General features: G+C 71.7%; 26 protein-coding genes and 2 pseudogenes. 17 read left to right on the plus strand and 11 right to left on the minus strand.

All coding sequences use genetic code 11. From position 1 onward, the window contains the following. From KGA66_RS11525 to KGA66_RS30005, 8 genes are all read right to left on the minus strand, one after another. A partial coding sequence (locus tag KGA66_RS11525) for a type I polyketide synthase (protein ID WP_211467605.1) occupies positions 1-15,177 on the minus strand: 15,177 nt, incomplete at its 3' end. Between the two features lie 135 nt (positions 15,178-15,312). Next, positions 15,313-16,095 (minus strand): thioesterase II family protein, encoded by a 783-nt coding sequence (locus KGA66_RS11530; protein WP_211467607.1) that lies wholly within the window; start codon positions 16,093-16,095, stop codon positions 15,313-15,315. 2 nt (positions 16,096-16,097) lie between these two features. Continuing rightward, on the minus strand, positions 16,098-17,225 hold the full coding sequence (locus KGA66_RS11535; protein WP_211467609.1) for an alpha/beta fold hydrolase: 1,128 nt from the start codon (positions 17,223-17,225) through the stop codon (positions 16,098-16,100). Then, positions 17,222-18,052 (minus strand): 2-oxo acid dehydrogenase subunit E2, encoded by an 831-nt coding sequence (locus KGA66_RS31550; RefSeq protein ID WP_369015853.1) that lies wholly within the window; start codon positions 18,050-18,052, stop codon positions 17,222-17,224. The genes KGA66_RS11535 and KGA66_RS31550 overlap by 4 nt, the downstream gene beginning before the upstream one ends. A 104-nt stretch (positions 18,053-18,156) precedes the next feature. Further along, a complete protein-coding gene (locus KGA66_RS11545) occupies positions 18,157-18,390 on the minus strand; it encodes an acyl carrier protein (protein WP_211467613.1) in 234 nt (77 codons plus the stop codon). Beyond that, positions 18,387-20,348, minus strand: coding sequence for an HAD-IIIC family phosphatase (locus KGA66_RS11550; RefSeq protein WP_211467615.1), 1,962 nt, complete (start codon positions 20,346-20,348; stop codon positions 18,387-18,389). Before KGA66_RS11550 ends, KGA66_RS11545 begins: the two co-directional genes overlap by 4 nt. A 124-nt stretch (positions 20,349-20,472) precedes the next feature. Continuing rightward, a complete protein-coding gene (locus tag KGA66_RS11555; RefSeq protein ID WP_211467617.1) occupies positions 20,473-21,504 on the minus strand; it encodes a 3-oxoacyl-ACP synthase III family protein in 1,032 nt (343 codons plus the stop codon). 31 nt (positions 21,505-21,535) lie between these two features. Beyond that, positions 21,536-22,084, minus strand: a complete 549-nt coding sequence (locus tag KGA66_RS30005) for an allene oxide cyclase barrel-like domain-containing protein (protein WP_211467619.1) — start codon at positions 22,082-22,084, stop codon at positions 21,536-21,538. 750 nt (positions 22,085-22,834) lie between these two features. On the opposite strand from KGA66_RS30005, the gene KGA66_RS11565 reads away from it, so the two are divergent. The 4 genes from KGA66_RS11565 to KGA66_RS11580 all read left to right on the plus strand — a co-directional run bounded on the left by KGA66_RS11565 (position 22,835) and on the right by KGA66_RS11580 (position 27,293). Then, entirely contained in the window at positions 22,835-23,773 is a 939-nt protein-coding gene (locus tag KGA66_RS11565) for a UbiA family prenyltransferase (RefSeq protein WP_211467621.1), read from the plus strand. A 557-nt stretch (positions 23,774-24,330) separates the two neighbouring features. Then, positions 24,331-25,431: a sensor histidine kinase gene (locus tag KGA66_RS11570; protein ID WP_211467623.1), complete on the plus strand. Its 1,101-nt coding sequence runs from the start codon at positions 24,331-24,333 to the stop codon at positions 25,429-25,431. Beyond that, positions 25,415-26,092, plus strand: a complete 678-nt coding sequence (locus KGA66_RS11575) for a response regulator (protein ID WP_211467625.1) — start codon at positions 25,415-25,417, stop codon at positions 26,090-26,092. Before KGA66_RS11570 ends, KGA66_RS11575 begins: the two co-directional genes overlap by 17 nt. A gap of 376 nt (positions 26,093-26,468) precedes the next feature. After that, positions 26,469-27,293, plus strand: coding sequence for a 3-hydroxyacyl-CoA dehydrogenase family protein (locus tag KGA66_RS11580; protein ID WP_211467627.1), 825 nt, complete (start codon positions 26,469-26,471; stop codon positions 27,291-27,293). Here the strand turns inward: KGA66_RS11580 and KGA66_RS11585 are convergent. Then, positions 27,278-27,817 (minus strand): hypothetical protein, encoded by a 540-nt coding sequence (locus KGA66_RS11585; protein ID WP_211467629.1) that lies wholly within the window; start codon positions 27,815-27,817, stop codon positions 27,278-27,280. The genes KGA66_RS11580 and KGA66_RS11585 overlap by 16 nt on opposite strands. A 513-nt stretch (positions 27,818-28,330) precedes the next feature. Between KGA66_RS11585 and KGA66_RS11590 the strand changes: the two genes are divergently transcribed. The 4 genes from KGA66_RS11590 (at position 28,331) to KGA66_RS11605 (ending at position 36,726) form a co-directional block, all read left to right on the plus strand. Then, complete coding sequence (locus KGA66_RS11590; RefSeq protein WP_211467631.1) at positions 28,331-29,092, plus strand: 4'-phosphopantetheinyl transferase family protein; 762 nt, start codon at positions 28,331-28,333, stop codon at positions 29,090-29,092. A 129-nt stretch (positions 29,093-29,221) separates the two neighbouring features. Beyond that, positions 29,222-30,910: a 2-isopropylmalate synthase gene (locus tag KGA66_RS11595; protein ID WP_211467633.1), complete on the plus strand. Its 1,689-nt coding sequence runs from the start codon at positions 29,222-29,224 to the stop codon at positions 30,908-30,910. 104 nt (positions 30,911-31,014) lie between these two features. Beyond that, entirely contained in the window at positions 31,015-33,963 is a 2,949-nt protein-coding gene (locus KGA66_RS11600; RefSeq protein WP_211467634.1) for a helix-turn-helix transcriptional regulator, read from the plus strand. A gap of 588 nt (positions 33,964-34,551) precedes the next feature. Next, positions 34,552-36,726, plus strand: coding sequence for an RICIN domain-containing protein (locus KGA66_RS11605; protein ID WP_211467636.1), 2,175 nt, complete (start codon positions 34,552-34,554; stop codon positions 36,724-36,726). A 167-nt stretch (positions 36,727-36,893) separates the two neighbouring features. Here the strand turns inward: KGA66_RS11605 and KGA66_RS11610 are convergent, their stop codons facing one another. Then, on the minus strand, positions 36,894-37,445 hold the full coding sequence (locus tag KGA66_RS11610) for an AAA family ATPase (protein ID WP_211467638.1): 552 nt from the start codon (positions 37,443-37,445) through the stop codon (positions 36,894-36,896). Between the two features lie 73 nt (positions 37,446-37,518). After that, the gene (locus KGA66_RS11615; protein ID WP_211467640.1) at positions 37,519-38,973 is read right to left on the minus strand and encodes a glycosyl hydrolase 53 family protein; all 1,455 of its coding nucleotides are present in this window, start codon (positions 38,971-38,973) and stop codon (positions 37,519-37,521) included. 852 nt (positions 38,974-39,825) lie between these two features. On the opposite strand from KGA66_RS11615, the gene KGA66_RS30010 reads away from it, so the two are divergent. The 9 genes and pseudogenes from KGA66_RS30010 to KGA66_RS11655 form a co-directional block, all read left to right on the plus strand. Continuing rightward, a complete protein-coding gene (locus tag KGA66_RS30010; RefSeq protein WP_246507540.1) occupies positions 39,826-41,256 on the plus strand; it encodes a family 43 glycosylhydrolase in 1,431 nt (476 codons plus the stop codon). Between the two features lie 15 nt (positions 41,257-41,271). After that, positions 41,272-43,269: a cellulose binding domain-containing protein gene (locus KGA66_RS11625; protein ID WP_211467642.1), complete on the plus strand. Its 1,998-nt coding sequence runs from the start codon at positions 41,272-41,274 to the stop codon at positions 43,267-43,269. A 747-nt stretch (positions 43,270-44,016) separates the two neighbouring features. Next, positions 44,017-45,291: pseudogene (locus KGA66_RS11630) on the plus strand (right-handed parallel beta-helix repeat-containing protein); the annotation flags it as partial. A gap of 207 nt (positions 45,292-45,498) precedes the next feature. Further along, positions 45,499-45,774: pseudogene (locus tag KGA66_RS32070) on the plus strand (cellulose binding domain-containing protein); the annotation flags it as partial. 168 nt (positions 45,775-45,942) lie between these two features. Next, positions 45,943-48,597 carry a glycoside hydrolase family 2 TIM barrel-domain containing protein gene (locus tag KGA66_RS11635; protein WP_211467646.1) on the plus strand — a complete coding sequence of 885 codons (2,655 nt, stop codon included), beginning with the start codon at positions 45,943-45,945 and terminating at the stop codon, positions 48,595-48,597. Positions 48,598-49,282: 685 nt separating this feature from the next. Further along, positions 49,283-49,543: an acyl carrier protein gene (locus KGA66_RS11640; protein WP_211467648.1), complete on the plus strand. Its 261-nt coding sequence runs from the start codon at positions 49,283-49,285 to the stop codon at positions 49,541-49,543. Further along, entirely contained in the window at positions 49,540-51,591 is a 2,052-nt protein-coding gene (locus KGA66_RS11645; RefSeq protein ID WP_211467650.1) for an aminotransferase class I/II-fold pyridoxal phosphate-dependent enzyme, read from the plus strand. The genes KGA66_RS11640 and KGA66_RS11645 overlap by 4 nt, the downstream gene beginning before the upstream one ends. Next, positions 51,588-53,243 (plus strand): D-alanine--poly(phosphoribitol) ligase, encoded by a 1,656-nt coding sequence (locus KGA66_RS11650; protein ID WP_211467652.1) that lies wholly within the window; start codon positions 51,588-51,590, stop codon positions 53,241-53,243. Before KGA66_RS11645 ends, KGA66_RS11650 begins: the two co-directional genes overlap by 4 nt. A gap of 48 nt (positions 53,244-53,291) precedes the next feature. Next, a partial coding sequence (locus tag KGA66_RS11655; protein ID WP_211467654.1) for a fatty acyl-AMP ligase occupies positions 53,292-55,425 on the plus strand: 2,134 nt, incomplete at its 3' end.

Consider the following 55,425-nt stretch of genomic DNA (forward strand, 5'->3'; position numbering starts at 1 on the left):
GGGTTTGACCGTGCCGGGGGTCCAGTCCACGTGCGGGCTGGGCGCGTCCAGGTGCAGGTTCCCCGGCAGCGCGCCGTGGCTGATCGCCTGCACCATCTTGATGACCCCGGCGACACCGGCCGCGGCCTGCGTGTGGCCGATGTTCGACTTGATGGCCCCGATCCACAGCGGGTTCTCGGTGCTGCGATCCGGGCCGAAGACCGCATGCAGCGCCTGCGCCTCGATCGGGTCGCCGAGCGCGGTCCCGGTGCCGTGCGCCTCGACCGCGTCGACCTCAGCCGGCCGCAGACCCGCCGAAGCCAGCGCCTGGCGGATCACCCGCTGCTGCGCCAGGCCGTTCGGCGCCGTCAGACCGTTGCTCGCACCGTCCTGATTCACCGCCGAACCACGCACCACCGCCAGAACCCGGTGACCGTTGCGCCGGGCGTCGGAAAGACGCTCGACCAGCAGCAGTCCGACACCCTCACCCCAGCCGGTGCCGTCGGCCGCCGCCGCGAACGGCTTGCAACGCCCGTCCGGGGCCAGACCGCGCTGGCGGGAGAACTCGACGAAAAGCGTCGGAGTCGCCATCACCGTGGCGCCACCCACCAGAGCCAGACCGCACTCGCCCGAACGCAGCGCCTGCGCCGCCAAGTGCAGCGCCACCAGCGACGACGAACAGGCCGTGTCCACCGTGACCGCCGGGCCCTCAAAACCGAAGCTGTAGGCGATACGGCCCGACGCCACCGAAGGCGCGCTGCCGGTGCTGATGTAACCCTCGAATTCCTTCGGCGCATTGTTGAGCAGACGCGACCCGTAGTCGTCGTACATCACGCCGACGAACACCCCGGTGGCCGACCCGCGCAGCGTCTCGGGATCGATCCCGGCGTCCTCCAGCGTCTCCCACGCGGTCTGCAACAGCAGCCGCTGCTGCGGATCGATCGCCAGCGCCTCCCGCGGCGAGATCCCGAAGAACCCGGCGTCGAAACCAGCCGCGTCGTGCAGGAACCCGCCCTCGCGCGCGTAGGACGTGCCGGGCTGCTCGGGATCCGCGCTGAACAAGCCGTCAAGATCCCAGCCGCGGTCCGACGGGAATGCGGACACTGCGTCTCGACCCGAAGCGACCAGCTCCCACAGGTCCTCGGCGCAACGCACACCGCCCGGATACCGGCATCCCATCCCGATGATCGCGATCAGGTCCCGGCCCTCGCGATCGCCGCCATCAGACGCCTGATCGCCGCGGACCCGGGCCGCACTCGCAGCCGGCGTTGTCGAGGTGCCGCCGCTGAGTTCTTCGACCACGTACCGAGCCAGCGCCTCGGGCGTCGGGTGATCGAAGACCAGCGTCGCCGGCAGGCGCAGGCCGGTCACCGAGTTCAGCCGGTTACGCAACTCCACAGCGGTCAGCGAATCGAATCCGAACTCCCGGAACGCACGCCGCGTCTCGATCGCCGTCACGTCATGCCCGACCACCGCAGCAGCCTGAGAGCGCACGAGGTCGATCGCCGCCTCGATCCGCTCGGCCTGCGTCATCCCCGCCAGGCGGTGCTTGAGCGACGCGCCCCGGCCGCCCTGCTTCGCACGCCGTGCCGATGCCGGGACCAGGTTGCGCAGCATCGGCCGCAGCGTCCCCTCGGCAGCCAGCCCCCGCAGCACTGCTCTGTCCAGCGCGGCGCCGATCAACGCCCGGCCTCCGGATCCGGATTGGAGCCCCGCATCGAACAGCGCCATGCCCAGTTCGTCGGGCATCGGCCGCAGCCCCTCACGGGCCAGTCGAGCGAAGTCGCTGCGCGCGAGCCCGCCGGTCAGTCCCGAACTGCGCTCCCACAGGCCCCAGGCCAGCGACACCGCCGGAAGCCCGGCCGCGCGCCGGTACCCGGCCAGAGCGTCAAGGAACTGATTGGCTGCCGCGTAGTTCGCCTGTCCCGCGGTGCCGAGCACACCTGCGAGCGACGAGTACACGACGAACGCGGTCAGATCGAGACCGCTGGTGAGCTCGTGCAGGTTCCATGCCGCATCCACCTTGGGCCGCAGAACACGGTCGAGTTGCGGCGCGGTGAGGGCGGTGACGGTCGCGTCGTCGAGGACGCCGGCCGTGTGGACCACGCCGGTCAGCGGATGCTCGGCCGGGATACTCGCCAGCAGCGCGACCAGCGCCGGGCGATCGGCGGCGTCGCAGGCCGCGACGCGGACCGACGCGCCCGACTCGGTGAGATCGAGAGCCAGGTCGGCGGCGCCCGGCGCGTCCATCCCGCGCCGCGACGCCAGAATCAGATGACGAACTCCGTGCGCCGCGACCAGATGCCGCGCCGCCAGGGCGCCGAGCGTGCCGGTGGCGCCGGTGATCAGAACCGTGCCCGCTGGATCGAATACGACCGGGGCCGCCGGGGCGCTCGCGTCAACGTGCGTGACGCGAGGCGCGAACGGCCTGCCGCCGCGCACCGCGACCTGCGGCTGTGCGCAAGCCAAGGCGGTCCGCACAGCGTCCGCGCTCGGCGCCGCGTCGAGATCGAGCAGCACGAACCGGCCCGGATTCTCGGTCTGGGCGCTACGCACCAGCCCCCACACCGCGGCACCGGCCAGATCCACGTCCACGGCTGCTTCGGCCGCCGGGTCAACCGCCGCATCGGCCGTCGTGTCCGCTGCTGCGGGTGTCGCAGTGGACTGGGAAACTGCCATGCTCTCGCCGTCGTCGACTTCGACGGCGTCCCGCGTCAGCACCACCAGCCGGGTCTCGTCGAAGCGGTTGTCCCCGAGCATGTCCCGCACCGGCGCGAGCACGTCGCTCAGTGCGGTGCGCACCCGCGCCGGAACGCCGCCGGACGGCTCCGGCCGCGTCGCGAAGCAGGACACGATGACGACCGCCGGCGCCGCGTCGCCAGCGGCCACCGCGGCCTTCAACGCGGCGAAGTCCGTGAACACCCGCGCCTGTGCCTGCTCGGCCAGCGCCGCGCACTGCTCGCCGTCGCGCGCCAGAACCGCCCAGCGTTCCACGCGTGCAGCACTATCGCCCGCGTTACCTGTGTCGCCCGCATCGCCCGCGTTACCTGTGTCGGCCGCGTTACCTGCGTCGTTCGGCTCCTCGACGGCGACCCACCCGAGCCGCAGCAGCGCCTCCCGCCCGGCCCGATCCGGCGAGCGCAACTGCTCGACCGCGATCGGCCGCACCGCCAGCGACCGCACCGACACCACCGGCCGGCCCGCCTCGTCCGTCAGCGCCAGGCGCAGCGCACCGCCCGCGAGCCCGGACATCTCGACGCGCACCGCATCGACCCCCCGCGCGTGCCGGACCACACCGCCCCAGGAGAAAGGCAGCCGCACCAGGCCCGTGGCGTCGCCGGACGAGGCGAGCAGCAGCGGATGCAGCGCGGCGTCCAGCAGCGCCGGGTGCACGCCAAAGCCGGAGGCGTCCGCGTCCTGCGGGAGCCGGACCTCGGCGAACAGCGTGTCGCCCGCGCGCCAGGCCGCCGTCACGCCCTGGAACATCGGCCCGTACTCGTATCCGCGGTCGGCCAGAACGTCGTAGAGGTCTTCCACGCCCAGCGCGACGGCCTCGCGCGGCGGCCAATGCTCCGCCGCGACCGCACCGGCCACCGCGTCATCATCGTTCTCTGCGATGCCAATGGTGCCCGTGGCGTGCCGGATCCAGTCGCTCTCGCCTTCCCCGGCTCGCGCGTGCACGGACACCGAGCGCCGGCCCGTTTCGTCCTCGGGGCCGACGAGAACCTGGACCCGGACTTCGCCCTGCTCCCCGGACGGGTCCGGCAGGATCAGCGGCGTGTGCAGCGTCAGTTCGTCCACCTCGTCGCACCCGACGCGTTCGGCGGCCTCCAAAGCCAGGTCCAGGAATGCCGTACCGGGCAGCAGCACGCAGCCCGCCACCGCGTGATCGGCCAGCCACGGCAGCGCCTGCCGGGAGAGCCGGCCGGTCAACACGACCCGCTGCCCGTCCGCCAGGTCCACCAGCGCGTCGAGCACGCCATGCGCCACCGGCTCCAGACCGAGATCCGCCGCGTTCGCCGTCGGGGCCGCGTCCAGCCAGTACGAACGGTGCTGGAACGGGTACGTGGGCAGATCGATGCGGCGTCCGCCCGGCAGCAGCGCGGTCCAGTCCACCGGCCGACCGTTCACGTGCAGCGCGGCCACCGCGCTCAGGAACCGGCGCCGATCATCCCCCCGCCGCCGCAGCGTGCCGGTGACTACCGCGTCCCGCACCGTCTCCTCGATGCTCGGCACCAGGATCGGATGCGGGCTGGCCTCAACGAACGTGCCGAAGCCGTCCGCCTGAAGCGCGCGCACCGTCTGCTCGAACAGCACGGTCTCGCGCAGGTTCTCATACCAGTACTGCGGCGTGAGCGTCGCGGTGTCGACAGGCGCGGCGCGCACCGTCGAGTAGAAGGCGATCTCGGCTGTGCGCGGCTCGATGCCCGCCAGCTGCTGCATCAGTTCCTCGCGCAGGGCCTCGACGTGGCGCGAGTGCGAGGCGTACTCCACCGCGATCCGCCGTGCCCTGATTCCCTCCTGCTTCACCGCCGCGAGCAGTTCGTCCAGGGCGTCGCGGTCCCCGGAGACGACGCTCGCCGCCGGACTGTTGACGGTGGCGACGCTCAGCCGGCCGTCCCAGGCTTCCAGCCGCCGCCGCGTCTCGTCTGCCGGCAGCGCCACCGAGACCATGCCGCCGGCTCCCGCCAGCCGGCCGAGCAGCCGGCTGCGCAGCGCCACGATCCGCGCGGCATCGTCCAGCGACAGCGCGCCGGCCACGCACGCCGCCGCGATCTCGCCCTGCGAGTGCCCGATGACCGCGTCCGGCCGGACACCGGCCGACTCCCACAGCCGCGCCAGCGACACCATCACCGCGAACAGGACCGGCTGCACGACGTCGTCCCGGTCGAACCCGGGAGCCCCGGGCTCCTGCCGCAGGACGCCGAGCAGCGACCAGTCGATGTGCGGAGCCAGAGCCGCGGCGCAGGCCTCGATCCGCTCGGCGAACACCGGGCAGGTGTCCAGCAGCCCGACGGCCATGCCAGGCCACTGCGAACCCTGCCCGGGGAAGACGAACGCGGTCCGGCCGCCGTCGCCCGCGACCGCGGCCACGACGTCGGCCGAAGGCTCCCCGGCGCACAGCGCCCGCAACGCGCCGCTGAACTCGTCCCGGGACTGCGCGACGAGCACGGCGCGGCGGTCGAACACCGAACGGGTCGTCGCCAGCGAATAGCCGATGTCAGCCAGCGCGACCCGCGGATCCGCGGCCACCGCGGCAAGTCGCGCGGCCTGCGCCTGGAGGGCGGTCTCGGACTTGGCCGAGATGACCCAGGGCATGGCGATCCCCGGCCCGCCGGCATCCCACGGCGTGTCAGAGCTCTGGCCATGAGCCGTGTCAGGGCTCTCCATCTGCTCGGCGCCGCGCGCGGCGACCGGCTCGGCGCCGGGCGCCTGCTCCACGATGACGTGCGCGTTCGTTCCGGAGATCCCGAACGAGGAGACCCCGGCGCGGCGCGGGTGGCCGTTCGCCTCCCACGGCACCGCCTCGGTCAGCAGCCGCACACTCCCCTCGGACCAGTCGACGTGCGGCGTCGGCTCGGCGGCGTGCAGCGTCGCCGGAAGCAGCCCGTTGCGCAGCGCCATCACCATCTTGATGACACCCGCGACGCCGGCCGCCGCCTGGGTGTGCCCGATGTTCGACTTCAGCGATCCCAGCCACAGCGGGCGCTCGCCGGCGTGCCCGGGGCCGTAGGCGGCGATCAGCGCCTGCGCCTCGATCGGATCGCCGAGCGTGGTGCCGGTGCCGTGTGCCTCGACCGCGTCGACGTCGCACGGTTCCAGTCCCGCCGAGGCCAGCGCCTGCCGGATCACCTGCTGCTGCGAGGGCCCGTTCGGCGCGGTCAGCCCGTTGCTCGCGCCGTCCTGATTCACCGCCGAGCCGCGCACCACCGCCAGCACCGGGTGCCCCTCGCGCAGCGCGTCGGAGAGCCGCTCGACCACGAGCACGCCCGCCCCCTCGCCCCAGCCCGCGCCGTCGGCGCCGGCCGAGAAGGACTTGCAGCGGCCGTCGACGGCCAGGCCGCGCTGGCGGCTGAAGGCCACGAAGATCCCCGGCGTGGCCATCACCGTCACGCCCCCGGTCAGCGCCAGGTCGCATTCGCCGGTGCGTAGCGCCTGGCAGGCCAGGTGCAGCGCGACCAGCGAGGAGGAGCACGCGGTGTCGACGGTGATCGCCGGGCCCTCCAAGCCCAGCAGGTAGGACAGCCGGCCGGAGGCCACGCTGCCGCGGCTTGAGGTGGCGAAGTAGCCTTCGAGCCCGGCGGAGGGCCGCTCCAGCAGCCGGTTGCCGTACTCGTCGTACATCACGCCGGCGAACACGCCGGTGCGGCTGCCGCGCAGCGCCGCCGGGTCGATCCCGGCGCGCTCCAGCGCCTCCCACGCGGTCTCCAGCAGCAGCCGCTGCTGCGGGTCGGTGGCGAGTGCCTCGCGCGGGCTCATCCCGAAGAACTCGGCGTCGAACCGGTCCGCATCGGTCAGGAAACCGCCGCTGCGGGTGTAGACCTTGCCCGGCTTGTCAGGGTCCGGATCGTAGAGCCCGGCCAGGTCCCAGCCCCGGTTCGCAGGGAACGGGCCGATCGCGTCCCCGGCGGCGGCCACGAGCCGCCACAGGTCCTCCGGCGAGGCGACCCCGCCGGGGAAACGGCAGCCCATGCCGACGATCGCGATCGGCTCGTCCTGCGCGGCGCGGGCGACGGCCGTCACCGGGGCGCGCCCGCCGTCGCGGCCGAGCAGCCGGTCGCGGATGCAGGCGGCCAGTGCGGCGGGGGTCGGGTAGTCGAACACGAGCGTGGTCGGCAGCCGCAGACCCGTGGCCGCACCGAGCCGGTCGCGCAGATCGACCGCGGTCAGCGAGTCGAAACCGAGCTCGGTGAACGGGATGAGCGGGGCGAGGGTGCGGCCGTCGGCGTGCCCGAGGACGATCGCGACCTCGGACCGGACCAGATCGAGGGTCAGCCGGTCCCGATCCGCCGGGGCAGCCGCCGCGATGCGCCTGACCCACGCGTTCGAGCCCTGTGTATTCGCACCCTGGGATACTGCCACGGTCGAGGCGGCGGCTCGCCGCGCGGGCGCCTTGACCAGCGCGCGCAGCATCGGCGGCACCGCGGCGTTCCGGGCGCGGGACCGCAGCGCGGCCGGGTTCAGCAGCGCGGTCACCGTGATCGGCTCGCCGGCGCGGCAGGCGGCGTCGAAGAGCTCCAGTGCCTGCTCGGCGGTCATCGCCTCCAGACCGGAGCGTGCCATCCGCGCGCGGTCCGCGTCGTCCATGTGGCCGGTCATCCCGCTCGCGTCCCCCCACAGGCCCCAGGCCAGCGAGGTCGCGGGCAGGCCGAGCGCGTGCCGGTGGCAGGCCAAGGCATCAAGGTACGCATTCGCTGCCGCGTAGTCGCCCTGCCCGGCGCCGCCGAGGATGCCGACCACCGAGGAGAACAGGACGAATGCGCGCAGCGGGAGGTGCCGGGTCAGCTCGTGCAGGTGCCATGCCGCGTCGACCTTCGGCGGCAGCACCCGGTCCAGTTGCCGCGCGGTGAGGGAGGTGATGGTGCCGTCGTCGAGCACACCAGCCGTGTGGATGACCGCTGTCAGCGGCGCTTCGGCGGGCACGGCGTCGATGAGGGCGGCCAGCGCCTCGCGCCGCGTCACGTCGCAGGACTCGAATCTTATGTGTGCGCCGAGGTGCGTGAGCTGCGCTGCCAGCGTTGTGGCGCCTTCCGCGTCCGCGCCGCGCCGCGAGGCCATGATCAGGTGCCTGACGCCGTAGCTGGTGACGAGGTGCCTGGCCAGGATGGCGCCGAGGGTTCCCGCGCCGGTGATCAGGACGGTGCCCTCGGGGCTGAACCTCGGCGCGCCGGTGTCGTCCGCGCCGGTGTCGTCCGCGGCGGCCGTGTCGGCGGCCCGCGTCGCGAGGCGCGGCACGCGGACGGCGCCGTCACGCAGCGCAAGCTGCGTCTCGCCGGACGCCAGGGCGGCGGCCGGGATCTGCGGCGCGCCGGACAGTTCGTCGACGTCGAGCAGGATGAAGCTGTCCGGGTTCTCGGTCTGCGCGGTGCGCACCAGACCCCAGATCGCGCCGCCGGCCAGGTCGGGCACGCCTTCGCCGGGCGTCGTGGCGATCGCACCCCGCGTGACGAGCACGAGCTTCGACTCCGCGAAGCGGTCCTCGGCGAGCCAGCTCTGCACGATCCCGAGCGCCCGCGCCGTCGCGGCGCGCACCGCCTCGGGAGAGGCTTCGAGCGGCGAGGAAACGCTGGCATACACGTACCGCGGCGCGGGAGCGTCGCTGTGGCAGACCTCGTCGACGTCGACGAGGACGGCGGGAGTCGGATCGCCGAGCGCCAAAGCGGTCCAGTCGATGCCCAGCGCGCCCTGCTTCCTGCGCGCGGCCGACAGCTGCCCGGCGGCGACCGGCCGCAGCGCCAGCGACTCGACCGTGAGCACGGCCGTGCCCTCGGCGTCGACCAGGGCCAGCGACACGGTGTCCCGGCCGGTGATCCGGGCCCGCAAAGCGGCCGCGCCGGTGGCGTGCAGCCGCACGCCGCTCCACGTGAAGGGCAGCAGCATCGACCCCTCGGCATCGCGGCCCACGACGGGATGCAGCGCCGCGTCCAGCAGCGCGGGATGAATGCCGAAACGCTCGGCGCCGGGCGCCGGCTCGCCGGCCAGGCCCAGCTCCGCGAACCAGCCGTCAGAGTCCTGCCACAAGGCCTGCACGCCCTGGAACGCCGGGCCGTAACCGTAGCCCTTCGCGGCGAGGCGGTCGTAGAGCCCGTCGACATCGACCGCCTCGGCGCCGGCCGGCGGCCACTGCGCGTCGAACGCGGCCTCACCGGCATGGGCGGCGGCACCGGTATCGGCGCCGCCGCCGGCCGCGTTCGTCGGGCCGAGCAACCCTTCGGCGTTGCGCGTCCACGGGCCCGGGACGTCCGCAGGCCGAGAGTGGAAGGAGGCGGTCCGCCGCCCCGCCTCGTCACCCGCGCCGACACAGATCTGAAGCTGAACGGCGCCGTCGGCGGGAAGAAGCATGGGCGCGTGGACGGTCAGCTCCTCGACGCCGTCGCACCCGGCGCGGTCGGCGGCCTGGAGCGCCAGCTCCACGAACCCGGTCCCGGGAAGCAGCACCGTGTCCTCGACGGCATGGTCAGCCAGCCAAGGGTGCGTGCGGACGGAAAGCCGCGCGGTATGCACGACAGCCTGCCCGTCGGCGAGCTCCAGCGACGCCCCGAGCAGCGGGTGCGCGGGCGCTTCGAGCCCGGCCGCCGTCACGTCCCCGGACGCCGGGGCGTCGAGCCAGAACCGCCGCCGCTGGAACGGATACGTCGGCAGGTCGACGGCGGCGGCCGGGTATCCGCCGACCACGCCAGGCCAGTCGACGGCGGTGCCGTGCACATAGAGCTGCGCGGCGCAGTTCAGAACCGCCTGCCACCCGCCGTCGTCCCGGCGCAGGGTGCCGACGACGACCGGTGCGCGCTGCGCGTCGGCCAGCGTGTCCTGGAGCGCGCCGCCCAGGATCGGATGCGGGCTGACCTCGACGAAGGCGCCGTGCCCGGCCTCCCACGCGGTCCTGGCGGCCTGGCCGAACAGCACCGTCTGCCGCAGGTTGCGGTACCAGTACTCGGCGTCCATGACGGCGGTGTCGATGCGGTCGCCGGTGACGGTCGAGAAGAACGCGGTATCGCAGGACCGTGGTTCGATGCCCGCCAGTGCTTCGAGGACGTGCTCGCGGATCGCCTCGACATGGGCGCCGTGCGAGGCGTAGTCGACCGCGATTCTGCGTGCCCTGATCCGGTCGGCTTCGAAGCGTTCGAGCATCTCGTCGAGCGCGTCGCGGTCCCCGGAGACGACCGTGGCCGCCGGGCCGTTGACGGCCGCGATGCCAAGCCGTCCGCTCCACGCGGCCAGCCGCCGCGTCACCTCGGCGGCGGGCAGCGCGACCGAGGCCATGGCGCCGATCCCGGTGATCCGCGCGAGCGCCTTGCTGCGCAGCGCGACCACGCGGGCCGCGTCCGGCAGGCTGAGCGCCCCGGCGACGTACGCCGCCGCGATCTCGCCCTGCGAGTGCCCGATGACGGCGTCCGGGCGCACGCCGAGCGAGCGCCAGAGCGCCGCCAGCGAGACCATGACCGCGAACAGCGCCGGCTGGATCACCTCGTCGCGCTCCAGGACGGGTGCGTCCGGCGCGCCGCGCAGCACGTCGAGCAGCGAGAAGTCCACGTGCGCGGCCAGAGCGTCGGCGCACATCGCGACGTGCCGCGCGAATACCGGCGACTCGTCGAGGAGCTGTGCCGCCATGCCGGCCCACTGCGAACCCTGGCCGGGGAATACGAACACCGTCTTACCCGGCGGTTGCGCCGTCCCGCGCGCGCCGTACGCCGCGGCCCCGCCCTCACTCAGCGCCCGAAGACCCGCCTCGAAGTCGCAGGGCTCGGAGCCGACGATCACCGCGCGGTGGTCGAAGGCGGCGCGCGTCGTGGCCAGTGCCCGGGCGATCGCGTCGACCCGCACGGCGGGCTCGGCCCGGACCAGGCCCAGCAGCCGGTCCGCCGCGGCCGTCAGCGCGGCCTCGTCCTTGGCGGTGAGGATCCACGGGACGGCGACGGCCGCAGCGGGCGTCGGCGCGGCCGGCAGCGGCGGCTGCTCGGCCTCGTCGAGCTCGACCTGCTCAAGGATCACATGCGCGTTGGTCCCGGAGATCCCGAACGACGAGACTGCGGCGCGCCGCGCACGCCCGTTCTCCGGCCACGGCACGGCATCCCGCAGCAGCGAGACGGCACCCGCCGACCAGTCGACGTGCGGCGAGGGCTCGTCGATGCCGAGAGTGCCGGGCAGCAGGCCGGCCCGCAGCGCCATCACCATCTTGATCACGCCGCCGACACCCGCGGCGGCCTGCGCGTGCCCGATGTTCGACTTCAGCGATCCGAGCCACAGCGGCCGCCCCGGATCGCGCCCGGGGCCGTAGGCGGCGATCAGCGCCTCGGCCTCGATCGGGTCGCCGAGCTCGGTCCCGGTGCCGTGCGCCTCCACCGCGTCGACCTCGGCCGGCTCCAGGCCCGCCGACGCCAGCGCATCACGGATGACCCGCTCCTGCGACGGGCCGTTGGGCGCGGTCAGCCCGTTGCTCGCGCCGTCCTGGTTGACCGCGCTGCCGCGGATCACGGCGAGCACCCGGTGGCCGCGGCGCCTGGCGTCCGAGAGCCGCTCGACCAGCAGCATGCCCACGCCCTCGGCCCACGCGGTGCCGTCCGCCGCCGCCGCGAACGGCTTGCACCGCCCGTCGGGGGCCAGCCCGCGCTGGCGGCTGAACTCCACGAACATACCCGGCGTGGCCATCACGCTCGCGCCGCCGGCCAGCGCCAGGTCGCACTCGCCGTACCGCAGCGCCTGACAGGCCAGGTGCAGCGCCACCAGCGACGAGGAGCACGCCGTGTCGACGGTGACCGCGGGCCCCTCCAGCCCGAGCGTGTAGGCGATCCGGCCGGAGATGACGCTCGTGGTGTGGCCGGTCAGCAGGTATCCCTCGAACCCGTCGGCCGCCTCGTGCAGCCGCGGCCCGTACTCCTGCGCCATGGCGCCCGCGAACACGCCGGTGCGGGTGCCGCGCAGCGTTCCCGGGTCGATGCCGGCGCGCTCCAGCGACTCCCACGCCGTCTCCAGCAGCAGCCGCTGCTGCGGCTCCATGGCGGCGGCCTCGCGCGGGCTGATGCCGAAGAACGCGGCGTCGAAACGGTCCGCGTCGTACAGGAAGCCGCCCTCGCGCGCGTACGTGCGCCCCGGCTTGCCCGGCTCGGGATCGTAGAGCCCGTCCAGATCCCAGCCGCGGTTGGCCGGGAAGGGACCGATGGCGTCGCGGCCCTCGGCCACCAGCCGCCACAACTCCTCCGGCGTGGCCACCTCGCCGGGGAACCGGCAGGCCATCGCGACGATCGCGATCGGCTCGCCGTCGTGGGCGCCGCGCGAGGCCGCGAGGGGCGCCGGGTCCGGCTCGCCGCCCGGCGTACCGGCCAGCCGCTCGCGTAGATGCCGCACCAGCGCGGCCGGGGTCGGGAAGTTGAACAGCAGGCCCGCGCCGAGGCTCAGACCGGTCGCCGCGCGAAGCCGGTCGCGCAGCTCGACCGAGGCGAGCGAGTCGAACCCGAGGCTCTTGAAGGAACGCGCCTCGTCCACGGTGTCCGGCGTGACGTGGCCCAGCACGATCGCCACGGTGGTGCGCACGAGCTCGGCGAGGCGGGCGTCGAGCCCGGCGGGGGAAAGGCCCGACCACTGCGCGCCCGGCAGTCCGCAGGCCGCCGACGTGTCCTCAGTGTCCTGATCCGCAGCGCCTGCTCCTGCGGGCAGCGCCGCGCGCGCCGCGGACGCCGCGGCGTCCGCGGTCAGCCAGTGGCTCTGGCGCTGGAAGGGGTAGGTCGGCAGCGGCACCCGGCGCGCGCCGGTTCCCGCGAACACCGTTTCCCAGTCCACTGCGACGCCCGCGGTGTGCAGTTGCGCCAGCGACGAGGCGAACCGCGCCCAGCCGCCCTCGCCCCGGCGCAGCGTGCCGAGCGCGACCGGCCGCGCGTCCGTCGGCTCGGCGCCGTCGAGCGTGTCGCGCAGCGCTGAGATCAGGACCGGGTGCGCGCTCACTTCGAGGAAGACGGTGAATCCGTCCTGCGCCAGCGCGCGCGTCGTGGCTTCCATTTGCACCGGCTCACGCAGGTTGCGGTACCAGTAACCTGCGTCGAGGCGGTCGGTGAGCGGCCCCGCGGTGACCGTGGAGTAGAACGCCGTGCGCGGTTCGCGGGCGTCGACCTCGCCGAAGGCGTTGAGCAGGCCGTCGCGGATCTGTTCGACGTGCGGGGAGTGGGACGCGTAGTTGACCTGAACCATGCGTGCCTTGACATCCCGCTGCGCCAGGTGCGCGATCAGATCGTGCGCCGCCTCCGGGACGCCCGCGACGACCGTCGAGAACGGGCTGTTGTAGACGGCGATGCACAGCGCGCCCTGCCAGCGGGGGATCAGGGTACGGACTTCATCGGCGGGCAGCGGGATCGAGACCATGACGCCGCCGTGCGCCAAGGTCGCCAGCATCCGGCTGCGCTCGACCACGATGCGCGCCGCCTCGTCCATGCTCAGCGCGCCGCTGACGCAGGCGGCCGCGATCTCGCCCTGCGAGTGGCCGGTCACCGCGTCGGGGTGGACGCCGAGGCTCTCCCAGTACCCGGCCAGCGCGACCATCACGGCGAACAGCACCGGCTGGGTGACCTCGTCGCCGTCCAGGTCCGGCGCGCCGGGTTCGCCGCGCAGCACGCCGAGCACGGACCAGTGCGTGTGGTGCTCCACCGCCGCAGCGGCGGCGTGCAGCAGGCCGCGGAAGACCGGCGAATCGTCGAACAGTTCCAGCGCCATGCCGCTCCACTGCGCCCCCTGGCCGGGGAACACGAAGACGACCTTGGGCTCCTCCAGCGCCCGGCCGGCCACCGCGTGCGCGGCGTCCTCGCCTCGGGCCAGCGCCGCCAGACCGCTCAGTGCTTCCTGCCGGTCGCCGGCCAGGACGACGGCGCGGTGTTCGAAGGCGGTGCGGGTCGTCGCCAGCGAATATCCGAGGTCGCACACGGCGGGGCCGGCGTCCTCGTCGGCCGCCGTCGCGGCGATGCGGGCCGCCACGCGTTCGGCCTGGGCCCGCAACGCGGCCGGGGTGCGCCCGGAGACCGGCAGGGCGACGAGCCGCGCCGCCGGGCCGCCGGGTTCGGCCACCGTCGCGTCAGCCTCCGTATGCGCCGCCGCCGAAAGCGCCGCGGCCGAAAGCGTGGCGGCCGGCCGCGGCGACGCCCCGGGCGCGGACCGCGGCGCCTCGCCGACGACGACGTGGCAGTTCGTACCGCCGATCCCGAACGAGCTCACCCCGGCCAGCAGCGGGCGCTCGGCGTGCGGCCACGCACCGGTTTCCCGTTGCACCCGCAGCCGCAGTCCGTCCAGCGGGATCGCCGGGTTCGGGGTCCGGAAGTGCAGGCTCGCGGGCAGCTGCCGGTGCCTGACACTGAGCACCGTCTTGAGCAGCCCGACGACGCCCGCGGCGCCCTCCAGGTGGCCGAGGTTCGTCTTGACCGAGCCGACCGCGAGCGGGTCGCCGGCCGCGCGCCGCGCCCGGAACACCGCGCCGAGCGCCTCGGCCTCGATCGGGTCGCCGACCGGGGTCCCGGTACCGTGCAGTTCGATGTACTGCACGCGGCCGGGACGGATCGCCGCCTGAGCCAGCGCGTCGCGCACCACCTCGGCCTGAGCGGCCCCGTTCGGCACGACGAGCCCGTCGCCGCCGCCGGTGCCGTCGTTGTTGACCGCGCTGCCCAGGATCACCGAGTAGATCGGGTCGCCGTCGGCGAGAGCGCCGGCCAGCGGCTTGAGGACCAGCGCCGCGCCGCCCTCGCCGCGCACGAAGCCGTTGGCGCGCGCGTCGAAGGTGAAGCACCGGCCGTCCGGCGACAGGCCGCCGAACCGTGCCGCACTGACGGCGCCCTCGGGGATGAGGTTCAGTTGCACGCCGCCGGCGATCGCCAGCGCCGTCTCGCCGCGCCGCAGGCTCTCGCAGGCCATGTGCACGGCCACCAGCGAGGAGGACTGCGCGGTGTCCACGGTCAGGCTCGGGCCGTGCAGTCCGAAGGTGTAGGAGACGCGGTTGGCGATCAGGCCGCGGCGCACTCCGGTGAAGGAGTGCCGGCCGATCGCGCCCGGCCCGTGCTGGTAGAGCAGGGTCGCGTAGTCGTCGCCGATCGCGCCGACGAACACGCCGGTGCGGCTGCCGCGCAGCGCCTCGGCGACCAGCCCGGCGTCCTCCACCGCCTCCCAGCTCAGCTCCAGCATGAGCCGCTGCTGCGGGTCCATCGCGCCGGCCTCGCGCGGCGAGACGCCGAAGAACCCCGCGTCGAAACCGTCGACCCGGTCCAGGAACGCGCCGTGCCGCGCGGCCAGGCGCACCGGTTCGGGCACGTCGTCGCCGAGCGCGTCCGGATCCCAGCGCCCGGCCGGGACCTGGCCCACGGCGTCGACGCCGTCGCGCAGCAGCCGCCAGAACGCGGCGGGGTCCTCGGCCCCGGGCAGCCGGCAGGAAACACCGATCACGGCGATCGCGCCGTCGGGCTGCGGGCGCGAAGCGGCGGCCCGAGCGTTGGAGACGCGCTTTCCCGTCATGGCGGCCTGACTCCTTCTCTGCGTGCGGTCTGTACCGTGGGCGGCGGCGCCGGGAGCACGGCGAAGCCAGGGAGCTGATACGAGGGTGCTGATGTGGGAGTGCGGTGCCGGGCGGGGCGCGGCGGTGTCCGAGCCCTACCTGTGGTCGGCGCCCGCCGCGGCCAGGTCGCGGCGCAGCATCGCGAGGAACTGCTGCGGCGGGTCGCGCACGAACAGATGGCCGCCGGGGACCGTGCGCAGTTCGAAGCCTGAGTCGCCGTGCCGGGCCCAGCCCGCCATGGCGTCGGCGGCGATCAGCGGGTCGCCGTCTCCCGAGTAGGCGAGGATCGGCCGCGGCAGCGGCTCGCGGCGGCCGACCACGTGGCTGTTGCACAGCTGCAGGTCGTCACGCAGCAGCGCCACCGCCGCGTCGACCCAGTCCGGGTACTTGAGCAGCATCGGCGACATGCCGCCGGCGTCCAGCAGCCACTGGACGAGCCCGTCGCGCGACAGGTCCTCGGTGCCCGCGGACACCGGCGGCACGTCCGGCGGATTGCAGGCCCCGACGATGAGTGCCTCGGGCGGCCGCGCTCCCGCGGTGATCCGGGCGTGCACCAGGTTGAAGGAGATCAGGGCGCCCATGGAGTGCCCGTAGAAGACGTGCGGCGATTCCAGATGCGGGCCGAGCTGCTCGCACAGCACGCGCACCACCTCGCTCATCTCGGTCAGCCGCCCGTCGCGCACCCGGCGTTCGCGGCCCGGCAACTGCACCGCAAGCACCGACACCGACGGGCCGAGCGCCTGCTGCCATTCGGCGAACATCGAGGCGCCGCCGCCCGCGTGGTGCAGGCAGAACAAACGCAGCGGCGCCTTCGGGTCGGGCGCCGCGGTCAGAAACGGCGTCAGCGCCCCGGTCGTGCGGCCGGCTGCGGCGTCCACGGTCATCTCCCCGCCCCCCTGACCGCTCGACGCGCTCGCAGGGCCCGCCATACGGCGCCGAGCACCACTCGCTGCGGATTGCGGACCCGGCGCATCCGCAGCACGGACAGCACCGTCCATATGCGGGTCTCGGTGACGTGGAGCGGCGAGCCGTGCACATCGTCGTTCTCGACCAGACGCAGGTCGGCCAGCCGCTCGCGCAGCAGCGCCGCCTCCGCGCCCGGGATGATCTCGTCGCGCCGGCTGTTGAGGTAGGCGACCGGGATCCGGATCGCGTCGAGCTGCTCGTCGCTCAGTGCCAGCGGCGCGAGCCGGCCGGCCAGGTCCCCGGCCGGGTCCCCGGGCCGGGCGCCGGTCAGCCGGGCCAGGGTGTCGGCGGTGATCCGCGGCACCCGGGCCAGCCAGTCGCGGTCCGTGAAGAACACGCGCACCGGCGCTCCGGCGGTGACGACGCCGCGGATGCGCGGGTCCTCGGCCGCCGCGCGCAGCGCGAGCTGCCCACTGAAACTCAGAGTATTGGCATAGGTGTGGTGCACGTCGGCGCGGTCCGCCACCGCGTCCAGCAAAGCCGGCAGCATGCGCCAGCTGTCCGCGTCGTAAGGCAGGGTGTTCTCGCCGACGCCCGGAAGCTCGGCGGCGATCCCGGCCATCCCGAACTTCTCGACCAGCGGCAGGACCGAGGCCCACTGCTCCTTGACGCTGACGATGCCGCCCATGATCAGCAGCAGCGGGCGCGGCCGGTGCGCCGACAGGCCCGCCGCCCAGCACCGCAGCGGGCCGACCGAGGTCTCCAGCTCCAGCCGCTGCACCTGCGGCGCCTTCTGCCGGCACCATTGGCCGAACGCCGCGACGCAGGCCAGAGCGGCACGCTCGCGCGCCGGGCCGTCGGGGTAGGGGAAGCGGGCCATCGCGTAGTGACGGCAGGCTTCCAGCGCCCGGCCCCGGGCCAGCAGCGCGTCGGCCGCACGGCTCCATTCCCCGGCCCAGCTGCCCTCGCCGTCGCCGAGGTCGGTGCCGATCCGGTCCAGTATCGCCCGGTAGCCGGGGATGGCCTGCGCGCGGGCGTGCAACTCAATGAACTGCTTCAGCTCCCGCACGTCGTTGACGGCCGGGTTCACGGGTGCGCTCATGACCGGCTCGCCGCCTTTTCTGCGCCGGCCGCGGCCGGCTCGCGCGTCGCGGGCGGTGCCGGGTGCCCGGCATCCGGGACCGCCGGGAAGTTTTCGAGCCCTGTTTTGATCTCGGCGAGCACGTCGGCCGCCTCGGCGCCGTCGATGACCCGGTGGTCGAAGGTCAGCGAGAGGCGCAGCACCGGCGCGATCACCACCGCCGAGCCGCGCGCGACCGGCCGCTGCGCGATCTGCCCGAGGCCGAGGGTCACCGTCGTGCCGCCGATCGAGTAGAACCCGTCGATCGGACGGTGGCCCAGGGAGCTGACGGCGAAGGTGCCCAGCAGCGCGGCGCGGCGGCGCAGCGGTCGCGTCGCCATCCGGGAGAGCAGCCGGCCGTTCGGCACGGGCAGCTTGTGCAGCATCCGCGCGCCGGCGAACTCCTTGAGTTGCTCGGGATCGCCGTCGCGCAGCCGGTCGACCTGCTGCTGGATCTCGTCGAGGGAGCAGTTCGCCAGGTCCGGCAGCACGGCGGTGAGCACCACCCGCACTCCGCCGAGCGTCCGGTCGAAGGCGAGCTTGCCGTTCACGGTCCCGTAGCGGGCGACGCGCGGCCGCAGCCGGCCGCGGATGGCGCCGTTCGCCTCCGGGTGCGCCGCAAGGACGCGGGCGGCGGTGTGCAGCACGTAGCCGGAGACCGAATACGAGTGCTGATCCGCGCGTGCCGCGGCCCGGTGTTCCAGGACGGCGCCCATGTCGACCTCGGTGTCGAGGAATACCGGCGCGAAGTCGCGCAGCCCGGCCAGGAAGTGCAGGGTGTGCCGGCGCTGCCTGGGCAGGGCCCGGATCGTGACGGCGGGCGCGTCGCGCGCGGTGCTCGCCGTGCCCGTGCCCGTGCCCGTGCCCGTGCCCGAGCTCGTGCTTGTCCTCGTGCTCGCATTGCCCGCGGCGCTCACGACGTCACCGCCGCGTAGATCTCGCCGAGGGAGCGGGCCCGCAACAGCTCGACCATCGGCACGCTGCGCCCGGTCTGCCGCTCCAGCGCGGTCACCAGCCACAGCAGGTGCAGCGAGTCCCAGCCGGCGATCTGGTCCAGGTCGCGGTCGACGTCCTCGGCGGTCACCGGCAGGCCGAGCCCGTCGGCGATCAGCTGGACGAAGTCGTCCACGGTGGTCACGGTGTTCACGAGTGGTCTCCTTGCGGGCCGTGGTTGCCGTTCTCGGTGGCGGCGCCGGGCAGGTCGCCGAGCGACTCGTCGAGGTGTACGTGATCCGGGGTGCCGACGATCTCGGCGAGGTCGTGGCGGAACCGTGTGGTGCCGTCCTCGTCCGCCGCGAGCCGGGTGAAGCCGTAACGCGGGTAGAGGTCCTTCACTCCGGAGTTCTTCGCGGTCGGCCGGTATGCGCCGAACACCGCGGTCGCACCGGTCCGCCGCGCGTGGCGCAGCACCGCGGCCAGGCAGGTCTGCTCGATGCCGCGCGCGAACACCCGGCAGCTGAGCAGGAAGTTCTCGATGTGCAGCGCGTCCCCGGCGCGGCGCGCGAAGATCGCGCCGACCAGTCCGTTCTCGCCGAAACGGTCGCCGGAGTGGATGGTGAGCACCAGTTGTGCGGGGTCGCCGGCCAGCGCCCGCACCTCGGCGGGCTGCATGCGGCGCGTGGTCAGATTGAACTGGTTGGTGCGCTGCGTGAGCTGCGCGACGCGCGGGACGTCCTGGTCGCCCAGCCGGGCGAGGCGGACCCGGACGCCCAGCTCGCGCAGGTAGTCCGCGAGGGAGTCGAAGCTGCGCAGGAAGTCCTCGCGGGCCAGTTCGTCGGTGTACCTGGCGGCGCGGCCGCGGTCCTCGTCGGTGAGTTCGAGCACGTCGAACCAGCCGTCGGCGAGCAGCCGCTCCATGTGCCGCGCGGGTTCGTCGTCCACTGCGACGACGGACACCTGCGGCAGTTCCCGCTCCACCAGGCCGCGCTCGTACGGGCTGTCGTCCACGAACACGATGCTGTCCACACCGAGGTTGAGCGCCCCGGCCAGTTCGGCGAGGTTCTCGTGCTTGGGCCGCCAGTTGGCGCACACGCGCACGAAGTCCGCTTCGCGCAGCGTCTGCTGCGGGTGGTCGCGCAGCACCGCGCGCACCGGCTCCACATCGTTCTTGCTGACCGCCGCCAGCAGCACGCCCTGGGACCCGATCTGCTTGACCACGCGCTGGAAGGCGCGGAACGCCTCGCCGCGGTAGCCGTCGGCCACCTCGATGCCTTCGGCGCCGTCCTCGCCGAGGATGCCGCCCCACACCGTGCCGTCCAGGTCCAGCGCCAGGCACTTCTTCGTGCGGCCGGTCAGGTGGCGGGCCAGGTGCGCGACCTCGCGGGCGTAGGCGGCCAGCAACTCAGGGGACAGGTGTGCCTTCGCGTACACGCTCATCCGCGCGTCCTCGGCCGCGATCCCGCCGGCCAGCAGCGGATCGAGGTCGACGACGATCACGCCGGGCCGCTCGCCGAGCCGCAGCAGGGCGGCGTTGCCCTCGTGCCAGATCGCGCCGAGCCGGGCCCGGGAGCGGTGGTCGAGCAGTTGCGCGCTGTGGCGGCGCGGCAGCGGCAGGGTGTTGAGAACCAGGGTGCCGCGGCTGTTGGCCGCGAACGCGGTCGTCAGGCCCTCGACGAGTCGCAGCTTCTCGCCGAAGACCCGCTCGACGTCCTCGGGCCGCCACGGCGCCGGCACCTCGTCGAACACGATCTGCGGGTCGAGGACGCACAGGGTCAGCCCGGGGCCGGCCGCGTAGAGCGAACTGCCGGGATCACCGAGGTCGAAGACGTAGCCGTCGAAGTCGGACAGGCGGATCCGCGTCAGCAGGCCGTGCCTGGCCGTGTGCGCGGTCAGCGCGGGGACGAGCGCGGCCAGGGTGCCGTGCCCGGTGACGGCGATGTCGAGGGTTGCGACGCTCGGGTGCAGCCGGGTGACCTCGTCGGCGGACAGGCGGCTGAGCAGTTGCCCCGCGGCGATCAGGTCGGCGTCGGACAGGTGCCGCAGCAGGCCGGCGACCAGAGGGTACTGCTGCACGAGGCGTCCGGCGCGATGCAGCGCCACCAGGTCCCAGGATGCGTCCTGGACCGGGAACGACGCATCGGCGGCGCCGGAGCGGACGGCGGTCATCGGCATCAGGGCCTTTCGGGGCATCGGGATCTGCCGGGAGAGTCAGACGTGCTCGAAGGCGCGCTGTTCAGGCTTCGCAGTGCTCTTCGGGCTTCGCAGCGATCTTCGGGACGCGCAGCACTCTTCACTGCTTTTCGAGCGCGAAGCCCGCCTTGATCCACTTGCTGGACTCGATCGTCACGCCGACCGCGCGATCGCCCTCGACCATGCGCGGCAGCAGCCGTTCGAGCTGGAAGAAGGGCAGTGCGTTGGCGGTGTTGCCGGTCTCGGCCACGCAGCTGATCTCGCGCGCGCCGGAGACGCTGAGCCGCTCGGTGATCCGGCGCGTCATCGTCCCGGACAGCTGCGGGGGCAGCAGGTAGTCGACCTCTGACTTCTTCCAGTCCAGCTCGTCGAGTAGTTCCGCGAACACCTCGTCGGCCATGCCGGGAACGTGCTGCTCGATCGCCTTGTAGTCCTCGCTTCCGGCGGGCAGGTCGGCGAGCCGGTCGGCCAGGCCGAACCACTCGACGGTCTGCGCCGGCGCCCGGCCCAGGCCGACCAGTCGCACGAGGGTGCGCCGCAGCACGGCCGAACCGGGGCCCGGCCGCGTCCCGAGCACGGCCGCGCCGGCGCCGTCACCGAACAGCACGACGTTGACCAACTGGCCCGGCGGCATGGCGGCCAGGTCCAGTCCGACGTCGAGGTGCTTCGCGCACACGTCGCCGCCGATGACCAGTGCGGTGCGGTGGTCCGCGCAGCGCAGCAGCCCTTCGGCCACCTGCAGCGCCTGCACCGCGCCGGTGCACCCGGATTGCAGCTGGTAGGCCGGGACCTGGTCGATGCCGAGCCGGTCGGCGACCATCGTCACGGTCGCGGGCATCAGCTTGTCCGGCGTCGCGGTCGCCATCACCAGCAGATCGACGTCCTGCGGGCCGAGGCCCGCGGACCGCAGCGCCTCGGCTCCGGCCTGCGCGGCGAGATCCGCGAGAGTGGCCGTGGCCTGCCCCGACTCCAGGTCGACGACCAGGTGCCGGCCGCTGGTCCCGACGAAGGCGTCGATCCACTGCTCGAACGCCGCCGGCATGCCGAACCGCCGCGCCAGCGCGGCGTTGTCGATCTGTGGCCCCGGCAGGACGCCGGATGCCGACAGGACGTGTACTTCGCTGGTACCCATCGGTGCGATCCCTCCTGGTGAATCCGGGGTCTCAGGAGCCCGTGTCGTCGCCGCCGCACAGCACGATCTGCTCCTGCACCGGCCACGGCGCGGTGTGGCTGGTCATGCGCCACCGCCAGATGCCGTGCTTGCCGGCGTAACCGCCGCTGACACCGTTGATCGGGGCCTCGACCCAGGCGCCGGACAGGATCTCGGTGCGGTCGTAGACGCCGGTCGAGACGAGCGCGCCATCGGAGAGCTGAAGGGTCTCGGAGATGCTCTCGATGGTGTGGCCCGCCGAGTCGCGCTTGAGGATGTCCAGATGCCCGGCAGTGCTGCCGACGCTCTGCCCCGAGGCGTCCTGCAACGGATCCAGATATACGGCCATCGCGCCGACGGGCGGATTCGCCGGGTCCGTGATCGGCTCGTTGGCGTAGATCCGCACCGTCGGCTCGGTGACCTCGATCCGAGTGCAGCCGGGCCGATCAGACGCAGCGGCCGCGGCCGCACTGTGGGGCGCGGCCGCAGTGACACCGCCGCCGACCGCCGCGACGGCCAGACCCGCGGCCAGCAGCCGCCGCCTCTTGTATCCGGAATTCACGCTTCCGTACCTCCTACGCAGTGGGCTTCGACGCGTGAGTACGCCGACGTCTCGATCCTGGGCGAGCGCTCTTGTGCCGCTCTAAGACACCGCTGAGCCGCGCGCGCCGGCAGGCGTGCGTCCGCGTACACGTGCGCAGTGCAGACGACTACCGGGGGAGTAGATATGGCGAAACAGGCAGTTCTTGGAGCGAATTGCTCAGCAGCTCGTTCAGCGCGCGTTTCTTCGTGCGCGCAGGCGCATCCACGCGCCCGGTCGCGGCCTTCTGTACGAGGGCCTCGCCTGCAAATGCCCTGCGTCAGCCCGCGGTCCGCGAAGGCCCTGTCCGTGCTCGCCGCGGTGGCGGGAGCGCGTCCACGGTCCTGTGCCTGTGACCGAGTGCACCGGGCGTATCAGCCTTATGTCAGTAAGGCTACGAACCGGGAGGCGACCGTCATACCCCAAACCTGCCGAGCTTCCGTCTCGCTGGGGCTCAGCGGCGGCGGGATGGGGTGTCCACGCGCCGGTCAGGGGTGCGGGTGGGCGCCGACTCGGGGTCGGACACCGGGGTACCGGCCGCGCGCCGCCATCCGCGCCGGGCGCCGCCCCGGCGCACCTCGCGCGCTCAGCGGCGCGTCGATCTTCCCAGGTCCCGGCGCACCGGGGATCACCCCCGCGTGGCCGGCGCGAGCCGGATCGACTCCGCCTCGTTCGAACCTGTGCCGGATCATCAGGTATCGGATATGGTGGTTCCGGCGAGCGGGCGGCCGGGTGTGGGACCGCGCGGCTTGCCACGGACGGTCGTTCCTGCGGAGGATCGAGGGGCTGCTGATCGGCGCGCGCGTGCTCACCGCGTTGGGCCGGTGCCTGGTCGAGGCGCGGCCGGTGGTGCAGGTGGTTTTCCTCATGCGGTTCGCCTCGGGCGCCGCGCTCGGCACCGGACGGCTGCGGCTCGGCGCCGCGCTGCTCGGTGCGCTCGGCTGGTCCCTGGCCACCTGCGCGATCTACCTGTGCAACGGGATCGCGGACTACGCCGAGGACGTGGGCAACGGTTCGCGCCGGCCGATAGCGAGCGGCGCGCTGCCGCTGGCGTTCGCCCGGCGCGTCGTCCTCGTGCTCGCGTTTGCGGCACTCGTCCAGGCGATGATCGCAGGACCGTGCCAATTCGCGGTGATGCTCTCTTATTTGACGGTAGGTTATGCGTATTCCGGGCCTCCGTTTCCGCTCAAGCGCCGCTATTACACGGCGAGTCTCGGTGGTGCGGCCCTCGGCCTGCTGACATATCTCGGCGGCGCCGTGGCGTCCGCGCGCGCGATCAGCGCGCCGCTGCTGGTTTTCGCGCTCGCCATGACCGCGTGGATGGGCGGCGTCGGGGGCATCGCCAAGGACCTCTCCGACGTGACGGGCGACCGGCTCGCCGGCCGGCGCTCCTGGCCGCTCGTGCTCGGCCCGCAGCGGGCCGGCGGCCTGATGCTGCTGGTCGCCTTCGCGGTGGCCGCGGGATTCACCGCGGCGGCCGCCGTCGCGGGGCACGGGCTGCTGCTGCCGGCCGCGGCCGTGGCCGCGGGCGCCGTGGTGCTGGCGGTGGTGACCGCGCGCGTACCGCCGGACGCGAGCCGCCGAGTGCGCCGTCGCCCCTATCGGGTGTTCATGGCGGTGCAGTATCTGGGGCACGCCGGGCTCGTCCTGGCCCTGCTCGCCCCGTTGTAGCGACCGCGCTGGAAAACGCCCGCGCATCGCGGCGCCGAAATCGCGCACCGGCAGGAAGAGGGCTCTGGCTCGTTCCAGTCCGATGCCGTATGATTGGCCTGGTATCAGTAGGCTGAGCATTTCCGGTCTACGCCGTCGCAAGTGAAGATCGTTTGTGAATGACCGTGCGGGCGGCGTGCGAAAACGCGGTCGCACGGCTGGGAGTGATGCTCAAGCGATCGGGGATGCAGAAGCGTTGAGGACGGCGAACCCGCGTTCGGACGGGGCGCACAACCTGTCGCGCCCGATGTCAATGCGCTTGTCTAAACCGCCTGACCTGCAAGTTCGGGACATCTGACGCGGCATGCGCCATGCCGCCGGTACCTCGGTGTCCGTAGTCTCCTTTTCGTCCCGTCATGGTCCATTTCATCGGCTGATCAAGTGACGATCGAAAAAGTTCATTGAATACGGCGGTTGAATCTCGGCGATTTCACGCGATAGGCACAAACACGTGTGAAAATCGGGTATGCGGCTTCACCGGCGAACCGTTGGTGTGTCGAACGAGGGGACGCAGTTGCATGGAACCTAAGGGTGAGCTCGCGGACGCCGAATGGTTGGCGACCCTCATCCGGGCGGACCGCGACTCGATACTCGGTCAGTACGGTCGGCAGCTTCGATCTCTGGACAACGCGATCGCGCACGACGACAACGCGCTGGTGCAGGCGCTGGCGAACGCGGGGCAGATCCTGGACGACGTGTGCGCGAGCCTGCGCTCCGGCCGGGTCCTGGTCGGCGAGGGCTACCAGATGATCGCCTGGGACATCGGCTTCAGCCGCGCCGCCGAGGGCGTGCACCCGAGCGAGTCGTTGCAGGCGTCCTCAGTGTTCTTCTGTACCGTGCTGGACAACGTCGGGCGCCGGCTGGCCGACCGCCCCGACGCGCTGGGGCTCCTCGTGCAGAGCGCGATGGCGCTTGAGCGAAGCATCACGCTGCGGGTGCGCACCGCCATCGCCGGCTACACTGGCTACCTGCTCAACCAGGTGCACGACGCGCAGGTCAACGAGCGCCGCCGGATCGCCCGCGACCTGCACGACCGGATCGGGCACTGCATCAGCGTGACGCACCAGCAGCTGGAACTGTTCAGCCTCTACGTCGAGACCGACGCGGGCAAGGCCAGCCAGAAGGTCGAGGCCGCGCAGCGAGCCGTGCTCGAATCCATGCAGAACCTGCGCGCCTTCACTTCCGACCTGTACGGCTTCAACCCGCTCAAGAGCCTGGACACCGCGCTCAAGTACTACATCGACAGCGCCGCCGGCGACGACGTGCACGTCCAACTGCGCGTCAACGGGAACGAGGGCTGGGCCGCGCCGGAGGTCATGGACGAGGCCTTCCTCGTGCTGCGCGAGGCCGCGCGCAACGCGCTGCGGCACGCCCACCCGTCCACGCTCGTCATCAACGTGGACATCACCCCGCAGGAGCTGCGCGCGTTCGTCGAGGACGACGGCGACGGCTTCGACGTGCACAACCAGGCCCGCGGCGACGGACTCGGCATCAGGTCGATGCGCGAGCGGGCCCGCCTGCTGGGTGGCACGCTGCACCTGCGCAGCCGGGTCGGGCAGGGCACGCACGTGGACCTGGCCATTCCCCTGGACGGGCGGGGCGATGACTACGCGGACTGACGGCAAGATCGCGATCGTCCTCGTCGACGACCACGTGCTGGTGCGCGAGGGCATTCGGGAGATCCTCTCCGCGGAGGGGGACATCGTGGTGGTCGCGGAGGCCGCCAACAGCGAGGAGGCGATCGGCAAGGTCGTCCAGCACCGGCCGGACATCGTCCTGCTGGACGTTGAGATCCCCGGACGGCAGGCGGCGGAGACGGTGGCCCGGATGCGGCTCGCCTCGGCGACCAGCCGAATCATCATGCTGAGCATGTACGACGCGCCGATCGTGCTGCGCAAGCTGATCGCTGAGGGCATCAGCGGCTATCTGCTCAAGAGCGTCGATCGCAAGGAACTGGTAGCGGCGGTCCGCAGCGTGTACCAGTCGCCGGAGCGGATGGTGCTCTCCATCTCCCGGGAGAGCCTGGCGCAGCTGCACGGCTCCCATGAGAAGTCCCTCTCGGCGCGTGAGCTGGCCATCCTGCGTCTGGTCGCGCAGGCGCTGAGCAACAGTCAGATCGCCACGCGGATGCATGTGACCGAGGCGACGGTGAAGCGCCACCTGCACGGCGTGTTCGTGAAGCTGGGCGCGGTCTCCCGGATCGACGCGGTGAACAAGGCCATCGCCGGCGGGCTGCTCGCCGGGCACGCGCGAGAGGGCGGCTCGATGCGCCGCGACTGAGCTCAAGACGCGGGTCGCCGAGGTCGCCGAGGTCGCCGGGATCGGCGGCCGGTGATGCAGCGGCTCGGGACTGTTGCGGTATCGTCCCGGTGGTGGGGTGCGGTGTGATGGCCACGGCCTGGGCGCCGCCTCGCGCGTCAGACCTCGAATCTCAAGCTTGGACGGCGTTCGGTCCGGTTCGTCGGCGGGGGCCCGATCGCCGGAGGCCGTCTCCGGCCGATCAGCCGCCGTATCAGACCAGGAATCCGCACCACGCGACCTCTCACCAGCTCGTAGGGGTGTCGGGTGGTGCACCCGGGGTTGTGACCCCGCCTCGGGCGACCATACGTTCGGCGGGATGCCACAGCACATGATTGACACAGCACGAGGAGGCGGCGTGGAGCACCGCGCGCAGCCGTTGCGACTGACCATCCTGGGCGCGGGGGTGACCGGTGCGAACCTGGCCTGCCAGGCCGTCGCCCGCGGCATCCCGGTGGTTCTGGTGGACCGGGAGCACAGCGCGCTCGGCCGGGCCCGCACGCAGCTCGCGCGGGCCGTCGGCGCGAGAGCGGCGGCCGCCGGGGGACTGCTGAGCACGAGCGTGTCGCTGGCGGACGGAGGTGGCGCCACGATCGTGGTCGAGGCGGTCACCGAGAGCGCCGTCGCCAAGACCCGCGCGTTCGCTCAGGTGTGCGCGGTCTTCGAGCCCGGAACCGCGCTCGCCTCATGCACTTCGGCGATCCCGATCGACGAGCTCGCCGACTGGTCCGGCCGGCCCTTCGACCTGGTCGCCACCCACTTCCCGAATCCGGTCTTCCGCAGCCGCACGGTCGAGGTGTCCCGCGGCCGGCACACCTCCGACGAGGCGATGGACGCGGCGCGCTTTCTCATCGCGGCGCTCGGACTGCGCCTGGTGGAGTCGCCACAGGCACCGGTGGGTGTCCGGCTGCAGTACCCGATGATCAACACGGCGGCCGGGCTGTTCGGCCACGGGGTTCGCGCGGATGCCGTGGACGCGGCGATGAGCTGCTGCTACGGGCACGCCGTGGGCCCGCTGCGGGCCGCCGACCTGATCGGCATCGACAGCCTGGTGCGCACCCTCGACGAGATCTACACGCGCACCGGCGACGCCGCGAGCCGGCCCTGCCGCGTGCTGCTCGACATGCTCGAAGACGGCGCGCTCGGCTGCAAGGTCGGCCGCGGCTTCTACGAATACGGCTGACGGGACTGCGCGGGGCGGGAGGGGTCGTCCGCTGCCGCACCGACTTCGCTATGCTGGCCCGTCGCGCGCCGCGCGTTGATCGGGTGGGAGGGCTCCTTGTCCAGGAACAGATCGCCGCTGCGCGCTGTCGCAGGCGCCGCAATCGTTGTGCTCGTCTGCTGCGTCAGCGCGTGTGCGGGTCCAGGAGGGGCAGCGGCGACGGCGCACTCCGTCTCGTCGGTCGCGGCCAGCGCGAGCGCGAGTGCGAGTGCGAGTGCGTCAGCGGATCTGAGTGCGATGCCGTCCGTCTCCGCGAGTCCGACCGCGGCAGCGCCGTCACCGACGCCGTCCCGGACGAGTTCCGCTGCGGTGGCCCAGGGCGTCACGGCCAGCACGCCGAAGCCGGTTTCCAAGACGACGAGCGCGGCCGGTTCGTCCAACCTCAAGGCATCGGCGACAATCACGTACGGCGAGGTCTCGTTCGTCTCGTTCAGTGGTGAACGGCTCTGCCTCTCCGTGCCAGTCACCGTGTCGAACACGGGCAACGGCCGCGTGTACTACGTCCTGCTCCATGCTTCCGTTTCTTCGTGGGTCTACTGGTCCCCGAAGACCGCGTTAACGGTGCCGGCGGGAAGTTCGCGGCAAACGACGTTCTCATTCTGCTATTCAGGCTTCACTCAGCCGGACTCGACCTGCTACTCGGCTTTGTTGGGCACCAGGTACTGGGGCGACCCGGACCCCGCGCTGGCTGATTTGGGGGCGGGTGGCACGGGCAGTTTCTGCATTCCGCACCAGCCGTAGTGCGTGGAAACTCTCGCCTGTGCCGAGAAGGCTTATGCGGAACGTTCGGTGCGCTGATCGTGGGCGGTGGTGCCGCCTGGCTGTGCGGATGTCGTGGTGGATCGAATGCACTGGTCGAGTGCGTTGAAGGCATGGGCTTGATGAAGCCCCTAGCGCCGGGTCCGGCGCCACTATCGGCCCGGACCCGCCGGGGCGCGACCCCGGAGAATGCCCGTCAGGGTTCTGCGGCGCATGGGCGGGTGCTTACGCTGGTGGGCATGGACAGCAATCAGACCCCGCCCGCGCGGCCACGCCGCCGCGGTCCGGGCCGGGCGTTGATCGAGGAGATCGTGCCGCCGCCGGCCGAGTGCGCGGACACCCGCGAGGACCTCGACGAGCAGTTGCTGCCCGGCGAGCACGAGTACGTCGCCCGCGCGGTGCCCTCCCGGCGTGCCGAGTTCGTCACCGCACGCGCCTGCGCCCGGCTCGCTCTGGCCCGGCTCGGCGTGCCTCCCGGTCCCATCCTGTCCGGAGGCCGCGGCGAGCCCCTCTGGCCGCGCGGGATCATCGGCAGTATCACGCACTGCGCGGGTTACCGCGCAGCGGTCGTCGCCCGCTCCGTGCAGATCGCCGGACTCGGCATCGACGCCGAGCCAAACGCCGCGCTGCCCGGCGGCGTGCTGGAAGCCGTCAGCCTGCCGCGGGAACGCCTCTGGGTGGACCGGCTCGCCCGCACCCGTCCCGCGGTCCGCTGGGACCGGCTGCTTTTCTGCGCCAAGGAATCCGTATATAAGACCTGGTACCCGCTCACGCGCCGCTGGCTGGACTTCGAGGACGCCGCGATCGCCGTGGACCCCGAGCAGGGGCAGTTCACCGCGCGGCTGCTCACCGCGGGACCGGTGCTTCAAGGCAGGGAATTGACGGAGCTCACCGGACGCTGGGTGGTGCGCGACGAGCTGATCCTCACCGCGATCGTGCTCTGCGCGGCCGGCGCGGCGCAGCGCCCGCCGGCGGCCGAAAAGGTACCTGTGGGGGCATAACTTTCGATCCCCGCGGCCGAACCTGTGATCGTCCCGCCATATCGAGTATCGCACTGCCCTTGTTCGCCTCTTCGGCGCCGCTGATGCTTCGGATCAAGGCACCGAGTCGTGAAACGAGGAGGATGTGCCATGAGCGGGGAAGACGGGCACCGCCGTTACCGGCCTTTTCCGACGGTCGATCTGCCGCAGCGCTCCTGGCCCGGCCGCACCCAGGACCGCGCGCCGCGCTGGCTCTCGACGGACCTGCGCGACGGCAATCAGGCCCTGATCGAGCCGATGAGCCCGAAACGCAAGCTGGCGCTGTTCGAGCTGCTGGTCGAGATCGGGTACAAGGAGATCGAGGTCGGTTTCCCGTCCGCGGACGCCGCCGACCACGAGTTCATCAGAATGCTGATTGAGCAGGACCGCGTCCCGGAGGACGTGCTGATCTCGGTCCTCGTGCCGGCCCGCGCCGAGCTGATCCGCGGCACCGTCGAGGCGCTGCGAGGAGCCCGCAGCGCGGGTATCCACCTGTACAACGCCACCTGCCCCACCTTCCGCTCGGTGGTCTTCGGCATGAGCCGCGCCGAGTGCCGCGCACTGGCCGTCGAGGGGGCGCGGCTGACCGCCGCCTGCTGCCAGCGGCTGCTGCCCGGCACCGAGGTGCGGTATCAGTACTCTCCCGAACTGTTCAACGAGACCGAGGCCGACTTCGCCCTCGACGTGTGCGAAGCCGTCATGGACGTCTGGGAACCCGGCGAGGGCCGGGAGATCATCCTCAACTTCCCCGCCACCGTCGAGCGCGCGACGCCCAATGTGTTCGCCGACCAGATCGAGTGGCTAGAGCGCAACCTGAGCCGCCGCGAGCACGTGTGCCTCTCGGTGCACCCGCACAACGACCGCGGCACCGCCGTGGCCGCCGCGGAACTGGCCGTGCTCGCCGGCGCGCAGCGGGTGGAGGGCTGCCTGCTCGGGGGCGGTGAGCGAGCCGGGAACGTGGATCTGATCACGCTCGGCCTGAATCTCTACACCCAGGGCGTGGACCCGGGCATCGACTTCTCCGACCTCGACCGGATCAGGGCGATTGTCGAGGAGTGCACCGGGCAGCGGGTCCATCCGCGCCAGCCGTATGTCGGGGACCTGGTTTACAGCGCGTTCTCCGGCTCGCACCAGGACGCCATCAACAAGGGCTTCGCCGACGCCGGCGCCCGAACGCTGCACACCGGCACCACGCTGCGCAACCAGCAGTGGCGGATCCCTTATCTGCCGATCGACCCGGAGGACGTGGGCCGCTCCTACGACGCACTGGTGCGTATCACCAGCCAATCCGGCAAGGGCGGCATCGCCTACCTGATGAACGCGCGGCATGGCCTGCGACTGCCGCGCGAGTTGCAGATCGACTTCGCCCGGCACGTACAGGCGGTGGCCGAGCAGAGCGGCGGCGAGGTGACGCCCGAGCGGTTGCGCGCCTGCTTCGAGTCCGTCTACGTGCGCGTGTGGGACGAGCCGACGCCGCTGACCACCGGTCGCGAGCCGATCCTCGCCGCGATCTACGTCGATCCGCCGGCCGGCCGCGGCCGGACCCCGCTCGCCGAGGACCTGGTCGGGGCGCTCGCGCCGTGGGGCGTGCTGATCCGCGAAGTGAACGTGCTCGACGCGTGCCCGGATGCCGGCGCGCGGGCCGGCGACGTGGCCGTCTACGCATCCTGCCTTGTCGACGGACGCACCGTGTGGGGCGCCGGGCTCCACCGCGACGAGCAAGTCGCCACGTACACGGCGGTGCGCGCCGCGGTGGCCCGCTACGAGGAGTCGATGGCCCCGGTGCCCGCTTCGATGTGACCTTGGGCCTGTGCCTACACCTACACCTGTGCCTGTGCCTGTGCCTGTGCCGAGCCCGGCCGCCGCGCGCTGAAGCGCCCAACGAGGGGAATCGGGAAACCAGCATGGTAGAGCTTGTGGAGCGCGCCGAGGAGTTGGCGCTGCTGGCGGAACTGTACGAGGGCGCCCGTGCCGGGCGCGGCGGGGCGGCCCTGGTCTGCGGCGCGGTGGCCGTGGGCAAGAGCACGCTGCTCGACGTCTTCGTCAGCCGGGCCGCCGAGGCAGGCGCGCTCACGCTCACCGGCACCGGCTGTGAGGCGGAGGCCGGCCTGCCGCTCGGCGTGCTCGCCCAGTTGCTGGTCGGCGCGCGCCTTGACGAGCCGGACAGGCATTTCCTGGAGGAACTGGTCACCGGCGGCGCCACGCAGTTCGCCGCCGAGACTGAAGCCAACGCTGAAGCCGGGGCCGAGGGTGCTTCCGACGCCGGCGCCGAAGCACGGGGGAGCGCGCGCCTGTCGCCGGTCAGCGCGCGCGTCGCCGACCGGTTCTGCCGACGGCTCGTCGCGATCGCCGAGCGCACGCCTCTGGTGATCGTGGTCGACGATGTGCACCAAGCCGATGGCGCGTCGCTCGCCTGCCTTGAATACCTTCTGCGCCGGATCCCGCGCACCCGGATCGCGTTGGTGTTCGGCCACGGCGGCGACTCAGAGCCCGTCGACTCCGGATTCCGTCTCAACGTGCTGCGTCAGCCGCACGGCAGGGTACTGGAGCTCGCGCCGCTCACGGCCGCCGGCGTGGCGGAACTGTTGCGTACCGGACTCGGCGGCGAACCGGGAGAGGACGTGGCCGCGCAGTGCTTCGAGGCCGGCGGTGGCAATCCGCTGCTGACCGAGGGACTGCTCGACGATCAACGCGAGTCGGCGCGCCGCGCCATCGCGGCCGACGCCACCCCCAGCGCCGCTACCCCCAGCGCGGCCACGCCCACCGGCACTGCCCGCACCGAAGCCGACACCGAAGCCGATGCGCGCAAAGCCCTCTTCGTCGGCGACGGATACGCGCGCGCCGTGCTCGGCTGCCTGCGTCGTGGCAGCTCACTGATGTACGCGGTGGCGCGCGGCGTCGCCGTGCTCGACGGCGACGGCCCGCTCGACCGGCTGCTCGGCCTCGAACCGGCGGCCGCGGCCGCCGGGCTGCGCGCCCTGAACCGCACCGGACTGACCGTGGACGGCCGGTTCCGGCATTGCGCGGCCCGCGCCGTGGTGCTCGCCGACGTCTGCGCGCCGGAGCGGGCCCGGCTGCACGAGGCGGCCGCCGAGATCACCCACGGCGCCGGGCGACCCGTCGCCGAGGTGGCCGGGCACCTGAGCGCCGCGGGCCGGGCCGGCGCCCCGTGGTCGGTGCCGGTGCTGGAGGAGGCGGCGCGCAGCGCACTGGCCGAGGGCCGGGTCAGCGCCGCGATCGGGTATCTGCGCCTGGCCCGCGCAGCATGCGCAGACGAGACGGTCCGGCCGCGCCTGACGATGATGCTGATGCGCGCGCAATGGCGGCTGAACCCGGCCGTGCCCGCGCAGTACCTTGATGAGCTGCTCGGCGCGCTCGACGACGGCACCCTGACCGTCGCCGACGCCACCGTGCTCGGCAGGGCCCTGCTCTGGCACGCGCGCACCGAGGACGCGGTCCGCGTGTTCACACGCGTCGCCGCCGGCGACCTGTCCGCCGGCCCGGAGAACACCGCCGACCTGCGCGTGCTGCGTTCGTGGCTGCGCTCGTCCTTCGCCCCGCTGCTGAAGTACGTGCCGGAGGCCCAGCCCGCCGCCGGGCACCGTCCCGCGGCCGCGAGCACGGAACTGCGCCACCGGCTCGGCGCGTGCGCCGCGCTCGACGCGGTGCTCACCCGCGGCCCGTCCGAGCAGGTCGTCGATGAGGCGGAGCGGATCTTGCGGCGGGCCCGGTTGGAGAGCATGGGCATGGACGCGGTCGAGTCGGCCCTGCTCGCCCTCACCTACGGCGAGCAGTCGCGCCGCGCCGCGCCCTGGTGCGACAAGCTCATCGAGGCGGCGCGCGAGCGTGAGTCGCCGAGCCGGCGCGCCCGGCTCTGCGCGATCCGCGCGGAGATCAGTGTGCGTCAGGGCGATCTGCCGGCGGGCGAGCGCTATGCCCGCGAAGGGCTGGCGATCATCCCGGCCACCGGCTGGGGCGTCACGCTCGGTGCCTGCCTTGGCAGCCTGCTGACGGCGCTGACCGAGATGGGCCGGCCCGAAGAGGCGGCGCAGATGCTGTGCTGGCCGGTGCCGGGCGCGATGCTGGAGAGCCGCTACGGGCTGCACTACATCAGGGCACGCGGACGCTACCATCTGGCCACCGAGGATCCGGACGGCGCGCTCACGGACTTTCTGGCGTGCGGCGAGCTGATGCGCCGGTGGGAGATCGACGCGCCGGGCCTGCTGTCCTGGCGTGCCGACGCGGCCGAGGCGCTGCTGGCCGTGGGCGACCGGGACCGGGCCCGCCGCCTGCTCGAGGAACAGCTCGAACGCTGCGACCGCAGGACCTTCCCGCGGGCGCACGGTAACGCGCTGCGCGTTCTGGCGGGCAGCTACGAGTTGCGGCAGCGCCCGCTGCTGCTGCGGTCGGCGGCCGACGCGCTGCAGGAAAGCGCGGACAAATACCTGCTCGCGCTGACGTTGTGCGACCTGACCGTCGCGTACCAGGAGCTGGGTGAGCCGCGCCGGGCCCGGGTCATCGGGCGTCAGGCCTGGAACATCGCTCGGGAGTGCCGGGCGGAGCGGATCAGCACGCTGCTCGCCGAGGACGCGGAGCGGCCCGAGCGGGAACCCGCGGACGCGGACACGGCCGCCGGCGTGCTCAGCGACGCCGAGCGCCGCGTCACCGACCTGGTCGTTCAGGGCCTGACCAACCGGGAGATCGCCAAGCGCCTGTTCATCACGGTCAGCACCGTGGAGCAGCACCTGACGCACGCCTACCGCAAGCTCGGCGTCGCCGGGCGCGCCGACATCACGCTGGCCGGTTCGATCGGCGCGCGCAAACCCGGCGCCGCTCCCGCCTGGGCCGTTTAGATGGCGAGCGGTTCGCCGGAGGCGTCCTTGGCAATCGGTCTCATGCTCGCGGGTAACGCGGTATGAGTCAGACTGATCGTGAAACTTGCAGTTTCCCCCTTCGGTGCCGGCCTCACCCCGCTCGGTGCATCAGTGTTCATCTATCAATCAGCTGAAGTGACCTCGCGAACCGCGTTGCTACTGCTGCGCAGCCCGCGCGCGCCCGGGAATCTGTTCGGGCGTCCGCCCAGGCCGCTCGTCAGCGCTATCGCCCGGTCGGGTCCGGCCTTGCGCGTCATTGACCGCTCATACCCCCGGCTCTAGCATCCGCCTGGATCGCAGCAGGGTATCGGTTCGACACTAGGACGTAACCTCACAACCGCAGATCTCACCCGGCCCGGCGGCCAGTTGCCGAAGTCCGCGGCTGCGTGACGCCCAGAACAGGAAGAGCGCCCACGCATGTTCGACACGATATGAGTCTGAAGCTGAGCTACCCGAATCAGAAGTCTTTGCCGGCAGGGATCCTACTCATTTTCCCAGCGCGCTCGCGGCGATCCACCTGGTTAGCAGAGGCCTGATGTAAGTCTCGTAGTGGAAAGGAGCGGGAGCATGCCCGTATCGAGAAGACGCACGGATCGCCGCGTAGGCGTGTCACTGACGGTAAGCCTGGGCGTGATCGGTGCGTGCGCGCTGGCGGTCGTGCTCCCGTCCGCCCCGGCGTTCGCGGCCGACAGCGCTTCGATCAACGGCGCGACGACGTATCAGACGATTGCCGGCTTCGGCGCGTCTGAGGCGTTCGGCCAGGCGAGCGCGGTGATGAACGCCTCCTCGTCGGTGCAGCAGCAGGTGCTGGCCGATCTGTACAGCCCGACCACCGGGGCGGGGCTGACCATCCTGCGCAACGAGATCGGCGCGGATTCGGGCAACAGCATCGAGCCGAACAATCCCGGTGGGCCGAACGCGACGCCGAGCTACAAGACGTTGGCGCAGACCAACCAGGACCAGGGCCAGTTGTGGTTCGCCCAGCAGATCAAGAGCCGGTTCGGGGTGACGAACGTGTACGCCGACGCGTGGAGCGCGCCCGGGTACATGAAGACCAACGGTTCGGCCGTCAACGGCGGCCAGGTCTGCGGTACCGCGGGAGCCTCCTGCTCCAGCGGTGACTGGCGGCAGGCGTACGCGAACTACCTCGTGCAGTACGCCAAGGACTACGCCGCCGGCGGGGTGCCGCTGACCTTCGTCGGCCCCTCCAACGAGCCCGACTACAGCACCAACTACGACAGCATGACGATGAGCCCGGCGCAGATGGCCAGCCTGCTGGACGTGCTCGGGCCGACGGTGAAGAACTCCGGGCTGTCCACCCAGGTCTCCTGCTGCGCCCCCACCGGGTGGCCGAAGGCCGGCCAGTACGCCGCCGCGATCGAGTCGGATCCGACCGCGCTGGCGGACACGGCGGTGGTGACCGGCCACGGGTACAGCGGCGCGCCGACCTCGCCGATTCCGGGCTGGAACAAGCAGGCGTGGGAGACCGAGTGGTCGACCTTCGACGGCTTCAACTCCGCCTGGGACAACGGCTCCGACGCTTCCGGGATGACCTGGGCCCAGCACATCCACCAGGGCCTGACCGGCGCGAACGTCAGCGCGTACCTCTACTGGTGGGGCAGCACCTCGGGCAACGGCGACAATGAGAGTCTGGTGCAGTTCAGCGGCGGTTCGGTGATGCCCACCGGCCGGCTGTGGGCCTTCGGCAACTACAGCCGCTACATCCACCCCGGTGCCGTGCGCATCGGTGCGAGCAGTTCCAACGGCGCGGTGGACCTGAGCGCGTACAAGAACACTGACGGCTCGCTCGCGATCGTGGCTCTCAACACCGGCAGCGGTGCCGACACGATCACCTACTCGCTGGCGAACACCGGAGTTGCCAACGGCGCCACGGTCACCCCGTACCTGACCAACAGCTCGAACACCATCGCGGCTCAGGGCACGACGAGCGTGAACGGCGGCGCGTTCTCGGCGACGATTCCGGCGCGTTCGCTGGTCACCTACGTCATCCCGGGCGGCGTGGTGAGCGGCAACACCGTCACGGTGACCAACCCCGGTGCCCAGACCGGCACGGTGGGTGCCGCGATCGGCGGCGTGCAGATCCAGGGCAGCGACTCTGCGGCCGGCCAGAGCCTGACCTACAGCGCGTCGGGTCTTCCGGCGGGGTTGTCGATCTCCTCTTCGGGTCTGATCTCCGGTACGCCGACCGCGTCGGGGACCTTCAACGTGACGGTCACCGCCACCGACACGACCGGCGCGTCCGGGTCCGCGTCGTTCACGTGGACGGTCAGCGGCGGCAGCGGCGGTGGTTTCCCGAGCGGTTATCACCGGCTGGTGGTCGCGAACGACAGCCTGTGTCTTGACGTGTACGGCAACACCAGCAACTCGGGTGCGGCGATCGACCAGTACACCTGCAACGGGCAGTCCAACCAGCAGTTCCAGTTCGTGCCCACTTCCGGCGGCTACGGCGAGATCCAGGCGCAGAACTCCGGCCAGGACGTGAGCGTCGCCAACTCCTCCACCGCCCAGGGCACCCCGGACATCGTCCAGCAGCCGGTCAGCGGCTCGGCCGCGAGCCAGTGGCTGGCCCAGCAGCAGTCCGACGGCTCCTGGCAGTTCAAGAACCAGAACAGCGGCCTGTGCCTGGACGTCTACGGCAACGGCAGCAACACCGGCCAACAACTGGACCAGTGGCCCTGCAAGAACGCCCCCGGCACCAACCAGGACTTCAACCCGCGCTGACGGGTTCAGTCCACGGTCGGGAAGCCGGCGGTCAGGACGGACGGCTGACTGACGCTCCGGCGACGGGAGCGGCCGCCGGCGCAGCTATATCAGGCAGCTGGTATGCGGTGTCCGCGCGGTGGTCGCACTGGCGACCACCGCGCGACTCGCGTTCCGCCGTCATGCCGTCACGGCGACGGGGCGGCTCGGCGTTGCGCGCCGGCGGCAACGGCCTCTGCGACCTTCAGTGCGGCCTGGGCGGGCGTGAGATGCGTGGTGTCGATCACCTCGGCCTCGGCGTGAAGCCACGTGCGGGCCGCCTCGGCGTAGGGCTGGAGGTACTTGAGGCGGAATGCGGAGGGGCCCAGGACGGTGTCCCGCTCGATGCGCGCGCGGAGGGTGTCCTGGTCGGCGTGCAGGACGAAGTGACGTACCTCGATGGCGTGCCGGGCGAGGCCGGCGCTGATCTCACGCCAGTACTGCTCGACCAGGACGGTCATCGGCATCACCAGCGTGCCGCCGGTGTATTCGAGGACGTGGCGGGCGGTCTCGACGACGAGCGGCCGCCACGGCGGCCAGTGCTGGAAGTTGTCCGTGTCGGACAGCCCGGGCCTGATGTCCATGAGGGTCTCGCCGACCTTCTCGGCATCGAGGACCCGTGAATCCGGGATCAACTGCTGCACGAGCGCACTGGTCGTCGTCTTGCCCGCGCCGTGGGTGCCGTTGAGCCATACGATCATGGAAGTCCATGGTAGTGCCCCGCGCGCCGTCAAGCCGCCACCCGAGGCGTGTTCGATCCCTTATGTCAGGCGCTCAGCTTGCCGCGATCGCCGTCCACTGCTGGTTGGTGCTGCCCGTGTCAGCCCACTGACCGAGGTTTGAGCCGTTCGCGGTGTTGCCCAGCCCGTCGAGGTACAGGCCGGTGGCGCGGTTGCGGAACCGCACGTTGCCGCCGTCGGCGACCTGGGTCCACTGCTGGTTGGTGCTGTTGGTGTCGCTCCACTGCTCGGCTGGTGCTCCGTTGGAGGTCGCGCCCGCACCGTCGATGTACTGGCCGGTGGCCCGGTTTCTGATCCGCACGTACGAGCCGTCGCTCTCGACGGACCACTGCTGGTTGGTGCTGTTGGTCTCGCTCCACTGCTCCACGTTCGCTCCGTTGGACGTCAGGCCCGCTCCGTCGATGCACAGTCCCGTCCGCGCGTTGCGCAGCAGCACGTGGGTCGTGCCCCCTCCGCCACCGCCCACGGCGGTGAAGGCGTTCATGATGGCGGTCGGTTCCCGGGTCGATGAGTCCCAGGCGCCCATGCCGTAGCCGGTGAACGGGGAGTAGACCTCCGGCTCCCAGTACAGGCAGCCCTGACCGCCGCTGTTGACCAGGGCGGTCAGATAGTTCTCCACGGTGGTCTCGGTGCCGGACGGGCTGCTGGCCGGGCCGCCTACCTCGACCTGCATGAACGGCTTGCCGTAGGCGTCGGAGACCGATTTCATGTCGGCCACGAGGCCGGCCGCCAGGTCGGCACTGCCGTACGAGGAGAAGCCGTTCATGTCCCACTTGCCGCCGTGCGAGCTGTAGGCGCTGAAGAACGCGGGGACCGAGGAGCGCTGCGGGGAGGCCAGGTGGATCATCACGATCGCGCCGGGGAAGACCTGCTTGACCTCGTCGTAGGCGGCGTTGAGCAGCCCGGTCATCTGCGCCGGGATCGAGCTGGTGCCCACCGGGTGGCAGATTCCCGAGTTGATCTCGTTGCCGATCTGCACCCAGGTCGGGGTCACCCCGGCATTCTTGATCACGTTCATGCTGCTGTTCACGTAGCTCTTCATGGCCGAGAGCATCTGGCTGTAGCTCATGTTCGCCCACGCCGCCGGCGCGTACTGATGGCCCTCGTCGGCCCAGGTGTCGCTGAAGTGGTAGTCGATGTTGACCGCCATCCCGGCGTCCCGGACACGCACCGCCATGGCCGCGGTCTCGTTGATGCTGCAGTGCCCGTTGACCGGGTCGCTGGACGGATTGACGAAGGTGCGCAGCCGGATCGCCGAGAGGCCGTAACCCTTGAGGATCGTCAGAATGTCCCGCCGCACGCCGCCGGCGTCGAGCCAGTAGTAACCCTGCGCCTCCATCTGCGGCACCCAGCTGACATCCGCGCCCTTGTAGAACGCCGCCGCCGCCGCGGCCGGGCGTGCGCAAGCCAGTTGCCCGAGCGTCAGCGCGCCGGCGCCGAGGGTCGTGGCCCGCAGAAGAGTCCGTCTGCTGATGGACAGCTCACTCATGATGTCTCCCGGTTACTGTGAACGCTCCCAGAACTGTGGGGGAGCGAGGACCTGCTTCGCAGCATGCTTCCTCGCCCGGCGCGCCGTCGTTTCGCCGGGAGTGTGGCACCAGGGGAACTGGACTGGCAAGACGTCGGAGCCCGCACAACTCCCACAGGTCTCAGATTGCTGAAACTTGCAACAAGGGTCGAACTTGAATTGTGGGAGCGATCCCAGCGGCCGCCGCACCGGGCCGCGGGCGCGCGGAAAGGGGCGGGGCGAGCGTAACTTTCAGGCCGGCCTGCGACGTCGCGCCGTGCTCGGATTCCGGTCGGGCGAGTCGAACATCGCGGGCCCGGTTCTGGTCGCCCGCCACCCGGACCGCTCCAGCCGGCGCGACGACGAGCGGGAACGAGCATCGTGCGCGGCGGCCGGACGTCGTCACATCGCTTCTGCCGCGCACCGTGATCTCACACCGCGCCGTCGCGCGGGCCCGCAGCGGGCCCGGCATGGACGCGGGGGCGGTTGACAGGCCGCGCGAGGTGAGGCACCGTCCGGCAGAGCCTCGGCCCCTGATTTGCAGGCGGGCCCCGAGCCTCACGACGAGCCGATTATCACCGTGTACCGCCGCGCCGCCGGATGTTAACGCTAACAATCGGTGGCCGGCGGTAGGTCCGGGGTCTGGTCAGGGCGGGGCCGCGGTGGTGTCTCGTTCCGCTGCGATCGAGGGATACGGGCGCGCGCCTCGCAGCCCGCGGACGTCGTCCGCGGGCTCCTGCCACCGACGCCCGTTCCGCGGGAGCGGCGGTGCTCGCCAGCGCGCCTCAGCACAGGTCTTACCGTTCCGGCACTTTCACAGATCAGGAGTGACCCATGCATGTTCCGCGACGACCCGGGCTGCTGCGCGGTGGCGCAGCGCTGCTGGGCGGCGCCGTGCTCAGCGCACTCGCCCTCGTTCCGGGCCTGACGACCGCCGCTTCGGCCGCTTCGTATCCGTACCCTGAGACAATCTCCGGTTCGACGTACGCGCACGACCCGTCGATGGTGAAGACCGCCGACGGCCGCTACTACCTGTACTACACCGGCGGCGGCATCCAGATCAGCACCTCCACCGACCGCAAGAACTGGTCCGCCGACGGTCAGGTGCTGCCCGGCGGTGCGGGCTGGGCCACGGCCTACGGCGGCTGGAACGACCTGTGGGCTCCGGATGTCTCGTACCACAACGGCGTGTACTGGCTTTACTACGCCGTCTCCTCTTTCGGCTCCAACCACTCGGCGATCGGCCTGGCCACCAGCAGCACCGGCGCTCCCGGCTCCTGGAGCGACCACGGCCTGGTCTACTCGTCGCAGTCCGGCGGCGACTACAACGCGATCGACCCCGCCCTCACGGTCGACGGCTCGGGGCGTTGGTGGCTGTCCTTCGGCTCGTTCTGGTCCGGGATCAAGATGATCCAGATCGATCCGGCGACCGGCAAGCAGTCGGCGGGCAACACCACCCGCTACAGCATCGCGCAGCGGCCGAGCCCTGATGCGCTGGAAGCCGCCTACATCTACCCGCACGGCGGCTACTACTACCTGTTCACCTCCTTCGACTACTGCTGCAAGGGCACCGCCAGCACCTACCGCATCATGGTCGCCCGCGCCACCAACCCGACCGGCCCCTTCACCGACGAGAGCGGCGTCGCCTCGACCTCCGGCGGCGGAACCCAGATCCTGGGCACTCACGACTACGTGATCGGCCCCGGCGGGCAGAGCGTCATGCACGACAGCGACGGCGACGTGCTCGTCTACCACTACTACGACGCCAACCTGAACGGCACCGCGCAACTCGGCCTCGACCATCTGGCCTGGGGCTCGACCGGCTGGCCGACCGTGGTGAACGGGAGCACCGGCGGCGCGGGAGGCGGCAGTACGGGAGAACTTCACGCCGTGGCGGCCGGCAAGTGCCTGGACGACCCGAACGGCACCACGACGCAGGGTACGCAGATGCAGATCTACTCCTGCGACGGCGGCGCGAGCCAGACCTGGACGCACACCTCCGCGGGCCAGTTGACCGTCTCCGTCGGGGGAAGCACCTTCTGCCTGGACGCGAACAAGAAGGGCACGACGAACGGGACCGAGGCGATCATCTGGTCGTGCAACGGCGGGAGCAACCAGCAGTGGCAGCTCAACTCGAACGGCACGGTCACCGGCGTGCAGTCAGGGCTCTGCCTCGATGTCACCGGTGGCTCGAGCGCTGACGGCGCGCCGGTCGAGCTGTGGACCTGCAACGGCGGCGGCAACCAGCAATGGACGCTCGGGTAAGAGAGGACACCCACCATGTCAGGACCCACCGGGCGCCCGGTCGGCCGGTTCGGCGCGGCGCCCCCGGCGCGCAGGCGGACGGCCGTCGCGATCGCCTCCGTGCTCGTCGCCAGCGGGCTGGCCACGCTGACCCTCACCACGACCGCGAGCGCCGCCAGTGGCTGTCAGGTCTCGTACACCACCAGTACGTGGTCGGGGGGTTTCACCGCGAACGTATCGATCACGAACCTCGGCTCGCCGCTGACCGGCTGGACGCTCGGCTTCACCCTGCCCGGCACGGAGTCGGTGGGCCAGGGCTGGAGCGCGACCTTCAGCCAGTCCGGCCAGAACGTGACCGCGACGAACGTCTCCTACAACGGCACGCTGGGCACCAACGCCAACACCGGTATCGGTTTCAACGGAACCTACACCGGTTCGACCTACCCCGGTGACCCGACCTCCTTCACCCTGGACGGCACCACGTGCACCGGCGCGGTCGCCACGGCTTCGGCGACGCCCAGCCCCACGCCTACGGGTGCTTCGACGCCGACTCCCACGCCCACGCCCACGGAAAGTTCAGGTCCGAGCACGAGCCCGAGCCCTAGCACGAGCCCTAGCCCCACGCCTTCCTCAGGTTCCGCCGCGGCGACGCTCCAGAACGATGTCTTCTGGAAGGACACCTCCGGCAACCCGATCTACTCCCAGGGCGGGGGAGTGCTGAAGGTCGGCGGCACGTACTACTGGTACGGGGCGAAGTACAACGGCGCGGTCACCTACTACGACAATCCCGCCGCAGGGAAGAACAGCGACGTCTCCTTCAACGCGATCACCTGCTACTCCTCCACGGATCTGGTGCACTGGAAGTTCGAGGGCGACGTGATGACCGCCTCGGACGTGGGCGGTGGCAGCTGGGTCGGCCGGATCGGCGTCGCGCACAACCCCAACACCGGCAAGTACGTGCTGGTCTCCCAGCTGGGCAGCGGGCTGATGTTCGCCACCGCCGGCACGCCGACCGGTCGCTTCGCCCTCGCGGGCACCCAGTCGAGCATCGGGAACGTCTCCACCGGCATGTCCGGCGACCAGTCGGTCTTCGTCGACGACGACGGGCAGGCCTACCTGGCGTTCAGCAACAAGAACGGCCGCGCCAACCTGTACGTGGCACGGCTGCGGCCCTCCGACTTCCTGCAGGTCGAACCCGCCTCGAACATCTACAACAGTTCCTCGGGCGGGCGCGAGGGCAACATCATGTTCAAGCACGCCGGAACCTACTACTTCTGCTCCTCCGACCTGCACGGCTGGAACGCCTCCCACACCTACTGCATCACCTCCTCGAAGGTGGACAGCTCGTATTCCGCCGAGTTCGTGATGCAGGGCACGGACGCCGACTTCTCGCATGTGACGCAGACCGGCCTGGCGATCGCGGTGAACGGCTCCGCCGGGTCGTTCGTCGTCTTCGGCGGCGACCGCTGGAGTGACTTCGCCGGAAACGGCATCGGCTACAACCAGTGGCTGCCGGTCACCTTCAACGGCACCACCCCCACCTTCCATTCGCTCAGCCAGTGGAACCTCGACGCCGCCGCGGGCACCTGGTCCGTGGGGGCCGGCAACAACTACGTGCTGAATCCGAGCATTGAGGCCGACCGGGTCTCGCAGAGCACGATGGCCGGATGGACCGGCTCCGCGAACGTCGGCAACCACCTCGGCGGGCACACCGGCCGCTGGTCGATGCAGGAGTACTCCTCCTCCGGCTACACCGCCGACATCTACCAGAACATCTCCCTGCCCGACGGCACCTACACGCTCTCAGCCTGGATCAAGAGCAGCGGCGGCCAGAAGAGCGCGAACCTGCTCGCCAGGAACTTCGGCGGCAGCGAGCTGGACCGCTCGATCAGCCAGCCCATCGGCGGCTGGACGCAGGTGAGCATCCCCGGTATCACCGTGACCGACGGAACGATCCAAGTCGGCGTGGCCTGCGATGCGAACGCGGGCAACTGGGTGTATGCCGACGACTTCGACCTGGTCAAGACCGGCTAGTCCGATCGTGCGCGCGGGGTCCGTCGGTACGCTGACGGACCCGGCGTCGGGCCGGGGCAGCGCCTTCGGCGGCAGCGTGAAAAGGGCTTACCAGTTTGGGATCGCTCCCAGCGTAAAGGCGCGTCTGCCTTGACAACGCTGAACAGTAAGCGACATCGAAAGCGGTCGAAACCTCACATGCAAGTTTCATCTCCGTTTCGCCGCGCGTCGCGTCCGACCATGCCGCAGGCATTGTTTCCAGGCCAGGTCAACCCGGTAAGGAGGCGCCGGCGCCCGGAATCGCCGACCACCCTCCAGGCGGCTGGGGCGTTGATTGGCGATTGACAGTCCGGCGGCCGGTAACCAAACTCAAGCCTCGTCAAGAAGGCTGGGAGCGATCCCATTCGGTGCAGTCACGTCTCACCGGGTGGTGCAGGGGGCGCCGTTGAGGCCCTGGGCTCGTTTGAAGCCGGCCCGCTGATGTTCACGCTTCAGCCATGCGCGAGGCATGGGAACGCTCGCGGTAACCGTGGCGCGAACGTCGCCCCGTCACCGCCCCCGGATTCGCCGGTCCACCCGGGCGGCGCCACCGCCGGTTCGGTGTGCTCGCCGGCAACACACTGCTTCACGCGCTGTCGTAGTCAAAGGAGCCTGATCACAGTGTCAGAACGAAACATCGAATCCCGCGGCGGGGGCCACGGCAGCACCCAGGTAAGAGCGCTGATTCGCCGGGCGCTGCTGGCCGGCGCGGTCGCGGCCGGTTCCGGTCTGCTGGTCGCGGGGACCGCGGGCGTGAGCAGCGCGGCCGGCGCGAGCTACTATGTCGCGCCGGGCGGCAGTGACAGCGCGGCGGGGACGATGTCCGCCCCCTGGGCGTCGTTCGCGCACGCGCAATCGATCGCCCAGCCCGGCGACACGGTCTACTTCCGCGGCGGTACGTACACGTACACGCATGCGGACACCGGCTGCTCAAGCCAGACCGCGATCGTGAACGCGATCACCGTGAACAAGAGCGGCGCGTCGGGGAATCCGATCAACTACTTCGCCTATCCCGGCGAGCACCCGGTCTTCGACTTCTCGAGGGTGAGCGACGACTGCCGGATCAAGGGCTTCGACGTGACCGGCAGCTACGTGCACCTCAAGGGCCTGGAAGTGCAGGGGGTTCCGCAGAACAACAGCCTGAACCACGAGTCCTGGGGGATCTGGATCACCGGCAGCGACAACGTCTTCGAACAGTTGAACCTGCACAACAACATGGGGCCGGGCCTGTTCATCCAGAACGGCGGCGGCAACCTGGTGCTCAACTGCGATTCGCACGACAACTACGACCCGCACAGCTCGGACGGGGCCGGGCAGAACGCCGACGGCTTCGGTGCGCACATCTCCGCCAACCATCCCGGCAACGTCTTTCGCGGCGACCGCGCCTGGTGGAACTCGGATGACGGGTTCGACCTGATCAACGCCTACTCGTCGGTGACGATCCAGGACTCGTGGTCCTGGCGCAACGGCTACCTGCCGGAGAGCACCACGCCGGCGCCGTCGGGCAACGGCAACGGATTCAAGGCCGGCGGTTACGGCGGGGTGTACGTCTCCAACGGCGTCAAGCACACCGTCGAGGACAGCGTCGCGTTCGACAACTCCGCCTCCGGGTTCTACGCCAACCACCACACCGTGGCCGACGACTTCTTCAACAACACCGGCTACGCCAACCACCCCGACTTCAACATGCTGGGCATCTCCTCGTCCGGCGCGGCGATCGGCATCGGGACCCTGCGAAACAACATCGCCTACGGCGGCACCCTGACCTCGAACATGGGCGGGACGAACGCCTCGTACAACTCCTGGAACCTGAACGTGACCATGTCCAACGCGCAGTTCCAGAGCGTGTCGACGACCGGTTGGAACGCCGCGCGCCAGGCGGACGGTTCCCTGCCCGCGCTGCCCTACCTGCACCTGGCCGCTGGCAGCACCCTGATCGACAGGGGAGTCAACGTCGGCCTGCCCTACAACGGTTCGGCACCGGACCTCGGCGCCTTCGAAACCGGGTCGGGTTCACCGTCGCCGAGCCCGTCGAGCAGCCCGTCCGCGTCGCCGAGCCCGTCCAGCAGCCCGTCGAGCAGCCCGTCCGCGTCGCCGAGCCCGTCGAGCAGCCCGTCGAGCAGCCCGTCGAGCAGCCCGTCGAGCAGCCCGTCGAGCAGCCCGTCCGCGTCGCCGACCAGCGCGCCCCCGGCCGGCGCGTGCGCGGCGGCGTATCAGACCCAGAATTCCTGGCCGGGCGGGTTCCAGGGGCTGGTGACGGTGACCGCGGGCGGCGCGGCGATCAACGGCTGGACGGTGAAGTGGACGCTGAGCAGCGGCCAGGCCGTCACCCAGCTGTGGAACGGCACGCTCAGCAGCAGCGGATCGGCGGTGACGGTGACCAACGCCTCCTATAACGGCTCGCTGTCCGCCGGCGCGTCGACGACCTTCGGGTTCACCGCCACCGGCTCGCCCTCCATCCCGACCCTCACCTGCACCAGCCCGTGACCGCCAGCCCGTGACCGCCAGCCCGTGACCGCCAGCCCGTGACCGCCAGCCCGTGACCGCCAGCCCGTGCCGCGCCCTGTGCCCGGACGCGTCCCGAGACAGGATCGGGCGCGTCGGCCGGGGCGCGGCACTGCGCGATCAGCTCCCAGAAAAGGAAGAACGCAAACCATGTCAGGACCCACCGGGCGCCCGGTCCGCCGGTTCGGCGCGGCGCCGCCGGCGCGCAGGCGGATGGCCGCCGCGATCGCTTCCGTGCTCGTCACCAGCGGGCTGGCCACGCTGACCCTCACCACGGCCGCGAGCGCTGCGAGCGGCTGCCAGGTCTCGTATACCGCGAACTCCTGGTCGGGGGGTTTCACCGCGAACATCTCGGTGACGAACCTCGCCTCGCCGCTGACCGGCTGGACGCTCGGCTTCACCCTGCCCGGCACCGAGGCGGTGGGCCAGGGCTGGAGCGCCAGCTACAGCCAGGCGGGCCAGAACGTGACCGCGACGAACGTCCCCTACAACGGTTCGCTGGGCACGAACGCCAGTGCCAGCATCGGTTTCAACGGTACCTACACCGGCTCCGCCTACCCCGGTGACCCGACCTCCTTCACCCTGGACGGCACCACGTGCACCGGCACGGTCTCCAGTCCGGGGCCGTCGAGCTCGACGCCCACGGCGACGCCGAGTGCGTCGCCCACCCCGACGCCCACCGGCACCGCGACGGGCCCCGGCCAGTCGCGCATGGTCACCGACTTCGACCCCGGCTGGCTGTTCCACTACGGTGACGCGAGCGGCGCGAGTGCCGCCTCATACGCCGACAGCGGCTGGCGCGGCCTGAGCGTGCCGCACGACTGGAGCATCGAGGGCCCGAACCCGCCGGCTGACCCCTTCTCGCAGTCGGCGCCCACCACCGGCCGCGACGGTTACCTGCCTTCCGGCATCGGCTGGTACCGCAAGCACTTCTCGCTCGCCGGCGTGCCGGCCGGCCGCAGGGTGTACATCGAGTTCGACGGCGTGATGGCCGACGCCAGCGTGTACGTCAACGGCGCATTCATCGGCACCCACCCCAACGGGTTCACCGGCTTCCGCTACGACATCACCTCCGCGGTGAAGTTCGCCGGCGCGGACAACGTGATCGCGGTCAAGACCGACACGAGCCTTGAGCCGGCCTCGCGGTACTACACCGGCGCCGGGATCTACCGCGACGTGCGGCTGATCGCCACCGACCCGGTGCATGTGGACCAATGGGCGACCTACGTCACCACGCCGAACGTGAGCACTTCCGCCGCCACGGTCCACGCGCAGACCACGGTGGTCAACAGCGGCGGCGCGCCAGCGAGCGTGAGCGTGCAGGGCGTGCTCAGGGATCCGAGCGGCAACGCTCTGCCCGCGGTCACCACGGCCGCGAAGACGATCGCGGCCGGGGCCTCGGCGAGCTTCAGCTACGACATCCCGGTGAGCAACCCGAGGCTGTGGGACCTTTCCAGCCCGAATATGTACTCGCTGGCGACGAACGTCATGGTGGGCGGTGCCGAAGTCGACGACGACATCACGCCGGTCGGCATCCGCTCCCTGACCTTCAGCGCGTCGATCGGACTGAGCCTGAACGGCCACGGCGTGAAGCTCAAGGGCGTCGCGATCCACCAGGACTATCACGCCCTGGGCATGGCCGCCCCGCAGGAGGCGATGCAGCGGCGCCTCGCGCAACTCAAGACCCTGGGCGTCAACGCGATCCGTACCGCGCACGAACCGCCCAGCCCCGCGTTCCTGGAACTGACCGACAAGATGGGCTTCCTGGTCCTCGACGAGTTCTTCGACACCTGGACCCAGCACAAGTACACCGACGCCGGCGACTACGCGACCTACTTCAACCGGACCGCCTCCGCGCCCACCGGCACCCCGGCGGTGCCCGGCGCCACCGGATCAGTGCCCTGGTACCAGGTCGACGCCACGGGCATCGTCATGCGCGACCGGGACCACCCCAGCGTCGTGATGTGGAGCGCCGGCAACGAGATCCGCGACTCCCTCGCGACGCGTGAGCCGCTGCTGACCAAGATGGTGTCGATCTGCCACGCGCTGGACCCGTCCCGCCCGTTAACCCAGGCCCTCTTCCGGCCGGCCGACAGCGGCGACGTCACCGGCGCCACCCGCACCACCCTGGACGTGTTCGGCGGCAACTACCGGCCCAACGACGTGCTGCAGGCCATGAGCATGTCCCCGCAGCGTCCCGGGCTGCTCACCGAGATGGGCACCAGCACATCCGACTGGACGACGGTGCAGAACAACCCCGGCCTGATCGGTGAGTTCCTCTGGACCGGCGCCGACTACCTCGGTGAGGCCGACGGGCTGTGGCCGACCGTGGGCAGCACCGCCGGGCTGATGGACGCGGTCGGCACCGTGCGGTCCATCGGCTACTCCTGGCAGGCCACCTGGGGCGCGCCCCATACCTCCCCGCCGCCGACCGGCACCGCCGCCGCCCGGGTCCTTCTCACGCCCGACCACGCCGCGGTGTCCACGGACGTCAATGACGTCGACTACGTCAAGGCGACCATCGCCGACACCTCCGGCCGGGTCGTGACCGGTTCCTCCGCGCCCATCACCTTCACCATCAGCGGACCCGGCGTGATCGTCGCGGTCGACAGCGGCAGCCAGACCGAGGAGAGCTTCCGCGGCAACGTACGCAAGGCCGACCAAGGCATCGCCTACGCACTCGTGCGCGCCACCGGCGCGGGCACCATAACGCTCACCGCCAGCGCGAACGGACTCACCCTCGGTACCACCACCATCACGGGCTCCACCGCGCCATTCGTCCCCTGCACCGGAAGCTGCAACTGAAACACCGACGACCGGGCGCGCGCACTCTGAACCACCGACGACCGGTGCGCGTGCCCGTGCGCGTCTGTGTCTGTGCGCGTGTCTGTGCCCGTGCGTGTGCTGTGTCAGTGCCCGCCCGCGTTCGCCAGACACCGTAGGCGGATGCGGGCTGCAATGACTCCCCGGCAGCCCGCGTCCGCCAGTTCGCCGGCCGATACCGCGTGCTCGCGTCGTGCTCGCGCCGTCCTCGCTTCCGGGACGGCGTCAGGGCCGCAGCCGGTTCACCCGCTGTTCGCGGACCATTGGATCACCCCTCTCGGCTGAACGCCCGCCGGCTCTCGGCGACGCGTCGCAGCGCCGGCCGGAAGCCTCCCGGTGAGTACCGGGCGCCGGCGCGCCTTCCCCGCTGTGACTTCAAACCGGCGGCCCTCGCGCGCGGCCGGTCAGCAACAGGTCAGCGATTGGTCAGGCGACTCCGCGACGCTGGCTGCCTGCACGGGAATCGAGGACACCCCTGCGGACCCTGTCGAGCGGGAGCAGGCGTCGCTCGGGAGCAGGCGCGCCGCGGCAAAAGCAGCAGGTGTCACGGCACCGCACCGCGCTCCCCGCGTCCTCGGCCCGGCTCACGCGACGACCCGCAGCACCAGCTGCCCGACCTGCCTCGCCCCGACCGCAGCGCACCGAGGAACACCGGATCGAGGAGCCCATGACGATCGCACAGTCACTGCTCACCTACATCGCCGACACCTGGATGAAAGGCGACGCCGCCGGGCTGGACGAGAACGTGCCCCTGCTCGAGTTGAACATCATCGACTCGACCGAGATCTTCGACCTCGTCCATTACGTGCAGTCCGAGTACCGGGTCACCGTGCCGCTTCGGGAAGTCGCGCCGGACAACTTCCGCACCGTGGGCGCCATCGCGGCCCTCGTCGAGCGGCTGCGCGCGGAGAGCGGGAGCCTGCGATGACCGGCACGGCGAGCCTCGACGCCCCCGCTGCCGCCCCGTCCGCGGTCTATCGCAGGGTCGTGGACATCATCGCGATGCACACCCTGTACGACACCGCCCACCTCCAGCCCGACAGCCACCTGGAGGGCGAACTCGGCATCGACTCCGTCGTGCTCGAATCGATCCTCGCCGAGGTGCGCGAGCAGTTCGGCCTCGCCGACGGCGCCGCCGCGCCGCGCGGGCCCGCGACCATCCGCGAGCTGGCCGACGCGGTCGAACTGGCCGTGGACGCAGGGGCGCTGAACGCACCCGCCCCGGTCAGCCGGCCGGGGGCCGACGAGGTACTCGACGCGGTGCTCACCGCGGCCGTCGCGCACACCCACTATCCGCGCCACCGCCTGGACCCGGAAGCCGACCTGGAAGGCGACCTGGGCATCGACTCGGTGGTGCTCGCGGCGATCGCCGCGGACGCGCGCCGGGCCCTCGATCTGCCGCAGAGCGCCGCGGTCGCGCTGACCGCCCGTACCCTGCGCGAGCTCGCCGACCAGCTGACCGGCACCCGGCCGGCCGGCGCGCCGTCGCCCGCGCCCGCGCGCCGCCCGGAACCGGCACGCGTGCCGGAAGCCGGATCCGAATACGAGTACGAGTACGAGAACGCGCACCGGACCGAGTATGGGTCCGGATACCGGCCCGCGGCCCGGCCGGAGACGAGCCCCGAACACCGAACCGAGCCGCGGCCCGAACGCGCGCCCCAACCCGCCGCGCTCCCGGGCGCCGTGGGCGGCCCCTGGGACCCGCGCTCGATGAAGGACTTCGTCGAGCAGCGCGACCCGGACCTGTTCGCCAAGGCCCGCAGCTTCGGCGCCTACCGGCGTCAGCGCGAACGGGAGCAGCTGTACTGGTACGGCATGCCGCTCCAGTCGCGCTGCCAGAACCGGGCCGTGATACACGACGAGCTGACCGGGCGCACCCGCGAATATCTGATGTTCGCATCCAACAACTACCTGGGGCTGGCCAACCACCCGCACGTCATCGACGCGATCTGCGACGCCACCCGGGTCTACGGAGCCACCAACACCGGCTGCCGCCTGATCGGCGGCACCAACGTGCTGCACAAGGAGCTCGAACGGCGCCTCGCCGCGTTCAAGCAGCGTGAAGCCTGCATCGTCTTCCCGGGCGGCTACTCGGCGAACCTCGGCACGATCGCGGCCCTGGTCAAGAACTACGACACGCTCGCCGTGGACAAGCTCAACCACATGAGCATCGTGGACGGCGGCCGGCTGGCCGGCGCCGCGCGCCGCATCTATCAGCACAACGACATGGCCGACCTGGAGCGCGTCCTGGAACGAGGCCAGGGCCAGGGCACCGGCACGCTGATCGTCACCGACGGGGTGTTCAGCATGCACGGCGACATCTGCGAACTGCCCGGGATCGTGCGGCTGGCCAAGCGTTACGGCGCGCGCGTCCTGGTCGACGACGCGCACGCCACCGGGGTGCTCGGCGCGCGCGGGACCGGCACCGCGGAGCACTTCGACCTCAAGGGCCAGGTCGACCTGGAACTGGGCACCATGAGCAAGACCCTGGCCGGCATGGGCGGCTTCGTCGTCGGCGACGAGGACGTGATCGAGTACCTGCGCTACTACGCGGACTCGTACGTCTTCGCCGCGACCATCCCCGCGGGCGTCGCGGCGGGACTGATCGCCGCGATCGACGTGATCGAGGCCGAACCGGAGCGTATCCGAACCCTGTGGTCCAACATCAGGCTGCTGCGGGGCCGGCTGCTGCAGGCCGGATTCGACCTGGAGCACAGCGACAGCGCGATCCTGCCGATCGTCGTCGGCGACGAGCGGGCCGCGATGGAACTGGGCCGCGCGGTGCGCGCCCGGGGCCTGTTCTGCCAGACCGTGGTATTCCCCGGGGTCCCGCTCGGCCAGGCCCGGCTGCGCGTCAGCGTCACCAGCGAGCACACCGAGCAGGACCTGAACCAGGCCGCTGATATCTTCGTCGACGCCGCGTGCGAGACCGGCGTGCTGCCCGCGCAACGGCAGTCCCGGGCGGCCCTGCGATGACCGACACGGCCCTGCTTCACCTGCCCGCCGCGCTCACGCCGCAGCAGGCCGCGCGCCCCGCGTTGGTCGGCCGGGAGACCATGACCTACGCGCAGCTGGCCGCGCAGGTCAGCGCGCTGAGCCGGGCACTGCGCGGCCTCGGCGCGGCGCACGGCGACCGCGTGGCGATCTGGATGGGCAAGAGCCCGCGTTACGCCGCCGCCATCTTCGGCGCCTTGCACACCGGTTGCGCCTACGTCCCGCTGGACGGCAAGCAGCCGGCGGCGCGAGTGCACACCATCCTCGCCGACGCCGAGCCGGTCGCGGTGTTCACCGACCGGGCCCACCTGGCAGACCTGACGGGACAACAGCTTCCTGCTTGCGTCCGCGCGGTGATCGTCACCGACGCGGACGAGGACGGGAACGCGGATGGGGACGAAGACGGCGAAGCGGTCGGGCACGCGGAGGCGGGCCCGAGGCGAGAGGCCGACGTTCACGACCCCGCAAGCGCGCCGGTGCCGCTGCGATCCTGGGCCGCGCTGACCGGGGCGGCCCAGGGTGAGGCCGAGGCCGAGGCGCAGCCGCCGGCCGCCGCCGCGCCCGACGACCTGGCCGCGATCCTGTACACCTCCGGCTCCACCGGCACGCCCAAGGGCGTGCAGATCTCCTACCGCAACCTGGCCAACTTCGTCGGCTGGGCCCGCGCCGAGTTGGAGGTCGGACCCGGGGACGTGTTCGCGAACCACGCGTCCTTCAACTTCGACCTGAGCACCTTCGACCTCTTCACCGCGCTTTCCGTGGGCGCGGCGGTGTGGATCGTGCCCGACGCGGCGACCCGGGATGTCAATACCCTGGCCGCGGGTATCCGCGAGCACGCCGTCACGGTCTGGTACTCGGTGCCCTCGATACTGCACCTGCTGACCGCCTCGGGCGCGCTGACCGCCGAGGGCGTCAAATCCCTGCGTTACGTGCTGTTCGCGGGCGAGGTCTTCCCGATCGCGCAACTGCGTGCGCTGGCCGGCGTACTGCCGGAGCACTGCGCGCTCTACAACCTGTACGGCCCGACCGAGACCAACGTGTGCACGTACCACCGGGTGCGGGCGGCGGACCTGGACCGGGCCGAGCCGGTGCCGATCGGCACGGCGATCAGCGGCGCGCGGCTGGCCGTGCTGGACGCGGACGACCGCCCGGTCGCCGAGGCCGGCGAGCCCGGCGCGCTCGGCGAACTCGTCGTCGAAGGGGACTGCGTCACCCCCGGCTACTGGCGGCGTGAGGGCGAACCGGCCGCGCACGACCACCGGGTGCGCCGCCACCGCACGGGCGACCTGGTCAGCTGGGAGGACGGGCGGCTGGTGTACCGCGGCCGCAAGGACCGCATGGTCAAGCTCTCCGGCTACCGCGTCGAACTCGGCGAGATCGAGGCGGCCGCGCTGCGGCATCCCGACATCGCCGCCGCCGCGGCCGTCACCGTCGGCGAGGGCGGCGCGACCCGCCTGGCGCTGTACTTCACGCTGCGACCCGGCGCCGCCGCGCCGAGCCTGCTGGAGATCAAGCGGCACTGCGCGCTGCATCTGCCCCCGTACATGGTCCCGCACCTGGCCACCCGCCTCGACGACCTGCCGCGCAACGCCAACGGCAAGACCGACTACCGCCGCCTCGGCTCGCAGCCGTAACCGCGTTGCCCACCCGCCGGGAACCGACCTCACGTCACGGAGCCGACCATGACGCTAGACCCGATCGAAGAGCACTGGCAGGGATCCGAGCCGGACACCGTCGCCGGCCTGCTGCGCCACCACCTGCGCCACAGGCCCGACGCGCTCGCCTACCGCTTCCTGTCCGGCTCCGGTGACAACGACGCGCACTCGTACACCTACCGGCAGCTCGACCGGCGCGCGCGCACCGTGGCGGTGCACCTGGCCGCCGAGGGGCTGCGCGGCCGGCCGGTACTGCTGCTGCTGCCCCCGGGCCTGGAGTACGTGGCCTGCTTCCTCGGCTGCCTCTACGCCGGGGCGATCGCAGTACCCGCATACCCGCCGGACACGCAGCGGTTCGGGCAGAGCATGCCCCGCCTGGCCGCGATCGCCCGCGACGCCCGCGCCACCCACGCGCTGACCACCGACGCGCTGGCCCGGTTCGCCGCCACCAAGCGCGAGCAGATCGAGGAACTCGGCCTCGGCGCGCTGCGCTGGGTCGCCACCGACCCGCTCGACGACGCGGCCGCCGACCGCTGGCCGCAGCCCGGCGCGGCGCCGGCGGACACCGGCGGCTCGCTCGCCTTCCTCCAGTACACCTCGGGCTCGACCGCCGAGCCCAAGGGGGTGATGGTCAGCAACGCGAACCTCGTGAGCAACCTGCGTTCGATCCACCTGCGGCTGCGGCACGACCGGGACAGCGCCATGGTCTCCTGGCTGCCTCCCTACCATGACATGGGACTGATCGGCGGCATCCTCTCCCCGCTCTACGGCGGCTTCCCGGCGCACCTGATGGCCCCGATGACCTTCGTGGCGCGCCCGCTGCTGTGGCTCCAGACCCTCTCGCGCACCCGCGCCTCGACCAGCGTCGCCCCCAACTTCGGCTTCGAACACTGCCTGCGCCGGGTCACCCCAGCGCAGCGCGACACGCTGGACCTGAGCGGCTGGCGGCTGGCCCTCAACGGCGCCGAGCCGGTGCGCGCCGACACCCTGGACCGGTTCGCCGAGTACTTCGGGCCGGCCGGCTTTCGCCGCAGCGCCCTGATGCCCTGCTACGGCCTGGCCGAGGCGACGCTGATGGCCACCGGGGTCGAGGCCGCCGACCCGCCCGCGATCACGCCGTTCGCCGCCGAGCCGCTCGGCACGGGCCGGGTCGAGCCGGCCGCCGGCCCCGCCCGGGCCGCCACGCGGCTGGTCGGCTGCGGAGCCCCGGTCGAGGACGTGCGCGTCGCGATCGTCGACGCGGAAACCGGCCGGCGCGCCGCCGCCGACCGCATCGGCGAGATCTGGCTCGCCGGACCGAACATCGCCCGCGGCTACTGGCGCCGGCCCGACGCGACCCGCGAGACCTTCCACGCCGCCATCGAGGGCGAGCCGGGCGGCGAGTATCTGCGCACCGGCGACCTGGGATTCCTGCGCCAAGGACAGCTGCACATCGTCGGCCGCAGCAAGGACGTGGTCATCATCCAGGGCCGCAACCACTACCCGCAGGACGTCGAGCTGACCGTGCAGCAGGCCGCGCCCGCAGTGCGCCCCGGCGCCGCGGCCGCGTTCGCCGTCGAACTCGACGACACCGAGCAGATGGTGCTGGCCTTCGAGGCCGACGCCCGGCCGCGGGATCCGGCCGCGCTGCTGGCGGCCGTGCGCGCAGCCGTGCTCGAACAGCACGAGGTCTCCCCGCACGCCGTGCTGCTGCTCAAGCGGGCCACCATCCCCAAGACCACCAGCGGCAAGATCCAGCGGCACGGCTGCAAGCGCGACTTCCTCGAGCTCGGCCTGACCGTGCTGGCCGCCAGCGTCGCCCGGGAAGGCGCCGCGCCGGCGGCCGAAGGGCCCGGCAGCGCCGTCAAGCGGCGGCGCGAGCAGGTCGACGGCGCGATCGCGCAGGCGCTCGGCGACGCGCTCGGGCGCCGCATCGAGCCGGCGGCGCTGACGGACGGCAGCGGCCTGTCCGACCTGGGCGTCGACTACCCGGGCCTGGTGCGCGCGGTACGCGACCTCGAAGCGCGGTTCGCCGCCCGGATCGATCTGGGCGCGCTCCTGGTCACCGGGCGCATCGACACGCTGCGCGCGCAACTCGGCGTCGATGTGACGCAGGACACTGGGATGAAGCCCACGGCCGTGGCCGCTGCGCCCCGCGCCGCCGCCCCCGTCCCCGCAGGTC

It is taken from the genome of Actinocrinis puniceicyclus, from assembly GCF_018283645.1.
Classification (GTDB): domain Bacteria; phylum Actinomycetota; class Actinomycetes; order Streptomycetales; family Catenulisporaceae; genus Actinocrinis; species Actinocrinis puniceicyclus.

What these genes read in the sequence shown, in the direction of transcription:
- KGA66_RS11535 (WP_211467609.1), bottom strand. Translation starts at nt 17,225, where the DNA reads ATGAGCGCACCCGTGAACCCGGCCGTCAACGACGTGCGGGAGCTGAAG.
- KGA66_RS11550 (WP_211467615.1), bottom strand. Translation starts at nt 20,348, where the DNA reads ATGACCGCCGTCCGCTCCGGCGCCGCCGATGCGTCGTTCCCGGTCCAG.
- KGA66_RS11555 (WP_211467617.1), bottom strand. Translation starts at nt 21,504, where the DNA reads ATGGGTACCAGCGAAGTACACGTCCTGTCGGCATCCGGCGTCCTGCCG.
- KGA66_RS11570 (WP_211467623.1), top strand. Translation starts at nt 24,331, where the DNA reads ATGGAACCTAAGGGTGAGCTCGCGGACGCCGAATGGTTGGCGACCCTC.
- KGA66_RS11575 (WP_211467625.1), top strand. Translation starts at nt 25,415, where the DNA reads ATGACTACGCGGACTGACGGCAAGATCGCGATCGTCCTCGTCGACGAC.
- KGA66_RS11590 (WP_211467631.1), top strand. Translation starts at nt 28,331, where the DNA reads ATGGACAGCAATCAGACCCCGCCCGCGCGGCCACGCCGCCGCGGTCCG.
- KGA66_RS11595 (WP_211467633.1), top strand. Translation starts at nt 29,222, where the DNA reads ATGAGCGGGGAAGACGGGCACCGCCGTTACCGGCCTTTTCCGACGGTC.
- KGA66_RS11600 (WP_211467634.1), top strand. Translation starts at nt 31,015, where the DNA reads ATGGTAGAGCTTGTGGAGCGCGCCGAGGAGTTGGCGCTGCTGGCGGAA.
- KGA66_RS11605 (WP_211467636.1), top strand. Translation starts at nt 34,552, where the DNA reads ATGCCCGTATCGAGAAGACGCACGGATCGCCGCGTAGGCGTGTCACTG.
- KGA66_RS11610 (WP_211467638.1), bottom strand. Translation starts at nt 37,445, where the DNA reads ATGATCGTATGGCTCAACGGCACCCACGGCGCGGGCAAGACGACGACC.
- KGA66_RS11615 (WP_211467640.1), bottom strand. Translation starts at nt 38,973, where the DNA reads ATGAGTGAGCTGTCCATCAGCAGACGGACTCTTCTGCGGGCCACGACC.
- KGA66_RS30010 (WP_246507540.1), top strand. Translation starts at nt 39,826, where the DNA reads ATGCATGTTCCGCGACGACCCGGGCTGCTGCGCGGTGGCGCAGCGCTG.
- KGA66_RS11625 (WP_211467642.1), top strand. Translation starts at nt 41,272, where the DNA reads ATGTCAGGACCCACCGGGCGCCCGGTCGGCCGGTTCGGCGCGGCGCCC.
- KGA66_RS11635 (WP_211467646.1), top strand. Translation starts at nt 45,943, where the DNA reads ATGTCAGGACCCACCGGGCGCCCGGTCCGCCGGTTCGGCGCGGCGCCG.
- KGA66_RS11640 (WP_211467648.1), top strand. Translation starts at nt 49,283, where the DNA reads ATGACGATCGCACAGTCACTGCTCACCTACATCGCCGACACCTGGATG.
- KGA66_RS11645 (WP_211467650.1), top strand. Translation starts at nt 49,540, where the DNA reads ATGACCGGCACGGCGAGCCTCGACGCCCCCGCTGCCGCCCCGTCCGCG.
- KGA66_RS11650 (WP_211467652.1), top strand. Translation starts at nt 51,588, where the DNA reads ATGACCGACACGGCCCTGCTTCACCTGCCCGCCGCGCTCACGCCGCAG.